At 47.1% G+C, this 57,671-nt stretch carries 43 protein-coding genes and 1 pseudogene (2 of these 44 running past the window's edge); 24 read left to right on the top strand and 20 right to left on the bottom strand.

Translation table 11 applies throughout. The annotated features are described in order from the left end of the window. Together recN and NDI34_RS02465 are read left to right on the top strand one after the other, a co-directional pair. A protein-coding gene (gene recN, locus NDI34_RS02470) for a DNA repair protein RecN (protein ID WP_190984570.1) crosses the window boundary here: on the top strand, positions 1-1,102 show its 3' portion. 773 nt of this gene lie to the left of the window's left edge; only the last 1,102 of its 1,875 coding nucleotides appear in the window; the start codon falls outside the window, past its left edge; it ends in the stop codon at positions 1,100-1,102. A gap of 155 nt (positions 1,103-1,257) precedes the next feature. After that, positions 1,258-3,876, top strand: a complete 2,619-nt coding sequence (locus tag NDI34_RS02465; RefSeq protein ID WP_348231737.1) for an adenylate/guanylate cyclase domain-containing protein — start codon at positions 1,258-1,260, stop codon at positions 3,874-3,876. A gap of 221 nt (positions 3,877-4,097) precedes the next feature. On the opposite strand, the gene NDI34_RS02460 is transcribed toward NDI34_RS02465, so the two are convergent. After that, complete coding sequence (locus NDI34_RS02460; RefSeq protein ID WP_190413546.1) at positions 4,098-4,499, bottom strand: response regulator; 402 nt, start codon at positions 4,497-4,499, stop codon at positions 4,098-4,100. A gap of 887 nt (positions 4,500-5,386) precedes the next feature. Between NDI34_RS02460 and NDI34_RS02455 the strand changes: the two genes are divergently transcribed. The 3 genes from NDI34_RS02455 to NDI34_RS02445 all read left to right on the top strand — a co-directional run bounded on the left by NDI34_RS02455 (position 5,387) and on the right by NDI34_RS02445 (position 13,282). Further along, the gene (locus NDI34_RS02455) at positions 5,387-10,513 is read left to right on the top strand and encodes a PAS domain S-box protein (RefSeq protein WP_348231736.1); all 5,127 of its coding nucleotides are present in this window, start codon (positions 5,387-5,389) and stop codon (positions 10,511-10,513) included. Between the two features lie 124 nt (positions 10,514-10,637). Beyond that, positions 10,638-12,218, top strand: coding sequence for a CheR family methyltransferase (locus tag NDI34_RS02450; RefSeq protein WP_348231735.1), 1,581 nt, complete (start codon positions 10,638-10,640; stop codon positions 12,216-12,218). 5 nt (positions 12,219-12,223) lie between these two features. Further along, entirely contained in the window at positions 12,224-13,282 is a 1,059-nt protein-coding gene (locus NDI34_RS02445; RefSeq protein ID WP_190683089.1) for a chemotaxis protein CheW, read from the top strand. Here the strand turns inward: NDI34_RS02445 and NDI34_RS02440 are convergent, their stop codons facing one another. Beyond that, positions 13,283-13,471 (bottom strand): hypothetical protein, encoded by a 189-nt coding sequence (locus NDI34_RS02440; protein ID WP_190532961.1) that lies wholly within the window; start codon positions 13,469-13,471, stop codon positions 13,283-13,285. Positions 13,472-14,080: 609 nt separating this feature from the next. On the opposite strand from NDI34_RS02440, the gene NDI34_RS02435 reads away from it, so the two are divergent. The 3 genes from NDI34_RS02435 (at position 14,081) to cheB (ending at position 19,568) form a co-directional block, all read left to right on the top strand. Continuing rightward, the gene (locus NDI34_RS02435; protein WP_348231734.1) at positions 14,081-15,661 is read left to right on the top strand and encodes a methyl-accepting chemotaxis protein; all 1,581 of its coding nucleotides are present in this window, start codon (positions 14,081-14,083) and stop codon (positions 15,659-15,661) included. 259 nt (positions 15,662-15,920) lie between these two features. After that, positions 15,921-18,461, top strand: coding sequence for a hybrid sensor histidine kinase/response regulator (locus tag NDI34_RS02430; protein WP_348231744.1), 2,541 nt, complete (start codon positions 15,921-15,923; stop codon positions 18,459-18,461). 54 nt (positions 18,462-18,515) lie between these two features. Then, a complete protein-coding gene (gene cheB / locus NDI34_RS02425; RefSeq protein ID WP_348231743.1) occupies positions 18,516-19,568 on the top strand; it encodes a chemotaxis-specific protein-glutamate methyltransferase CheB in 1,053 nt (350 codons plus the stop codon). A gap of 94 nt (positions 19,569-19,662) precedes the next feature. Here cheB and trpA read toward each other — a convergent pair whose 3' ends face one another. The 6 genes from trpA to pgl all read right to left on the bottom strand — a co-directional run bounded on the left by trpA (position 19,663) and on the right by pgl (position 24,634). Next, positions 19,663-20,460 carry a tryptophan synthase subunit alpha gene (gene trpA, locus NDI34_RS02420; RefSeq protein WP_190428699.1) on the bottom strand — a complete coding sequence of 266 codons (798 nt, stop codon included), beginning with the start codon at positions 20,458-20,460 and terminating at the stop codon, positions 19,663-19,665. A gap of 148 nt (positions 20,461-20,608) precedes the next feature. Then, positions 20,609-20,920, bottom strand: a complete 312-nt coding sequence (locus NDI34_RS02415; RefSeq protein WP_190413560.1) for a DUF3007 family protein — start codon at positions 20,918-20,920, stop codon at positions 20,609-20,611. Between the two features lie 24 nt (positions 20,921-20,944). Further along, positions 20,945-21,157, bottom strand: a complete 213-nt coding sequence (gene ndhL, locus NDI34_RS02410) for an NAD(P)H-quinone oxidoreductase subunit L (RefSeq protein WP_190413562.1) — start codon at positions 21,155-21,157, stop codon at positions 20,945-20,947. A gap of 905 nt (positions 21,158-22,062) precedes the next feature. Then, entirely contained in the window at positions 22,063-22,554 is a 492-nt protein-coding gene (locus tag NDI34_RS02405) for an FHA domain-containing protein (protein WP_190984575.1), read from the bottom strand. 464 nt (positions 22,555-23,018) lie between these two features. After that, complete coding sequence (locus NDI34_RS02400; RefSeq protein WP_190413566.1) at positions 23,019-23,798, bottom strand: FHA domain-containing protein; 780 nt, start codon at positions 23,796-23,798, stop codon at positions 23,019-23,021. A 110-nt stretch (positions 23,799-23,908) separates the two neighbouring features. Beyond that, positions 23,909-24,634: a 6-phosphogluconolactonase gene (gene pgl, locus NDI34_RS02395; RefSeq protein ID WP_190532955.1), complete on the bottom strand. Its 726-nt coding sequence runs from the start codon at positions 24,632-24,634 to the stop codon at positions 23,909-23,911. Between the two features lie 208 nt (positions 24,635-24,842). On the opposite strand from pgl, the gene NDI34_RS02390 reads away from it, so the two are divergent. After that, complete coding sequence (locus NDI34_RS02390; protein WP_190532952.1) at positions 24,843-26,180, top strand: N-acetylmuramoyl-L-alanine amidase; 1,338 nt, start codon at positions 24,843-24,845, stop codon at positions 26,178-26,180. 336 nt (positions 26,181-26,516) lie between these two features. Here the strand turns inward: NDI34_RS02390 and NDI34_RS02385 are convergent, their stop codons facing one another. Beyond that, complete coding sequence (locus NDI34_RS02385) at positions 26,517-27,287, bottom strand: hypothetical protein (protein ID WP_190984589.1); 771 nt, start codon at positions 27,285-27,287, stop codon at positions 26,517-26,519. 142 nt (positions 27,288-27,429) lie between these two features. On the opposite strand from NDI34_RS02385, the gene NDI34_RS02380 reads away from it, so the two are divergent. Next, complete coding sequence (locus tag NDI34_RS02380) at positions 27,430-27,888, top strand: hypothetical protein (protein ID WP_199299743.1); 459 nt, start codon at positions 27,430-27,432, stop codon at positions 27,886-27,888. A gap of 37 nt (positions 27,889-27,925) precedes the next feature. Here the strand turns inward: NDI34_RS02380 and NDI34_RS02375 are convergent, their stop codons facing one another. Continuing rightward, on the bottom strand, positions 27,926-28,333 hold the full coding sequence (locus NDI34_RS02375) for a hypothetical protein (RefSeq protein ID WP_190438906.1): 408 nt from the start codon (positions 28,331-28,333) through the stop codon (positions 27,926-27,928). Between the two features lie 86 nt (positions 28,334-28,419). Between NDI34_RS02375 and NDI34_RS02370 the strand changes: the two genes are divergently transcribed. Both NDI34_RS02370 and NDI34_RS02365 read left to right on the top strand, forming a co-directional pair. Beyond that, positions 28,420-29,082, top strand: a complete 663-nt coding sequence (locus NDI34_RS02370; RefSeq protein WP_190677041.1) for a class I SAM-dependent methyltransferase — start codon at positions 28,420-28,422, stop codon at positions 29,080-29,082. 33 nt (positions 29,083-29,115) lie between these two features. Further along, the gene (locus NDI34_RS02365; RefSeq protein ID WP_190683097.1) at positions 29,116-29,322 is read left to right on the top strand and encodes a hypothetical protein; all 207 of its coding nucleotides are present in this window, start codon (positions 29,116-29,118) and stop codon (positions 29,320-29,322) included. Between the two features lie 196 nt (positions 29,323-29,518). On the opposite strand, the gene NDI34_RS02360 is transcribed toward NDI34_RS02365, so the two are convergent. Further along, positions 29,519-29,821 (bottom strand): hypothetical protein, encoded by a 303-nt coding sequence (locus tag NDI34_RS02360; RefSeq protein WP_190532945.1) that lies wholly within the window; start codon positions 29,819-29,821, stop codon positions 29,519-29,521. Positions 29,822-30,220: 399 nt separating this feature from the next. On the opposite strand from NDI34_RS02360, the gene NDI34_RS02355 reads away from it, so the two are divergent. Then, positions 30,221-31,135 carry a LysR family transcriptional regulator gene (locus NDI34_RS02355; RefSeq protein WP_348231733.1) on the top strand — a complete coding sequence of 305 codons (915 nt, stop codon included), beginning with the start codon at positions 30,221-30,223 and terminating at the stop codon, positions 31,133-31,135. An 80-nt stretch (positions 31,136-31,215) separates the two neighbouring features. On the opposite strand, the gene NDI34_RS02350 is transcribed toward NDI34_RS02355, so the two are convergent. Both NDI34_RS02350 and NDI34_RS02345 read right to left on the bottom strand, forming a co-directional pair. Beyond that, positions 31,216-32,109 (bottom strand): hypothetical protein, encoded by an 894-nt coding sequence (locus tag NDI34_RS02350; RefSeq protein WP_348231732.1) that lies wholly within the window; start codon positions 32,107-32,109, stop codon positions 31,216-31,218. A 208-nt stretch (positions 32,110-32,317) separates the two neighbouring features. Continuing rightward, positions 32,318-33,248: pseudogene (locus NDI34_RS02345) on the bottom strand (DMT family transporter). A gap of 213 nt (positions 33,249-33,461) precedes the next feature. Between NDI34_RS02345 and NDI34_RS02340 the strand changes: the two are divergent. Continuing rightward, complete coding sequence (locus NDI34_RS02340; RefSeq protein WP_190532939.1) at positions 33,462-33,809, top strand: hypothetical protein; 348 nt, start codon at positions 33,462-33,464, stop codon at positions 33,807-33,809. A 363-nt stretch (positions 33,810-34,172) separates the two neighbouring features. On the opposite strand, the gene NDI34_RS02335 is transcribed toward NDI34_RS02340, so the two are convergent. After that, on the bottom strand, positions 34,173-34,571 hold the full coding sequence (locus tag NDI34_RS02335) for a response regulator (RefSeq protein ID WP_190413779.1): 399 nt from the start codon (positions 34,569-34,571) through the stop codon (positions 34,173-34,175). A 166-nt stretch (positions 34,572-34,737) separates the two neighbouring features. Between NDI34_RS02335 and NDI34_RS02330 the strand changes: the two genes are divergently transcribed. After that, positions 34,738-34,908: a hypothetical protein gene (locus NDI34_RS02330; protein ID WP_190525007.1), complete on the top strand. Its 171-nt coding sequence runs from the start codon at positions 34,738-34,740 to the stop codon at positions 34,906-34,908. A gap of 238 nt (positions 34,909-35,146) precedes the next feature. On the opposite strand, the gene NDI34_RS02325 is transcribed toward NDI34_RS02330, so the two are convergent. Beyond that, entirely contained in the window at positions 35,147-35,542 is a 396-nt protein-coding gene (locus NDI34_RS02325; RefSeq protein WP_190413592.1) for a response regulator, read from the bottom strand. 165 nt (positions 35,543-35,707) lie between these two features. Here NDI34_RS02325 and gyrA point away from each other — a divergent pair, with 165 nt between their 5' ends. The 3 genes from gyrA to NDI34_RS02310 all read left to right on the top strand — a co-directional run bounded on the left by gyrA (position 35,708) and on the right by NDI34_RS02310 (position 40,563). Then, positions 35,708-38,239, top strand: coding sequence for a DNA topoisomerase (ATP-hydrolyzing) subunit A (gene gyrA, locus NDI34_RS02320; RefSeq protein WP_348231731.1), 2,532 nt, complete (start codon positions 35,708-35,710; stop codon positions 38,237-38,239). A 162-nt stretch (positions 38,240-38,401) separates the two neighbouring features. Continuing rightward, positions 38,402-39,745 (top strand): ATP-binding cassette domain-containing protein, encoded by a 1,344-nt coding sequence (locus tag NDI34_RS02315; RefSeq protein WP_348231730.1) that lies wholly within the window; start codon positions 38,402-38,404, stop codon positions 39,743-39,745. Between the two features lie 176 nt (positions 39,746-39,921). Then, positions 39,922-40,563 (top strand): restriction endonuclease subunit R, encoded by a 642-nt coding sequence (locus tag NDI34_RS02310; protein ID WP_190413599.1) that lies wholly within the window; start codon positions 39,922-39,924, stop codon positions 40,561-40,563. A 72-nt stretch (positions 40,564-40,635) separates the two neighbouring features. Here the strand turns inward: NDI34_RS02310 and NDI34_RS02305 are convergent, their stop codons facing one another. Together NDI34_RS02305 and queG are read right to left on the bottom strand one after the other, a co-directional pair. Further along, positions 40,636-41,286 carry an HAD-IA family hydrolase gene (locus NDI34_RS02305; RefSeq protein ID WP_190413601.1) on the bottom strand — a complete coding sequence of 217 codons (651 nt, stop codon included), beginning with the start codon at positions 41,284-41,286 and terminating at the stop codon, positions 40,636-40,638. Positions 41,287-41,352: 66 nt separating this feature from the next. After that, on the bottom strand, positions 41,353-42,366 hold the full coding sequence (gene queG / locus NDI34_RS02300) for a tRNA epoxyqueuosine(34) reductase QueG (protein WP_348231729.1): 1,014 nt from the start codon (positions 42,364-42,366) through the stop codon (positions 41,353-41,355). A 167-nt stretch (positions 42,367-42,533) separates the two neighbouring features. Between queG and NDI34_RS02295 the strand changes: the two genes are divergently transcribed. Beyond that, positions 42,534-42,968, top strand: coding sequence for a ketosteroid isomerase family protein (locus tag NDI34_RS02295; protein WP_190440004.1), 435 nt, complete (start codon positions 42,534-42,536; stop codon positions 42,966-42,968). Between the two features lie 320 nt (positions 42,969-43,288). Here the strand turns inward: NDI34_RS02295 and NDI34_RS02290 are convergent, their stop codons facing one another. From NDI34_RS02290 to NDI34_RS02280, 3 genes are all read right to left on the bottom strand, one after another. Then, the gene (locus NDI34_RS02290) at positions 43,289-43,717 is read right to left on the bottom strand and encodes an anti-sigma regulatory factor (protein ID WP_190413607.1); all 429 of its coding nucleotides are present in this window, start codon (positions 43,715-43,717) and stop codon (positions 43,289-43,291) included. 4 nt (positions 43,718-43,721) lie between these two features. Beyond that, a complete protein-coding gene (locus NDI34_RS02285; protein WP_348231728.1) occupies positions 43,722-45,470 on the bottom strand; it encodes a SpoIIE family protein phosphatase in 1,749 nt (582 codons plus the stop codon). Positions 45,471-45,818: 348 nt separating this feature from the next. Next, positions 45,819-46,541 (bottom strand): response regulator transcription factor, encoded by a 723-nt coding sequence (locus NDI34_RS02280; protein WP_190413611.1) that lies wholly within the window; start codon positions 46,539-46,541, stop codon positions 45,819-45,821. 747 nt (positions 46,542-47,288) lie between these two features. Between NDI34_RS02280 and NDI34_RS02275 the strand changes: the two genes are divergently transcribed. The 5 genes from NDI34_RS02275 to NDI34_RS02255 all read left to right on the top strand — a co-directional run. Beyond that, positions 47,289-49,472, top strand: coding sequence for a PAS domain S-box protein (locus tag NDI34_RS02275; RefSeq protein WP_348231727.1), 2,184 nt, complete (start codon positions 47,289-47,291; stop codon positions 49,470-49,472). A 630-nt stretch (positions 49,473-50,102) separates the two neighbouring features. After that, positions 50,103-52,994, top strand: coding sequence for a PAS domain-containing protein (locus tag NDI34_RS02270; RefSeq protein WP_348231726.1), 2,892 nt, complete (start codon positions 50,103-50,105; stop codon positions 52,992-52,994). 60 nt (positions 52,995-53,054) lie between these two features. Beyond that, entirely contained in the window at positions 53,055-53,483 is a 429-nt protein-coding gene (locus NDI34_RS02265; protein WP_190413616.1) for a response regulator, read from the top strand. Positions 53,484-53,610: 127 nt separating this feature from the next. Then, a complete protein-coding gene (locus tag NDI34_RS02260; protein ID WP_190427568.1) occupies positions 53,611-56,307 on the top strand; it encodes an ATP-binding protein in 2,697 nt (898 codons plus the stop codon). 270 nt (positions 56,308-56,577) lie between these two features. Beyond that, positions 56,578-57,671, top strand: partial view of a chemotaxis protein CheB gene (locus NDI34_RS02255; protein ID WP_348231725.1) — the 5' portion only. Its footprint extends 571 nt past the window's final position; 1,094 of the gene's 1,665 nt are visible here — the first part of the coding sequence; the start codon lies at positions 56,578-56,580; the stop codon falls past the right edge of the window.

Here is a 57,671-nt window from a genome sequence, read left to right as displayed (position 1 = left end):
AGCCACGCTGATTGATATGGTAACTTATGATGCCACGCTGCAGCCCGTTCTGGATATGGTGAGTACGGCTCTGGCGCAAGTGGTGGAAGCCGGACAGCAAATTAATGCTTACGGTGCTTCTTTAGAAGCCGATCCTCAGCGACTGGCGGAAGTGGAAGAGCGCATCCGCACCCTGAAGCAGATTTGCCGCAAGTATGGGCCGACGTTAGGGGAAGCGATCGCTTACAGTCAAAGCATCCAAGCTGAACTCGCTCTCCTCACCGATAGCGGTCACTCCCTCGAAGAACTGGAAAAAATCTATTCTCGATGTCATGAAACTTTGACCTTTACGGCTGACCAGTTGACCGCTTTGCGCGGCGTTGCTGCCAACGAACTAGAAAGCAGGCTCGTGGCAGAACTCAAGCCTTTAGCGATGGAAAAGGTGCAGTTTCAAGTCAAAATTACCCCTTGTCCCCCAACCGCAACAGGTGCCGACGCAATCGCCTTTTATTTTAGTCCCAACCCAGGCGAACCCCTACAACCGCTGTCTGCCACTGCCTCTGGAGGGGAAATGAGCCGCTTCTTGCTGGCGCTGAAAGCTTGTTTCTCGCAACTGGAAGCTGCCGGAACCCTAATTTTTGACGAAATCGATGTCGGGGTGTCCGGACGGGTTGCCCAAGCGATCGCTGAGAAACTCCACCAACTTTCTCAGGGACATCAAGTTCTTTGCGTCACTCACCAACCCCTCGTCGCCGCAATGGCTGACCGCCATTTCCGCGTCGATAAACACGTCGTTGAAGGAAGCCAGAAGCCAGATCCCTCCAAGAAGGCTGGGAAAAAGGGCGAAGTCTCGACAACCAACGCCGAAGCAATTCATCCAACCCTCCCCTTAGAGAGAGCAATTCAAGGACTCCGGGAAGAAGACCCGACATCTTACATCCTTCAGGCTTCCGAACGCACGGTTGTCCGAGTCAGCGTGCTTGACAATCACCAGACGCGCCGCCAAGAATTAGCAACACTAGCTGGGGGACATTCTGCCAAAGATGCGATCGCTTTTGCAGAGTCCTTGCTAGCTCAAGCCGCAGTCAAACATAATGGACGCAAGACCAAGAACAACAAATAAATAACCTGCCCTCTATCCAACCCCAAAACAAAGAGTAAACTGTTGAGTAAGTAGTATGGCATTTGCTCACTAGGCACAAAAAGTTTGGCTGTTAAATTTGTAGGATAATTCCACCGCCTCGTACCTCGCTCAAATTCAGGCATCTGAAAAAATCTATGACACCTTCATCTACCAAAATGCATGGTTGGAACGATACAGACAGGGTGATTGATGTTGTTCCCCACGATGAAAATCAAACAGGGAATCAAATTCCCCAAACCTCTACAAATATTCCTACTGGTACGGGTGGTGCATTAGCCACAAAAGAAGGCAGTTTTACGGCACTGCTCGCCCCACTGAATAAGGAAACTTTCAAAGAAGTCGTCACAGGTGTCGAAGAAAAGCTTCAGGTAGTCAATCAAACCCTGTCAATGTTGACTGATAGTCAGGGTTTTGATGCCATTCTTCAAGAAATGTTGAATGCCATTACCTTAAAAACCGGAGAATTACTCGGCGCAGATCGCACAACCATCTATTTACTAGATGAAGAAAAGAACCAACTCTGGTCAATTCTTGCTGAAGGCGCAGAGGGGCGACCTTTAGAGTTGCGGATTCCGGCAGATAAAGGCATTGCCGGTGAGGTAGCAACCCATAAAAAAAGTATTAATATTCCCTTTGATTTTTACGAAGATCCGCGCTCTGCGTTCGCCAAAAAGAAAGACCAAGAAAATGGCTATCGCACCTATACGATGTTGACTTTACCTCTGGTAAACGAAGAGGGAAATTTAGTCGCTGTCGTTCAATTAATTAATAAATTAAATTTACCAAATCAGCCAGGAAAGCCGTTAGGGGAAAGAATCGATCTCAATGGTTTTACTTCAAAAGATGAAAGAATTTTTGCAGAATTTGCGCCTTCCATTCGCCTGATTCTAGAAAGTTCCCGCTCTTTTTACATGGCAACGCAGAGACAGCGGGCTTCTGATGCCTTGATGAAGGCGACTCGATCCTTAAGCCAAAGCAATCTCGACTTAGAAGATACCCTGAACCGGGTGATGCATGAAGCCCAGGAGCTGATGAATGCAGATCGTAGCACCCTGTGGCTGTTAGATAGCGATCGCCATGACTTGTGGACAAGAATCCCTCTTTCCGACGGTTCCATGCGAGAACTGCGAGTGCCAGTCGGAAAAGGTTATGTCGGGAAAGTTGCTGAATCCGGCAAACCCCTGAATATCTCCTTTGACCTCTATGCCGATCCAGATTCTGAAGTGTCTAAACAAGTCGATCAGGCAAATGGCTATCGTACTTGTAGCTTATTATGTATGCCAATCTTTAACGCTGACAAAGCGTTGATTGGTGTCACCCAACTTGTAAATAAGAAAAAACAGGGAGAATTTCCCCCTTATAATCCGGAAACTTGGCCCGAACCTCCCGAATGCTGGAAGGCAAGCTTTAATCAAAGTGATGAAGCTTTCATGGAAGCATTTAATATTCAAGCCGGTGTAGCGCTGCAAAATGCCAAATTGTTTGCTACGGTCAAACAGCAAGAACAAATGCAGCGTGACATTCTCCGCAGCCTTTCTAATGGAGTTCTCTCTACTGATAAATCCGGTCAGATCATTGCAGCGAATGAAAGCGCTAAGCGACTCTTAGGATTTAAAAATGAAGACCATATAGAAGGTAGAAAAATTGCCGATCTAATCCGCATCAAAGAAGGTGACTTTTCTAAATGGTTTAAAGCTGCGATAGACGCCGCTGAAGAAAAAAGCCGCCAGCAATACTACCCCGATCAAACTCTGCTCTCTACAGAAGAAGAACAACATAGCGTTCACCTGTCAATTAACTCCATTGCAGATGCCAGCGACAATAACAACGTCTACGGTGCCTTGGTGGTGATGGATGACATCTCTCAGGAGAAACGGCTCAAGAGTACGATGTACCGCTACATGACTCAAGAATTGGCAGAACAGTTAATCAATAGCGGTGATGCCAAACTAGGGGGCGATAAAAAAGAAGTTTCCATCTTGTTCTCAGATATTCGCAGCTACACCACCTTAACTGAAAGTATGAATGCAGAAGACGTGGTGCAGATGCTCAATGAATATTTTGAGTCGATGGTAGACGCTGTTTTTACACACAAAGGCACCCTCGATAAATATATTGGCGATGCCATTATGGCAGTCTTTGGTTCTCCCTTACCCTTGCCGGATCATGCCTGGATGTCGGTACAAACAGCCGTCGAAATGCGTCATCGTTTGACAGAATTTAATGCCTGTCGCCAAGACATCGGATTCCCAACGTTTAAGATTGGGATTGGGATTAATTCCGGTACGGTAATTAGCGGTAATATTGGCTCCAGTAAGCGCATGGAGTTCACCGCAATTGGTGACGAAGTGAATTTGGGATCTCGCTTAGAAGGTGCTAGCAAACAATATGGTTGCGATATTGTAATTAGCGAAAGCACTTATCAGCCTTGCAAGAATCTGATTTGGGCAAGAGAACTTGATTGTATTCGAGTCAAAGGTAAGACTACGCCAGTGAATATCTATGAACTGGTGGGACTGCGGGACGAAAAAATCTCAGATCAAAAGCAAATGACGATCGAGCTTTACCATAAAGGACGCGAGTATTACCTAAATCGTAAGTTTACTCGCGCAATGGGTGAGTTTGGTACCATTCTGGAAGAAATTGACAAAAACGACAAAGCGGCTGCTTTGCACCTGAAACGCTGTCAGTTGTTTCTCCAAGAACCGCCTCCTGATAACTGGGATGGGGTTTTCACGTTGACGGAAAAGTAGGAATGGCTAATGGCTAATCTCAAACCTTTATTTTTGCGATTAGCTATCAGCAAAATAACCCAGGATTAGGATAACTGTAACCGTCTTAAATGATTCCTGAAGGCGAGATCCCCGACTTCGAGAGAGAAGTTGGGGATGTGAACCAATGACATCGTGTTGGTAACTAATTTTAACCAACAAGTATTCGCTACGCTAACACTTCTAGTTTGAGGGAGTGGAAATTAAATTTCAGTTGAACAATTTGAATTAATAAAACTGCCAACAATCTGGCGCAGTTGCTCAGCCTCAAAGGGTTTTGTCAAATATTCAGTTGCACCCGCCAGACGCCCCTGTACTTTATCAAAAACTCCGTCTCGGGCTGTCAGCATGATGATGGGTAGCTCGCTAAATTGCGGTAAACTCCGGACTGTGCGGCAGAGTTCTAAGCCGTCTACCCCTGGCATGGAAACATCCAGTAATAAAATTGAAATCTGCTGGTGGTAAATCACCGATAAGGCATCTACTGCATTATCTGCCACCAAAACTTTGTAGTCTCTTTCTAGGGCACGTTTGATCAGCGTCTGCATGACGCTACTATCATCCACTGCTAGGATAGTCGGTATATCACTCAAAGTTGAAGACATCTTCTTTACCCAATTTTTAGTATACAAAAACCTACAATCATTGAATTCGGTTCAAAGGCGATTAAAAAGCCCAATCCAAATTATTCTAACGTCAGCCCCAGTAGGTAAGAGAGCATCGCTTTCCTTTGTCAGAATACATCTATCCTGTCCAGCTATTCTTAATTTAAGGCTTTTCTAGTTTCGTTGAGTTTTTTAGGACTCCTTATTAATAAATGTTTGTTCAATGTTTGTCTATCTCAAAATGCTTTACAAAAATTTAATTTTATTAAAATAAACATTCTACTATATGCACTATAGCTTGAGGATTATTGCTCAGTGAGTAGAAGAATTACGGGAATACAGTTAAATAATTGTAACAAGAAAACAAACTGAAGCTGCATTTGTTTTGTAAAGATAAAAATACTAAAAGAGCGGATGGGGTGTTTGTTAATCAAAAAATATCAGTCTGTGATAGAAATATATCCTTGACGGGAATCCTAGATAGAGAAGGTTCTGCCAAGTTGCTCTAGAAAGGCTTCGTTAGCAGGCTGCAAGCAGAAGCGCGATCGCATTTCTGCTTGCAGCCAAAAACCTAGCTTTCCCTAAAGACGGATGGTGGCTTGGCAATTGCGGTGAAGAGGGTATTGCCTACCTAAACTTTACACTGTTGTTTCTTTTAGTCTGTGGCTGGCATCAACTAACCTAACTTGAGCGATGCAGTATCAAAGATTAAGTTCAGTAACTAAATAAGGGAACATCTACATCATATAACTTTCAATAAAGCTTCTCATAGAGGCAAAGGGAAAGTAAGTCTCAAAGAGTGCCTTCATCATCCGGTTTTAATAAAAGTAAACATTTATACAGCTAGCTCCTAAAAAGTGCAGCATTCGCAGAAAAGGGCGCTTAACATGAACGCAAGAATACCTGGAAACGGAGCAATCCCGCTCGATGCTCTGGGATGGTGTCCGCTACTCAACTCTATCCCCGATCGCATCAGCGTTACGGCTCCTCCGGAGCTAGCGTATCTTCAAATATCTGTAGCTGCTTTCGACGATCTGACCCGTTTAGCAGCCTATATTTGCCAGACAAAGATGGCTTTGCTCAGCTTTATGGATGGCAAACAACATTGGCTTCAGTCAAAATTGGGCATTTCTACCCCAGACACTGACGCCTATGTTGCTTTCTGCACTTATGCCATCCTGCAACCAGAAATCTGCGAATGCGAGTTGATGCTCGTTCGGGATACCCTGTCTGATAAACGGTTTGCTAGCCATGCCTTGGTGAAATTCGATCCAAAAATCCGATTTTATGCGGGTGTGCCCTTAGTCACGTCTGAGGGCGTGATGGTAGGGGTGCTATCTGCCCTCGATGATGTGCCGCGAGATTTAAGCAAGGAACAGCAGCAAGCACTGGGGACATTAGGAAGGCAAGCGATCGCTCACTTACAACTGGGAAAAAACTTAACAAACCTCGAACAAATTATCATCAATCAACAGCAAACTGAAGCAGCACTTCAGGAGAAAGAAACCCGATTTCAGTTGGGACGAGCAGCTTCTGGCACTAACATTGAGGATTTTAATCTTTTGACAGGTGAAGGAATCGCTCCAACAGGAGCTGATAATTTAGAGGGGCTATTGGGTTTAGTTCCGGGCACTGACGCAACTCAGGAATGCTTCCTAAAATGGGTTCATCCTGAAGATCGGGAACTTGTCGCTGGGGCGATCGCTGACTCTATTCAGGGTAAAACAGACCACGAGATTGAATTCCGCATTGTCTGTCCTGATGGCAGTATCCGCTGGCTAGCGGGAAAAGGCAAAGTTCTTTACAGCGAAACGGCAACAACGGTTCGCACGATCGGCACAGTCATGGATATCACCAAACGTCAGCAAACTGAAGATGCCTTGCGTCGAGCCGCCGCAGAAAATCTGAAACTGGCACAAGCTGTAAAGTCAGTTTCAGATGGCGTTGTCATCGTCGATCCCCATCAACTAGATTGCCCGATTGTATACGCGAATCCAGCTTTCACCCGAATTACTGGGTATCAGCCAGAGGAAGCGATTGGTCGTAACTGCCGGTTTTTGCAAGGTGCCGATACCGATCCAGAAGCGATCGCAAAAATTAGGAATGCGATCGCTCAAGCCAAAGAAGTTAAAGTCACGCTGCTAAACTATCGCAAAGATGGTCAACCTTTCTGGAACCAATTAAAAATTTCGCCCGTGTTCTCAGATAATGGCGATTTACTTTACTTGGTTGGCATTCAGACAGACATCACGCTCTCTAAGCGAGCCGAGACAGCGCTTCTGAAGAGCAAAACTCGTCTTCAGTTGCTTAACAGCATCTCGACTAAAACCCGATCTGGTTTGTCGATAGAGCAAATAATTGAGCGCACGCTCAAACAAATTAGCGAATATTTCCCTTATCTGCGAATAGCTTACTCAACGATTAATCACCAAGGTATCTTGACGGTAATTTCCTCCATCGAGCCGCCAGCAATGCCGAAACTCTCAGGAGCGGTGGTTGACCTCACTGCGGCTCCGGAGTATCTCAATGCCTTGCAGATGGGCGAATCATTCATCTGTAACGATGTTACCCAAGACTTCCGGCTAGCACCTCTCGCTGATGTCCTGCTGGCAGTCCAAACTCAGTCTATGCTTGACGTACCGTTTCCGTATTCCGACCAGTTAGTAGGCTTGCTGTGCTTTGACTCGCCGCAACCATACAAATGGAGCGAACATGAGCTAGCCACCTTAACTGATATTGCCGGATACTTGATGATTACCATCAAAGACGCTCATGCACAACAAGAGCGTCAGCGAGCTGAATTTGCACTGTCTGAATCCCTCAAAGAAGTGGCAGACATCAAGTTTGCACTCGCTCAATCTTCAATCGTGGCAGTCACTGACTCGACCGGAAAGATTAACTATGTAAACGATAAATTCTGCGAAATTTCTCAATACTCCAAAGAGGAACTGCTCGGACAAAATCACCGCATCGTCAATTCTGACTATCACCCCAAGGAATTTTTTCAGCAGATGTGGGCAACCATCAGTAGTGGCAGCGTCTGGCATGGCGAAATCAGAAATCGAGCCAAAGACAAAACTTGTTACTGGGTAGATACCACCATTGTGCCCGTCTTAAATTCCGATGGAAAACCCGTTGAATATGTAGCAATCCGTCAAGACATCACTGAGCGCAAAAGGGCAGAAGAATTACGGCGGCAGAGCGAACAGCGCTTTCGCGCTTTAGCTGAAGTGATTCCGCAACAGGTATGGACGGCACAGCCAGATGGCGCACTCGATTATGTGAACCAGCGCGTTCTAGAATATTTCGGACGCACCTTCGAGGAAATGGTGGGCTGGGGATGGCAAGATGTGCTGCATCCGGAGGATGTGCCGGGGTGTATTGCCCGCTGGAGTCATTCTCTCTCTACGGGAGAGCCTTACGAAGTTGAATTTCGCCTGCTGAATGCGGCTGAGGGAAACTATCGCTGGCACTTGGGACGGGCGGTACCCGTGCATGATAACGAAGGCAGGATCGTTAGTTGGTTTGGGACGAACACGGATATCGACGAGCGCAAGCGGCAAGAGGAGGAGCGCATCCAGCTTTTGGCGAGAGAACAGGCGGCACGCGAGGCGGCTGTCAACAGCGAGAACCGCACTCGGAGCATTTTGGAAAGTATTACCGATGCTTTCTTTACTTTAGATACCGAGTGGCGATTCACCTATTTGAACTCGCGGGCAGAGCAGCTTTTATTTAGAAGCAAAGATGAGTTGATTAATCAGTGTATTTGGGATGAGTTTCCAGAAGCAGTCACTTCTAATTTTTATCAGGAGTACCAGCGGGCAGTTGCCAATCAAGTAACGGTTCACTTTGAGGTGTTCTACGAGCCTCTGGAGTCGTGGTTTGAAGTGCGGGGCTATCCCTATCAAGATGGTCTATCGGTTTATTTCCGGGATGTTACAGGTCGCAAACAGTCAGAAGCAGCACTGATGGAGCGATCGCGCCTCTCGACCCTAGAAGCAGAAATCGGTACTGCTTTGGGTGCGGCTGGGTCTTTATCGGAAAGTCTCAATCACTGTACGGAAGCAATGGTGCAGCATCTCGATGCAACTTTTGCTTGTATCTGGACATTTAACCAAAAACTCAATCGCTTGGAATTGCAAGCAACGACAAGGGTTGATCGAGACAGCGAATTGTATTGGCAAGATTTGTTGGCTCAGCGTCACCAGGTTCTAGACGGTACCCTCGTCGGCTTCGTCGCTCAAACTCGTCAACCCTACCTGACTCAGGATAGTAATTATCGGTCTGGGGGCGGGTTGGAAGCCCGCTTGTACGATGATTTTGTCGCTGAAAGCTGTTTGCGAATTCCCGAAAGCTATTTAGCAACCTATCCCCTGATTGTCGAAGAGCGACTGGTGGGCGTCATGGCTGTATGCAGCAGCCAACGCTTTACCGAAGCCGTTCATCAAGTCTTAGGGTGGGTCGTCAACGCGATCGCCATCGCCATCGATCGGTCTTGGGCGAAAGAAGCCCTCTCGGCACGTCGGGAAGCCTTGCTGTTTCGCTTAGCAAGCCAGATTCGAGATTCCCTCGACCTAGATACCATTCTGGGAACCGCCGTCAATGAGATTCGCGGTTTGTTGCAAGTTGACCAATGTCAGTATTTGTGGTGCTGGGCGCAGTCCAATCAGGCGAGTCTGACCGTAACTCACGAAGCGACAGCAGAAGACAGTAGACCGAGTTTGCTCTCCGAGTGTCCCCCAGAAAAACTCGATCCCCTGAGCGACAAAATCCGCAAACTTCAGACGTTGCGGGTTGACGATCTGACAAGCGATCGCAGCCTAAATGCCGAGGATGGAGAAATGCAAATCGCACCTCTACTGAGCAATTTGGGCGTTCGTTCGGTGCTGCTGCTACCTTTGAAAACCCACGCCGGTCATTTAGGCGCGATTGTCTGTAGTCATAGCAGTGGATCTCGTCCCTGGCTTGACAGCGAAATTGAGCTACTGCAAGGCGTCGTGGATCAGCTAGCGATCGCCATTGACCAAGCAGAACTCTACGCCCAAAGTCGTGCCGCCGCCCGTGCCGCGCAAACCCAGACGCAACAACTAGAGCAAGCATTGCACAATCTCAAACAAGCCCAATCTCAGCTGATTCAGACTGAAAAAATGTCCAGCTTGGGTCAAATGGTCGCTGGAATTGCTCACGAAATCAACAACCCAGTCAATTTCATCACCGGCAACCTCAGCCACACCAGCGACTACATTCAAGACCTACTCGATCTCGTACACCTCTATCAACAGCACTACACCAATCCCGTTCCCGCAATTCAAGCGCAGGAGGAAGAGATTGATTTAGAGTTCATCATTGATGACTTGCCCAAAATGCTATCTTCCATGCAAATGGGCGCTGACCGCATCCGTCAGATTGTCTTGTCATTGCGGAACTTCTCTCGTCTGGATGAAGCTGAAATGAAGCCGGTCGATATCCACGAGGGAATCGACAATAGTTTGCTAATTCTCCATAGCCGTCTGAAACCCAATGGCGCTTACGGCGGGATTCAAGTCTTGAAGGAGTACGGCAATCTTCCCTTAGTCGATTGCTACGCCGGTCAGCTCAATCAAGTGTTCATGAACATTCTCAGCAATGCGATTGATGCCCTCGACAGCCAACCCGAACCAAGGAAAATTACTATCGCCACCGAAATCCGTAATCGTCTAACGGGTAATGAGGAAGAGACTGGAAACCCTAACACGTCGCTGACGCCAATCACCGAAGATCCATTACCAATGACCAAGAACCAAGTCGTTGTGATTCGGATTCGAGACAATGGCCCAGGAATGCCAGAGAACGTTATCAAGCGTCTGTTTGACCCCTTCTTTACCACCAAGCCAGTCGGCAAGGGAACTGGTTTGGGGCTATCCATTAGCTACCAAATTGTGGTGGAGAAACATGGCGGAATGCTCAAGTGCGTGTCAGAACCAGGACAGGGAGCAGAGTTTTGGATTGAAATTCCTATGATTCCTTGCCTGTAACCACTCAACATGACTAAGCGTTGCCCTTGCCGAGGAATGTATCTGCCGCTAAAGCGATCGCCCTCTTGTATTCAGTAAGCTATTTACTCGTCCTACCAGGGAAGTTTAATGAGAAGGAGATTCCGTGTCATTTCAAAGACAATTTAATGAAGCTCTCATACAGCGTTTTATACAACTCATTGGGACTCATACAGGCTTACAGATTCGTCCGCAAGAGCGAGAAGCTTTATGTGAAAAAATTTGCTTCCGGATGAACGTCATTTCTATCTATCTTCCTGAGGCTTATTACCAATTATTAGAAATCGATAATTATCAAAGTCAGAGTGAATGGCAAGAACTAGCGAATTTGTTAACAATTGGCGAAAGTTACTTCTTTCGAGATAAAGGTCAGTTTTCTCTATTAAGATATCAAATTTTACCGCGATTGATAGCCGCTAAAAAGCAAACGAAAACCCTGCGAATTTGGAGCGCGGGATGCTCAACTGGCGAAGAACCCTATTCTCTAGCTATTCTCCTCACCGAACTCATTCCAGACTGGGAAAGCTGGAATCTGTATATTTTAGGAACAGATATCAATCAAGAGTCTATCAATAAAGCAAAACAAGGAGTTTATAGTTCTTGGTCATTTCGATTGTTAGACCAGAAACTACAAAGCTGCTACTTTGAGCCACATGGGACGGAATGGAAAATTAACAACAACATTCAAAACATGGTTAATTTCAAAACTGTCAATTTAATTAAAACGCCCTTTCCTAATTTATTTTTAGATGTTCAAAATATTGATTTAATCCTTTGTCGAAATGTCTTTGTTTATTTTGATAAACCTGCTATTTCACTTGTTGTCAATAAATTTTACAATACTTTACAACCAGGAGGATATCTTTTGACGGCTCATGCTGAACTTCAGGGGATAGATATCAGCTTACTTCACACGGAGTCGTTTCCCGAATCAACAATCTATCAACGCCCTAAGGAGACGTTTGGAGGGAAGCTTTCAAGGAAGAAAGTAAAAGTTTATTCTGACACTGAAGAACCAATACTTTGCCCATCTTCCCCAGCGGCAAATAAGGTAAAAATAGAACTTGCACAATTAGTTCCTAAAAATTATTTTCCGGTACAAGTAAGAGAAAAAAATAGTAACGAAGTCAATGAATGCGAACGCTTATCTAATCTTGAATTCAGCGAAAAACCGGCGACTACTTCAAGCTTTCAGACACTTATCTGTGAAGCTAAAACCCTTTTTAAACAGAAGTATTATCCCTCAGCAATTCAAAAAACAGAGCAAGCGATCGCTTTGGCACCCAAAAACTTTGACTCTTACTATCTGATGGCTCAAATATATGCCAACTTAGGTGAATATGGCAAGGCAGTTCACTACTGCCAACAAGCACTTAAAATCGATTCTCTTTCTGAAAAACCTTTATACCTACTCGCCCATATTGCGGAAGAACGAGGGGATGTTGAAGAAGCTAAAAGTTTATTGAAAAAAATCATTTACTTAGTGCCTTCCTCTATCTTGGCATATCTGGAAATTAGCGGCATTTACGAACTAGAAGGAAATCTTTCTAGAGCTTTAAAAATGCGAACAGTTGCTTTAGGAATTTTAAAAAAATTACCTCAAGAATCGATAGTTGAATCCCAAGAAAAAATGACCGTTGGAGAATTGATCGTACACATCCAAAAAATGTTCCAACCACAGTTATAATCTCTATGGAATATAAACAATATATTATTTTCAGCTTGAATGCTTCCCTTTATGGAGTAGAAGCATTTTCAGTACAAGAGATTTTCTTTCTCCCAGAGTTAACGCCAATCGTAGAAGCACCGCCTGAAATGGTAGGAGTGCTTAATCTCCGGGGTGAAATCTTACCAGTCATGGATCTTCATTTTCGCCTGGGGTACGGATTCCCAGAATATCGCCTTACGGATAGTGTAATTGTTCTGGTATGTCAGGGATTTAGATTTGGCATTATTGTCAATGAAGTTCATGACGTGCAGAAGATTTACACTAATGCGATCGCGGCAGATTTTTCCTATAAACGAAAAATCGCGAATCAACCCCATTTTGTTACGGGGATTGCCAATCTAGAGGCAGATATCGTGATGTTACTAAACCCGGAAAGGCTCCTCCAATCTACAGAACAAATTGAAACATTAATTACAGGAAAAACATCGCTAAATCCAGAAACAAAAGCTGATATTGCCTTTGGTTCTCCCAAAGAGAGACGCCTATTTTTCTCCAATAAAACCTCAGAAGAAATAGCGATTTTCCAGGAACGGGCAGAAAATTTAAGGCGACAAGCGGAGAACCAAGATTTTACGGGAAGCCGCCCGATGGCAGTGATTAATTTAAATGGTGAATATTTTGGGGTAGATTTGGGGAACGTGCGCGAATTTACTGATATTCGCAAAGTTACTCCGATTCCTTGTTGCCCAGCTTATATTGTCGGCAATATGAATTTGCGGGGTGAGATTTTGACATTAATCGATATTCGTGGGGTATTAAATTTACCATTGGGTAATTTAGAGAATACCGCGAAGGCGATGGTTGCTTGCATTGACGATCTGGTGGCTGGTTTGATAGTTGATGAGGTATTGGATGTGATGTATTTGCACCTAACGGAGATGATGCCAGTACCTGCCGCAGCCCGTTCTGTTAATGAAGAATACCTCCGAGGAACGGTTGCTTACGGCGAAAAGATGATAGCTATTTTAGATTTACCCAAAATCCTGATGCAAGCAGGGTTGATGGTTGATGAAGAAGTGTGATTAGTTGTTAAATTCCATTGCCCAGAAAGCTTTAATGCTGGCTGAGAAAGCAACCCAGGCGGCATCGCTAACATTAGAAGGGGCAGCGATGCTGAGAAGAGAAGAGCGAAAGCCGCTATCTAACAGGTTGTTGGAGCGCTGAAGGCTCCCAATCAGCAAGCCAAAGACACCGCTTGCGGCATTACTCAACTGATTGGCACTTAAAACCTCAACAAAGCTGCGTTGAGATTCAAGGCAGTCATTTGGTTAATCTGTACGCGGCTGGTTGGCAACGTGAATAAATATCATTTCTATATTTTAAGTTTTTTAAACTCTTAACACTCCTAGAGCAAAAGAGGGATTAATAATAAGAGCCGTTCTAACACAGGACTAAGTATGTATAGATTTTTAAAAAAATTCCAAAGAGTATTTTCTTGGTGGATTATAGAGATGTTAGGGGCAAGTTTGACTAAGAAATTTTACATTTCCTAAACAATCCTCTCTTTGGCAATTCAATTTTTTAGGAGAACCTACCCTAAGAAGAATTTATCACCAGTATTTATACTAATCCTCTAGGTGTATTAAATTTAAAAACGAAAAGTCATAAAACGGGTAAATTAGCTACAGTATTTTGAGTTACTGGCTTTCTCTCACTCCTTGTATCGCCCTAAGCGATCGCTATCCAGCGAGTCATGGTGGCTTGACTGAGGAAACAAAAAAATACTAGTACGAGCAAAATCAAACTTAGCGCCAAAATCTGAACAAAGCTGCCTTCAATCTTTACCCAATCGTCGAATTTAATAATGCAGGATAAGTCTGATGTTTAAAAATTTATCTTTACAATCTCGATTAATCGGCTCATTTTTACTAATGGGTCTAATTGTATTAGTGGTTGCTCTCGTAGGTTGGAGCGGAGCTACTCGGCTGGGCGACCATATTAATACACTGGGGAATAATACTTTGCCTAGCGTAACTGGATTGTGGAAAATCAATGAAGGACAAACCCAAATCCAGTCATCGGAACGAGCGCTACTCAATACATTTTTGAAAACCGAAAATCGCCAGTTTGAATTGAATAGAATTAAAAATGCTAAAGCGCAGATTGATGAAGGGTTTAAACAATATGAGTCAATTTCACAGACTGCCGACGAAAAAAAGCTCTATCAAAAATTTCTTGGGGACTGGAAAAGGTGGCAGCAAGACCATGAAAGATTCCTGGACATTTATCAACAATTTGCCAAACAGGGCGTCTTAGATCCTGCGAATCGGCTGGCTGAGCTTGTAAGTCAGGAGAGGCAGACCTCACCAGAATTTGCACGGGCAAAAGCGGCGGATGCCCTGCTGGACGAACTTAGCGAACTGGCAGCAAATGAAGAACTAAACTCATTTAACACAGCCACAGAATCGGTGCTAGCAGTTGTGGAATACAACCAGAACTTTGGGGAAGCAGCCCAGAAGGCAGCAGAAACAGATGTGGCTCAAACCTCTTTTTGGGTGTTTGTTGGGATGATTCTTGGCCCCCTGACTGCGATTATTTTTGGTGTTTTCTTCAGCATCACGATTGCTAAGCCGCTGGGTGCCAAAATATCTGGCATTGTCAACACGATTGTCACTTCTTCATCAGAAATTGCTGCCACAGTAGAGCAACAAGAACGCACGGCAGCTCAACAAGCGGCGTCTGTGAATCAAACCACGATCACGATGGATGAGTTGGGTGCTTCATCTCAGCAATCAGCAGAGCAAGCCGAGGCAGCAGCAACTGGATCGCGGCAGGTGCTTTCGCTGACGGAGGGTGGAAGCCAAGCTGTCGGGCGAACTTTGGAGGAAATGGCGCTGCTCAAGGATAGAGTGGGAGCGATCGCTTCTCAAATTCTCCGTCTATCCGAGCAAACGAATCAAATCGGCAATATCTCTGGATTGGTGAGTGACTTAGCCAACCAAACGAATATGCTGGCACTGAATGCAGCCGTTGAAGCTGTTCGAGCTGGCGAACACGGCAAAGGCTTTGCGGTAGTGGCGGCAGAAATTCGCAAACTGGCAGAACAAAGTAAGAAATCTGCCGGAAAGATTAACGTCCTCGTTAGCGATATTCAAAACGCGATCAATGTCACGGTGATGGTGACGGATGAAGGGACGAAAACGGTGGAAGCTGGGGTGAAAACCGCTCAGGGCACAGCACAAGCATTCACCGGCGTAGCTGATGCAATCGAAAATATCGCCATAAACAGTCAACAAATTTCGCTTTCTGCCAAACAACAAGCGATCGCGATTCAACAAGTCGTTGATGCAATGAGCAACCTTAATGTCGCAGCTAAAGAAAATGCCAGTGGCATTACTCAAACTAAAATCGGCATCCAAAGACTGAATGAAGCGGCTCTGAGCCTCAAGTCAGTGGTGTAGCGAATCCTATAGCAATCCGTGCAAGAGTCGTAAAATTATCTGCTCCTTTTTCTCTCTTACTTGGCGTCCTGATCTTCCCTCTGCTTTGCTAGAGCGTCTAAGCGCTAAGGCACAGGCTCCGCCAACGCGGTTCGTTAACAAAAGAAAATTTCACTATTCAATCAGGATTGCTATATTCGCTTAAAAATATCCCAAAAAATTACGGCTAATTATCTCTAAAACTAAGAATCGAAAGCTAAAAGCTTCTCAGTTAACCATGATGATAGAAGACGACGAACTCCGAGATTTATTCAAAATTGCCAGCGAAGAACATTTGCAGAAACTTGATGATGGGTTGCTGCATTTAGAAAAGTACCCCAACGACGAAGCTCGACTAGAAGAATTATTGCGGGAAGCCCACAGTCTCAAAGGTGATGCTCGAATGCTGGGCGTGCGCGATGTGGAAACTCTCACCCATCAGCTGGAACATATTTTGGGAGGTGTCAAACGTGGCGAGACACAACTGGTATCTGCAATATGCGATCGCCTCTATCAAGGCTTAGATGCCATTCGCAAACTGGTCTGCGAAGCCGTCACCGGGGAACCCACAGGTATCAACACCTTTCTCGTCCTCGCCCACATGATGGGAGCTGAATTTACAACTCCAGCGAATCAGAATAATCAGAATTATTTAGACCAAGAAGGCGTTCAGCCAGAACATGAGGAAGCAGTTCAGCCAGAACATGAGGAAGCAATTGAGCAAGAAACCCTTTCCCCGGATATAACTTCCGAACTGCCCGAAACATCCGCCAACATAGAAGTATTACAGACAACATTTCTCCAAACACCCGCATCCCTCACACCAGTGGAGGTGGGTGTCAAACCTGCCCCTGATGCTCCCAACAGTAAGGACAGTCCACCCAACTTTTCGCACAACGGCTCTCAACACCCAAACTCCCCCCCCGTTGCCCTCGGCGAACCCTACCGCATTGAAACGATTCGCGTCGAAACCCGCAATCTTGATGCATTGCTGACCCAAGCAGGCGAACTCACCGTTACCAAAATCCGCATTGCCCATCGACTCGCTGAAATTGAGGAAATCGTGACGCTATGGGAGGAGTCGAGCCGTCTAAGCGTGCAGAAAACTTCAGCCCTGAGCCTAAACAAAGAAAAGATAACAGGTGACAGGCAAGCGGTAAGTTTCACTGCTTCCCCTCAGAACGGGCGGAGAGACCCCATCTCTACAGCGCCGTTGGGGGGACACTCCTACAGTATGAACGGGGGAAGCCAGCCTCTACAGGACTTCGATGAGCGCCTGGGAGTTCTGATCAACCAGTTAAGAGATGCCATCTATGAAGATACCGCCAGACTGGACACCATTGCCGGTGACTTGGAAGAAGGCATTCGCACTCTCCGCCTGTTGCCCCTATCCACCATTTTTCAGTTATTTCCCCGGATGGTACGGGATTTAGCCAGACAGCAAAATAAAGAAGTCAATCTGGTCATTGAAGGCGGCGAAACCAAAGCGGACAAGCGCATCTTGGAAGAAATGAAAGACCCCTTGATGCATATCCTTCGCAACTGCGTCGATCATGGTATTGAGACACCAGCAGAGCGGGAAGCGCAGGGAAAGCCGCGTACCGCTACTATTCAGATCAAAAGCTACCAAACTGCCACAAATATTGCGATCGCCATTAAGGATGATGGGCAAGGATTAGACATCGAAAAGATTAAGCAGACAGCTCTCAAACGCGGACTCTGCCGGGAAGAAGAACTTGCAGCCATGACACCGGCTCAAATTCACTCGTTGATTTTTGCCCCTGGTTTCTCAACGCGGACTTTTGTGACCGAGGTTTCAGGCAGAGGCGTAGGGTTAGACGTGGTTCGCACCAATGTAGAACGTCTCAAAGGCAGCATTGAGGTTGAATCAACACCTGGAAAAGGCTGCACGCTTCGGCTCTGTTTAGGCACGACCCTGGCAACCGCGCCGGTACTGATTGTGGAAGTGAGCGGAAAAGCTTACGCCCTTCCAGTGGAGTTTGTGCAAACAATGCGGTTGATTTCCCAGAATCAAATTTTTACGATTGAAGGCAGAGAAACCATTGTTGTGAATGGACACCCGGTTTCCGTCGCGCGACTGGCAGATTTGCTGGAATTGCCAGTCGCCAGTAGCAACGGACAACGAACGACTTCTACCGATTTAGAACAACTGCCCTGCATTATTTTGAAAGTGGGAGATGATCAACTGGGACTATTCGTTGATGGCTGGGTAGATCAACAGGATGTGGTACTCAAATCTCAAAGTAAATTGCTCAAACGAGTTCGCAATGTGATTGGCGCAACTATCCTCGGTACCGGGGAAGTTTGCATGATTTTAAATCCTTCAGATTTAATTAAATCTGTGCGAAAACGAAACCCGCTTGTGAAATCGTTTGCACCCATTACAGAAGAGACCAGAAAACCCGTAATCTTGTTGACAGAAGATTCCATTGCCATTCGCACTCAAGAAAAACGCATTCTGGAGGGTGCCGGTTATGAAGTGGTAACAGCAGTGGACGGATTGGACGGTTTCAACAAACTTAAAACTCGTTCTTTTGATGCGGTGGTTTCCGACGTGCAAATGCCGAATTTGGACGGTCTGGGTTTTGCTGCGAAGATTCGCCAGAATAAGGAATATAATGAAATTCCAATCATTCTGGTGACATCTCTGGCTTCAGATGAAGATAAACGCAGAGGTGCAGAAGCTGGTGCGAATGCTTACATTACCAAAGGCACTTTTAACCAAGAAATATTATTAGAAACCTTAAGAAGACTTGTGTAGTTAATCGCTAATCGCTAATGGCTTTTGAATAATTAGCAATTAGCAATGAACAAAATGCCAATTCGAGTTTTATTAGTAGACGATTCTGCGATTGCAATGGCAGTGCTGAAACGGATTCTGTCATCCTCACCAGAAATTGAAGTAGTGGGAATGGCTCAAACGGGTCGGGAAGCATTGGCATTGATTCCTTCTTGTTTGCCACAGGTGATTTGCACAGACCTACATATGCCACAGATGGACGGTCTGGAATTTATCTCTGAGGTTATGGCAACTTATCCTCGTCCGATTCTGGTGATTAGCACTTCGGTACAGGAAGAGGATAGGCAAAATGTTTTCCGGCTTTTAGAGGCGGGGGCAGTGGATATTTTTCCCAAGCCTCGTGGTGGTGCGGGATCGGATTATGAGTTGGTAAAACAGGAGTTAATTGGCAAGATTAAAATCCTCGCTGGCGTGAGTGTCTTTACCCAGTATCGGAAGAAGCCAGTTTTGGATTTTAAATTTTCGACGATAAATTCTCAAGCTAAAATCCCCCATCAAAAATCCAAAATCGTGGTAGTTGGCGCGTCTACTGGAGGGCCGCAAGCTTTATACAACATTCTTATCCATCTGCCAGCGAATTTCCCTCTCCCAGTGATTTGTATTCAACACATCAGCGAGGGTTTTTTGCAGGGAATGGTGGATTGGTTAGGGTTGGAATGTCGTTTGCCGGTAAAAATTGCCCGTGCTGGGGAAATACCAAAAGCGGGAACGATTTATTTTCCACCGGAACGGCTGCATTTAGAATTGGATACTCAAGGCAGATTTTGCCATTCTGCCGCCCCGCCGGTGGGGGGACATCGCCCTTCTGTCACGGTTACTTTTAAGTCGGTGGCGAGTTTCTACGGTCAAGGAGCGGTGGGGATATTGTTGACTGGGATGGGTAGAGACGGTGCGGAAGGGATGGAAGCGATCGCTCGTGCCGGTGGCGTTACCATTGCCCAAGATGAGAAAAGCTGTGTGGTGTTTGGAATGCCAAAAGAAGCGATCGCCCTCGGTGCAGCACAGTATGTTTTGCCCGTCACCGAGATCGCGCCCATGTTACTCGCCAAAATCAGGGGTGGCGATTAGTTATTTAATCGGTAATTGGGCGGACAAAAATTTTAAGTGATGAGTTTTGAATTAAAAAACTCATCACTTAAAACTCACTACTTTACAAACGGGGTTAGGTTGTAATCGCCGTTTTCAAACTCCGGCAAAACTCAGCGATCGCATCGAGTCCCTGTTCGGGTGTTCCTTCTGCCAAACGTTTCACCAAGGCACTCCCGACAATTGCAGCATCTGCCCCCCAGTCTTTCACCTGACGGGCGTGTTCTGGCTCGGAGATGCCAAACCCAATGCCAATGGGCTTATCCGTAACGCTTCGGATCTGCTTGAGGATATCTTGCACCCGCGAGTCCAGTCCAGAGCGCATTCCCGTTACGCCAGTGACACTCACCAAGTAAATGAATCCCTGAGACTGACGCGCGATCGCTTCTATTCGCTCTGGGGAACTGGTAGGCGCTACCAATAAAACTACATCAATTCCCATACTGGCAGCAGTTTGCAGCAGATTGGAAGACTCCTCCAAGGGCAAATCTGGCACGACCAATCCCCGCACCCCAGCATTCGCAATCTGCTTGAAGAACGGTTCAATGCCTCGGTTTAGAATCGGGTTGTAGTAGGTAAATAGGACGATAGGCGATCGCACCTCTTTGCTAACCCCGGATACCATCTCTATTACCTGTTCCAAGCGGGTTCCCCGTTGCAAGGCGCGAGTCGCGGCAGCTTGAATCGTGGGTCCATCTGCCAACGGATCTGAATAGGGAACGCCCAGTTCAATCATGTCAGCACCGGCGGCATCAAGAACTTTTAACGCCTTAGCCGTGGTCTCCAGATCCGGATCTCCCGCTGTGATAAAGGGAATTAAGGCACATTCAGAGCGACGCGCGAGAGACTCAAAGCACTCGGAAATTGAAGTCATTTGTCAAAAATCAGTGGTCAGTGGTCAGTGGCACTTCGGGCGTTAGCAATTCACGGATCAGCAGTCAGGGGCAAACAAGAAACTACAGGCTCTTATACGGGCACAGCATTACCGTGCCCCTACACACCTGACCGCTAACGGCTATCAGCTATTTTTTTAATTTGTTTTCCCGTTCGATTTCAGCTTGCAGCTGAGCCAGTTCTTCTGGCGTCAATTCTTCCAGGCGCTTTTGTAAAACGGCTTCTTCATAGTCTTTGAGCTGCTGGTTATAGGTCATCCGTTTCGTTCCGACTCGGAACAGGTAGGTCAGCAGCCAGCCAACCAACCCGCCCACTAGGAAAACTTGACTCCAAATCCCCGCTTCCAGGCTATCTAGCCCAGCCACCAGCAACAGCAAATACACAATTCCACCGGCGGCAAAGACGCCGATGCCAATTCCAATGATGTCAATTCGTCGCATTTAGCGCTTACCCAACGACAAACCTTAACTCTGAACTTGCCGCCGCTTGGGTCGAAAATTCAAAAATGGGCTGAGGAGCAACAAACCTGGGAAGAAAAAGAAAACCAGGAAATACATGAAACTCCGTTCAAAGGAGCTAGCCACATACCAACGCTGTTGCAGGTAGGCATACAGGGCGAAGGGAATCACTACCAGGTAGGCTCCACTCAAAACTAGATACAATATCGCAACCATCATAATTTTTTCTGGCGGTAGAAGAACGAGCGCGAGTACCGGCGTCCCGGCGCGGATATCAACACAAAAAGTCTCCCAACAGAGAACTATCCGTTTAGACACCCGACGAACTGTCCATATTTTACCGTTTGCTGGAATCAGCCGCTTAATTAGTGAGACTACTAAAGGAATAGTTGCATAAAGTCCCCATTTAATGGTGCAATAGACAATGAAGTTAGTTTTGTAGAAGATACGTAACGACACTTCTCCCCATCGGGGGGGCATGGCGGAATGGCAGACGCTACGGACTTAGAAAACTGAGCCTTGATGGAGAAATCTGTCAAGTGACGGCTCTCAAATTCAGGGAAACCTAAATCTGGCAACAGACATGGCAATCCTGAGCCAAGCCAAAGTCAGTGCTTGAAGATTGAAAACTGAGGACTGAGTGAATTTAAAACTCAAAACTCAAAAACCAAACTTCAAAACTCTTTGGAAGGTGCAGAGACTCGACGGGAGCTACCCTAACGTCAAGCCGAGGGTAAAGGGAGAGTCCAATTCTCAAAGTCGTAAAAGACAGTAGCGAAAGCTGCGAGAGAATGAAAATCCGTTGACCGTAAAAGGTCGTGAGGGTTCAAGTCCCTCTGCCCCCATTTCAATTCAAGCCAAAATCAATGCTATCTCCAGATCGGCAATCCGTTGCTGTCTGAGAGATAGCATTGTGGTGAGATAGGCATTTTACTGGCATTTTCGCTTATTGCTAGCTCAATACCTGTTTATAGCGTTTCTTAAGTTGAGTGGAAGATATCGCGGCTCTACGTTTTAACCGCGCCCATTAGGTAGGGGCTTTTTGATTGCCATGCCCCTACGGATGTATTCCATACAACCCTTGAATTGCGATGGTAAAGACCTAGGACAAAATCTTGGCAACCCTAGGGTAATTTTTTAGATTTACCAAGATTTTCCAAAGCAGCAACCAGCTTCACGCTTGGTTGATTCTTTTCATCTGGTTCAAGCGAACGGGCATCTATGAAAGTCTCTCTATCTCTGGATTTCTCTTCAGACTTTCGAGTGACCGATTGCTTACCTGCAACCGTATTTAGCCTTGCCTTAGTTTCTGCCGAGCCAATCCGAATTTGAATTTGGGGGCCGGAGCTGGCGAGGCGAATAATCATCCCATCGACCACCGGCACTTGGTCGATGCGTTTTCCATCGAGATAGGTGCCGTTGGCACCTAAACTAACAACTTCCCAATCGGAACCACTACGCCGAATCTCGACGTGGTGTCGAGAAACAACCGCACTGTAAAGAATGACATCATTCTCGGTTGACCGTCCAATCCGAATTACTACTGATTCGGGTTCAAAAGTCCAATTCTGAACTGGTATAGATTGGATAGGATGCAGCAGGGTCAGGGTAATCACCGATGTTACATATTCTAAAGATTTCCGTCTCTAGGCTTGGGACTCGTAACACTGTCAACTGACGTGACTTCCTCCATTCAATGAATTGAAATGAATCCCCCAATGACTGGAGTCAGACCGCGAATGGGTAGAACGTGGGCAGATGGAATTGTAAACCCTTTTGACCTCGTTCCACCTGGGTTTCGCGTTTTTAGTTCCAAGGCACCCACGGGTGTTACCAATGGCATCGTATCATGAGGGGGTCAAGTCGGTGTATCCCCCGAATTGATTCGCCGGGATTCCCAATTTCTCCCATCACAGGTTTATATAACTGTGGAATTTACATAAACCTGAGTCCGATGCCGAATTGTTTCCCTCAAGCCTATCACTTAAAAAAACAGTCTGCAATTGCCATGACCCCTCACCCCAAGAGTTGATACAGCAGGCTTTTCAGGCTTTGCGATCGCATCGAACAGCCTCTGGGATTAAGAGAGTTGGAACAAGAAGGTCATCTTGTCGCCTTTGCCTAGACCAATGCGATCGCCGGTTCTTAAACGGTGCCGATTGCCGCTAGGCAGGGGGTTATGGTTAATGTAGGTGCCATTCGCACTCCCAACGTCTTCTATGTAGAAGGCGTCTCCCTCCACGCGGATATCCGCATGAATCCGAGAAACAATCTCGGAATTGGGGAATCCTGAAACATCAATATCAGGTGGAATCTGGTCGTTTGGCTTGCCGATGTGAATCACCGACAGTTGTGCTGGCAATTCAATCATCGTATCCGTTTGGACGTGCAGCAAACGGGCATTCTGCTGCTGTAGCTGCGTTTTTGAGCTACCAGAAGTTGCTGCGGACGCGGGTGGAGTGCTGCTAGAAGCCGCCGGGGGGGTAACGCTTGCTTGCTCCTGTGCGGGTGGCTGACTGACCACTGTAGCTGGAACGGGTGCCACCGGAGCGGGTACATCCGGGCTAGAGCTGGGCATTGATGATTGAGGGCTAGCCACTAAAGGATCGGGTGCCACCAGCGGATCGGGTGCCATTAAGTCCGGTACGCCGGGGAACGGGTCTAGTCCTGTCGATGCCCCTACCTCACCTGGACTGCTCGGTCGCAGGTTAGAACCACACTGACCGCAGAAGGTAGCGTCGGTTTGGACGGGTGCGCCACAGTTGGGACAAGCGGTGGTGGCGGGTAAGGGGGTGTAGCAAGCCTCACACTGGGCTGCTCCATCAGGATTTTGGTGATTGCAATTCGGGCAGACAATCATAAAACCTCCTTGCAGGCTGTATCCCTCCTAGAGATGGGAGTGGAAGGTGGAAATTCAAATATAGTCTGAATGGCGAGGCGTCTTAACTTTTTAGTTTAAGACCGGCTAGTTCAAGACCGGCTTAATTCAAGACCGGCAGCCTCATCAAAAAGCCACCAAAGTTCGCCTTGGGGCTGGATTAACCGACTGGGATAGGTTTGGTCGTCAGCGGTAGGAGCAAAAACCTGAGCGAGAGCAGGTCGTTTACTCGCACCGGCAACCACAAATATGACACACCGAGCATGGTTAATTAGGGGTGCCGTGAAGGTGATCCGGGGTTGCCCATCTTTGTTGCCGACGGTAATCAGGCGATCGCGTACATTCAATGCTTCTGTGTGGGGAAACAGAGAAGCTGTGTGTCCGTCGTCTCCTATCCCTAACAAAATGAGATCGAACGCTGGAAATTCACCGGGTTGAACTTGAAAAAACTCCCTGATGTGTTGTTCGTGCTTATCCGCTGCAACAGATGGATCGGCTTCATCGGTTGGCATGGGGTGGATGTTGGCGGCTGGGATATTTACTTTATCCAGCCATGCACTCCGCGCCATCCCTTGGTTACTATCGGGATGGTCTGGCGGCACGTAGCGTTCGTCGCCCCAAAATATGTGAATTTTATCCCAAGGCAAATTTTGGGTCGCGATCGCTTCATACAACGGCTTGGGGGTGCTACCACCGGACAAGGCGATAGTACAGAGCGATCGCTGTTCGATTGTGGCGTGAATTTGCTCAACGCACACTTGGAGCGATCGCTCAATCAGCGCCGTTTTATCTGGTAAGACTTCAACGATTTTGTTCATCTATGGGGATGAATTGATGATTTCCAGCTCTACCATACCGAAAATCTTACAGTTTCTTCTTCTTAGTACCCATTAATATATGTGTCTGGAACAATTTATTCGCTGTTCTCAAAGAGGAAGCGTTAAGTTGGACTAGCCGTAGCACCCGGAAATCCTTATCGTGGTTGATTAATATAGATTACTTTTAGCGCTGGGGGAATCCTTCAAGATGGGACGAATTTTTATTTCAGCCGGTCATGGTGCTGGAGAGCCAGGAGGGCAAGCAGGTGGCACCACAGAGGCTCAAGAGATGATTCTGCTGCGCGACCAGATTGTACCCGAACTGCGATCGCGGGGTTTTGAAGTTCTTTCTGTCCCAGATGACCAGACTTCAACGCAGTCGATTTCCTGGATCAACGCCCGCTCTCGGAGCGGCGACGTGGCGCTAGAAATCCATGCCGATGCCTATTCTAACCCAGCGACTCGTGGCGCTACGGTCTTCTACATTTCCAGCAACGAGGAACGCAAGCAGAATGCCGAACTGCTACTTTTGGCGCTTTTGCGCCGCGTTCCCCAGCTGCCCAGCCGGGGAGTCAAGCCAGACACCGCCACCGGCGTCGGACGTTTGAGCTTCTGCCGCGACACTTTTATTCCCTCCCTGCTGATGGAAGTTGGCTATCTCACCAACCCGGATGATCGATTCTTAATTCAGAATCGCCGCCGCGACATCGCGCTAGGAATTGCGGACGGATTGGCATCTTGGAGCCGAGGCGGTACTCCCACCCCCGATCCTGGCACTTCCCCCACCTATCCTTCCATCAATATCAACATTAATAACCAGGTCTACGGGGAGAAGGGCGTTCTCATCAATAGCAACGCCTACATCCCTATTGACCTAGTGGACAGGCTCGCAATTGACTTGACAAATAACACCTCAGTCCGCCGAGTGTCCTACCGAGGTGTCGTCTATGTTAAAGCCATTGAACTTCGACCTTTTAATATCTCGGTTGGTTGGGATAGCGCCACCCGCACCCTGTCTTTGCGCTCCATTTTACCCATCTGTCCCGGTCAACTAGATCGGATTATGGGATATGGAAATACGTCTGAGGTACAGATGATTATGTTCCTCAAAGCCAATAACGAGAACGCCCTTGCCCAGTTTCCCGACTTACCCAAACTTTACCGGGAAGAAGCCACAATTGAGGGTGTCAACTATGACATTGCTTTCTGTCAAATGTGTGTAGAAACCGGCTTTTTGCGCTTTGGGGGTGACATTAAGCCCAGCCAAAATAATTTTGCCGCTTTGGGATCGATCGGCGGAGCTTCTGAGAGCGCGACCTTCCCCAGCGCCAGAATTGGTGTCCGCGCCCATATCCAACACTTGAAAGCTTACGCGAGTTTAGAGCCTTTGGTGCAGGAACTGGTCGATCCGCGCTTTCGCTTTGTGACGCGGGGCGTCGCGCCGCTGATTTCTCAGTTGAGTGGACGGTGGGCAGCAGATCCGCAGTACGGGACTAAGATTGAGGCAACTCTCAGAAGGCTGTATGAGTCAGCGGGATTCTTGTAAGGATTGAGTAGGGGAGAAGGGAGAGGGGAGAGGACTGAGGACTGAGGGCTGAGGACTGAGGGCTGAGGAGGGGAGAGGCTCCAGTTCACAAAAAACCCCTAGATAAGGGCGTGAATGAGGGAGGTGAGGGCTGAGGTATTAACAAGGGATAAGGGAGAGACAACAGAACTCCAGATTCAACACTTTAGCCTTGGGCGCAATAAGTTAACTTCAACTCTCTTACTGTTTCATATCTCGCGTGCTTCTACTCGCCCTCAAACCTCTCCCCCTTCTCAGTCCTCACCCCTAGCCCTCAGCCCTCAGCCCTCAGTCCTCAGCCCTCTCCCTCTCTTCTGATTAGGCGGTTTTGAAAAAGCGGATAATTTCGCGGACGTGGTCGAGAAATTGCCCATCTGCGCTGAGTTGAGCGATCGCATTTTTCGCTTCTCTGGATAAGCGCTCGTGATCGGCTTGGTTTGTGGCTCGCAGTTCTTCAATTGTGGCATTCACGCGGGCTAATTCTTTGCGAGTTTCATCGCCCGCTCGCTGTTGAGTGGCGACAAAAGAATATGGATCTTCAGGATTCATTTGCGCTTCTAATTGCCTGACGGCATACTCTAAATTATCAAAGCGGTTGCGGAGTTCCCAAATATCTTGGCGGGGATACTGAAATTCTTGGCGAATCATCGACAACCGGGCGGCTAAATATTCATAGGTTCGCACGGCGGGACGCAAAGCCGTTAATAGTAAAGCGGCACCGGAACTGACGTATCCAACGGCACTGATGCCGGTTACAGCTAGCGTATAAAGACCAGCAGCAGAGAGAAAATGGAGCGCGATCGCTACCCAAAATGACCGATTTGCGATCGCTTTGGCATACTTAACTTGTTTCTCATCAATCGCAATTCCCTTTTCGGTTGACAGTGCTGCTTCTGCAATGACTTCTTTCGCGTCAAAGTGGATATTCCACGGAACTGTCACAATCACCAGCAGCCACCAAAAACTCGCCGCACCAATTACCCAATCGATAAAGTTACCTGCTGGCACATTTAAGCCTTGCACTACACCAAAAGCGACCAGCACTAAAACCACTAATCCCACGCTGAAACCAATAAAGTTGAAATACATCTCAGTCATCTCTGCCTGAAGGAATTGCCTCAATCGTGGCTGGAGATAGCTGCGGTAATAGAGCGGTTTGTGATAGTTTGGCAACTTTCACATGAGTTGGATTTTTTAACCGCGAAGACGCAAAGAACGCGAAGGAAAGAAAATGAAGGATGAGATTGGTGAATTTGTGAAGTTTCAAGTAAATAAGCGGGACCGATTCGATGCCCTTTGTCGAGTTTTTTATGAGATTAAGAAAGACAAAGATGCAAATTTATGGCGCGATGACAAAGATTGGCTGACCTTTTTTGATGATGAAGCATTATCCCATTTTTGGTGGCCTACTGAAGAAGAACGGGTTGAACATTACCGTCGCTGGTTTGCCACTCCTGTGGAACAGAGGTGGACTGACCCTAGCCTAGAAACTCCGTGGGATTTTGAGTCTATGATTTATGCCTTCAAAGATGGTGAGTACCAACTAACTGCCTGTCGGATGATTTCTGCGGATAAAGCTAGGCTTGAATTTTACTCTTACGCCTATCCCTATGGCAGTACAGGCTGTATGGAAGCGTTAATTGAAGCATTTGGTTTTTTTGTTATTGCAGAAAACGATGGGACCGGATAAACAGAAATTTATTAAATATTGATGGCTCAAAATCAGTTTATTGAATCAACCAAGTGCGCCAAGTCGGTTCAGTGTTTGTGCTAGTAGATTGGGGAATCGCCAGACGCCAAGTTTTACCTTCGATTTGGCGTTGCAAGTAGATATCAAAGTGGTTTTGTTGTTGAGTTACCTGATGGTTGGAACGTTGCAGGGTAAAGTTGTAGGTGCCTTGGATGTGGTAGGCAGGTAACTTTTGAATCAACAAAGGTTCCTCGTGAGTCACTCGTATTTGAGCGATTTCAAAGCTAGAGGGTTGCTGGAATAACTGCTGACTCAGCTGCTTTTGGGTTTGGCTGACTTGAAGCGCGATCGCTTTCTGTACCAGTTGACCACCTGGTGCGGGTACACCAATGCCGCAAGCTGTCAGCAGTCCCAGCAAAATCACTGTCAAAATAATTCGCAGCATGGCGTTTAACTTCTCCTCTATTTCCTACGTATCACAACCAGAACGATAGGATAGGCTGTGTGCGTTCTTCGAGTTCTAAATCCATCATGTCAAAAAAGGCCCTAGGGTTAGATGACCAGCTTTACGATTACCTACTTTCTTCATCCTTGCGAGAACCAGAGATTCTTCGCCGTCTGCGGGAAGAAACGGCAAATCATCCCTACGCCAGGATGCAGATTTCCCCAGAACAAGGGCAATTTATGGCGCTGTTGGTTCAGCTAATGGGGGCAAAGAAAACCCTGGAAGTGGGCGTCTTTACTGGCTACAGTTCCTTGTGCGTAGCTTTGGCACTTCCCCCAGACGGGAAGATTATTGCTTGTGATGTCAGTGAAGAGTTTACCTCGGTAGCGCGGCGCTATTGGCAGGAAGCTGGGGTGGCGGACAAGATCGATCTGCGAATCGCACCGGCGCTGGAAACGCTGGATCGGCTATTGGCACAAGGGGAGGCACAAACGTTTGATTTTGCGTTCATCGATGCCGATAAGAGTAATTATGACGGGTATTATGAGCGATCGCTCCAGCTGGTGCGTCCCGGTGGTTTAATTGCTATCGATAATGTCTTGTGGAGTGGACGAGTTGCCGATCCTCAAGATCGGGACAACAGTACCCAGAATATCCGAGCTTTGAACGAAAAATTGCACCGCGACGAACGAGTTTCTATCAGTCTCGTCCCCATAGCAGATGGATTGACCTTAGCGGTTAAGCGATAACGAGATCGAAGATACTTCGCAAAAAGAACGCTTATGACAGATGAGAAACTGACTCCCCAAAATGAGCAAGCTAATCTAGATAACTCAACTCTGAAACCGGAAGAGAACGATAAACCTAAGCTGCTAGTCGAAGGTCAAAACGAAAATATCACCACTCCTCCTCCCGATATTGCCGAAGAACACGCCGCTGTTGCTCGTGCGACTCTAGATTTGACGATGGGAATTGAAGACGATTCATAACCGCCAGAAATAAATTCAGTTGGGGTGAGAGGGAGCGATCGCTTCCACCAAAAACCCCCAGCATTAGCTAGGGGTTGTGCAATACGTTGAGAATATTTTCCTGGTGTGTTACTCTTTTTGTTTCGCTTTAAAAGCGCTTCCCCAGAAAATCTAGCTGGAAGATAAAAGTCCCCGGATTCCAATGTTTTGCTTTTCTTTAAAACATTGACTTATTGTTTCCGTAGTACCTTTTTTCAACCCATTCCAGCATATCAACTTCACAACCAAAAGTTGCAGAGCTGCCGCTAAAAGGATCGTAAACTTCCCACCAGATATTTCCAAAGCGGTCGGACTTCTTCCAAACTTTTATCTCTGGCTCTTGAGTCAAGAATGTAACTAAACGCTGCCAAACACTATTCAGAATAGAAAATACTTTAGTCTCCTGAACAGGCTTCTGCTCCTTTTGGGCGTAAATAGTTTCTAACCTTTTTTTTTCAAAACAATTCTCAGAAGTTTCCATAATAATTTTCTCCCGCTTCAAGATAGAATGAATTTCAGATTGTGCTGCAAAAAAGTAGGATAGACAAACTTATTTGCTTGCAGCAGTTATCAATATTGATTCCGCCGCAACTGATGAAGGTTAATTACAGAGTAAAGTTGAAGATTAGAAGTTTACTTCCTCCAGTAGAATCACCTGAATGGGTGATGTGGAACTAGAGAGGAGCTTGTAAAATCTCGACTAATTCAACCAAGAAATCTAGATTGCACAACCTAAATTCGCTGACAAATTCAATGTAACTTTTGGTTATTTGATAGACAAAGCAATATTTGTATAGGTAGTATGAATAAAATTCATATATAGAAGAAGACATGATTTGACTGCGTTTGCGACAATGCATACACCGCTTGCATAACCGCCATGAATGAAATCAATAAAAGCCGGATGAAGCTTTCCCAGATTCGTGCTTTAGTCGCAGTGGCAGACTACGGCAACTTCAGCGAAGCCGCCTTGCAGTTGGAGGTATCGCAGTCAGCAATCAGTCATGCGATCGCAAGTTTTGAAGAAGAATTGGGAGTCGTCTTGCTGGCTCGCGGACGTTATGGAGCGCGTCTCACCCCAGTCGGAGAGAGGGTTACGGCTCATGCTCGTAAATTGCTACAGCTTTTGGAAGCAATGGAGAAGGAAGCCAATTTAGAAAAAGGCTTACAGGGTGGAAACGTGCGAGTTGCCTGTTTTCGGAGTGTGGCGACTCATATACTCCCGACAGCGATCGCTCGATTTCGCGCTTGCTTCCCGAATATCACTGTAAGCATCGTTGATGGTGATGATTACTCGCGGGTAGGAGACGCTTTGCGTGCAGGTTATGCCGATATTGGGTTTATCTACTTACCTGCTGGGAATGAATTTGAAACTTGGGAAATCTTGCGGGATGATTACGTTCTCCTACTCCCGCCTACTACTAATTTAAGTAGTGCCAAAGTTACCTGGAAGCAGTTAGCCACTTATCCTTTGATTATTAGTTCCGGCATTCCCTGCAATGAATGGATTCGCAAATACTTGATAATCGCAGAATACCCGCTCAACATTGCTTATGAAATCAAAGAAGATTCAACTATCGTCAGTATGGTTTCGCAAGGATTAGGGGCGGCAATTCTGCCTCGCCTTGCTGCCGAACCTGTACCCGCTGGGGTGCGCGTGTGTAGCTTGCCAGCGCCTCTAGAGCGAGTAATTGGAGTAGCGGTTCTCGCAAATGCCCTTCATACTCCAGCCGTCTATGCATTTCTAGATGCTATCCGGAATACAGGACGCTTTGCTGTTAAAGCAGCGGTTTGATTTAAGTTAAGGGGAGAGCGCTTTAGCGAAAGTTAAGTGGATTTACAATACTCATAACGCATCTGATCGTGGTGGGAACTTCAAGAATCGGCTTTTACCTTTGATAATTTTACTTTAAGATAATTAATAAAAGCTGAACAAGATACTAACATAAACTTAGCATCTTCAAAATCTAAACTAGATTCTTCCAACAAAGCGTGACGTATTCCACCCGCATCGTTTGTATAAGCGTACATTTTTTCCAGAGCGTCTTTTAATCTAGGATTAATTTCTACAATACTTTTCTTTTCTATATATTGAATAGCTTTTCCTAAACTGGACGCTCTTTCTCTACCAGCTATAAATATACAAATAGATTCAACAGCACTTATTGATTCTTTTATAGAATTTCTATAGTCTGGGTTTTCTTTATCTGAAAGTAAGCTTAATGCTCTTTCTAAATGTTCCGATACAGGCTTGAATTTCTCTACGATTTTTAAAGATTCTTCTATCTCATTAATTTCTATTTCCGAAGTTATCCGTGCAATTCGATAGTTAACAAAACGGTAGGCAGATAATTCGCGCTGCAAAATATAATTGCAACGCTCTGTAAATATTTCAGATTTTTTATTATCAGGATATACACGAACAACAAATTCTATAAAGTCATATACTTCATTCCATTTGCAATTAAAAAAATGATTTCTAAGTATTGTGTAAACACTAGGCCAATATTCTGGCAAATCATCAATTGGTAGCTTAAAATAATGCAGCCATACTTGATGAAGAAAATAAATCATATGGTCAAGAGGAATAATCCCATATGGATGTTTTTTAAAAGATATGAAATCTATAGTCTTTATTCCCTTAAGGCTATCCCAATAATAAATACATAAATTACTCCATAACCCATTTCGGAGAGGCTCATCCATGCCATCACTTTGAAGTATATTTATAACTGGCTTAATACCTTGTCTTTGAGAAAACGATTCCATACTATATTAGAGAAAAATTTCAATAATGTTAAGAATAAGCAGCCAAGTCTAGATGGATGTAAATGAAGATATTTGAGCTACTTAGTTAGCTACATTATAGCTGGCTTGTTTTGTATCAATATGGTTATAAGATAATTTGTGGCTTCACTTGGCGATGGCTTATTAACTTCTTTTTTAAGAAAGCCGTGATCGCTTCCCCACCAAATCCCTACCGGAGGCTAAACAGCACCGCCACTCCGCCCAAGGCGACTAAAACGCCTAAAATAGCTCGAAAACTGACAATATCACCCATCCAAATCGCTAGAGGCAAGACAAACAAAGGGCTAGTAGAACTCAGCGTTTGGGCAATTCCAGCGGGGGCGAATTTCAACGAAGTTTGTTGTAACCAGATGCCGAGATAGGTGCTGAAAAAAGCGGTTATGGCAATAACTCCCACCATGCGCCAAGACTGCAACGGTTTAAGCCAGTCATTGGCTTGACGCCGCCCCAGCAACTTCCACAGCAGTAGCACCAGTACCCCCGCCCCCAAGCGCACCAAGGTACTCCACAAGGGGCTGATACTCGATTGGATGAGGGCTGTCCGCGAGAGGACGGCACCTGTTGCCTGTGCTACTGCTGCCAGTAAACCCCAACTAATTCCCCGCATCGTCAGATGCTTGCTTTCAGCGGTGGAATTAGGCACCCGTTCCGTCACCACCCAGACGACGCCCAGAATGGTTAATAAAATTCCGCACCAAGCAGCAGCCGTCAGTTGTTCTTGTAAAAAGACTAGCGCTAACACGGCTGTTAAGGGGGGTGCTAGGGTTTCTAATATCAAGGTACGCCTTGCACCCAGGCAGTTGTATGGCTGCAAAATAAGCCGTATCTCCCAATCCAATGCCAAGGACGCCACTTAGTAGCAATAGTGTCAGTGCAGTCGGGTTGATTTCAGGTAGCAGCTGTCCTTGCAAAAGTAGGGTGAGAACAAGGAACGCGATCGCAATTATCCCTTTAAACAAATTCAGTTCTAGGGGTGGGATTTGCCGTCCCAAGCGGCTGTAAACCAGCGAAGCGATCGCCCATAAAAAGGCGGCACTGAGTGCCGCCAGTTCTCCTTTAAAATTTGTAATCCAATTAAAAAAATTTGTTAAAAAGATCATTCCTGTTTTTTGAATCGGTCATTCTGATGTAAATTTTACCGAAGGGCATACTCCTCAGTTCAGGCTGCACACTTCTTTTGGCGGATATTTCTCGCTTATCAAACATTGTATAAATTTACTTAAGCTGGATGCCAAAGATGTTAGCAATGTAACCATACTATTCTTTAACAATTGGTAGGATTCAGCAAGAAAGAAAATTTTGAGGAGACTGCGATGAACTATACCTTTGAAATTTTAGGGGTATCTCCCATTCTTTATTTCTTTAACCATCAACAGGAAATTATTCAAACATATCCACACAGAGCCGAATACTTAGGAAGTCCTAAATGTACCCTGGATGCTTTTCTGGAATCCGTCGAAGCGGTTCCACCCAAGCGAGGCTGGAATTTAGAAGAGATTCTGCATACAATAGTAGACTTTTGGCTGAACAATTCTGACAATATCCAATATTGGAACAAGCGTCTTAAGGATGCTGGCAAAGAGAATTTGTTAGTCGCAAGAGTTGCCGATCTAAAGGCATTAAAAGCGGAGTTTGACTCCTTATTGGGTCAAAATCTTTAATTGATTCAGCATCATCGCACCTAGACGTAGGCGCGAGTCAGGATTATTCGCGCTAACTGCTTGCGGCAGCGCCAATAAAGGTCGCATCATTGAGGCATTAAGGGGAAACAGCGAAGAAAGCCTAGACGTTACGCGATCGCACTCTAACATGAGACACGATTGGGCAGCCGCAAAAATTGCTACCCCTCTACTATTTCTGCCTCTACTATTTCTGAAAAAATACAAGTGTACTAAACTAGGTTTTACCTAACTGAATACAAGACCTGCGAGCCGAAGTTTGGGCACAGCCGTCACAAATAGTTTTGAAACAAGAGCTTTGCAACTCGCCTGCATGAAGCTTGCTCCACCTTATCAGCATCAAAACTACTTTTGTGGTATCAGCGCCATGATTTGCTCCACGAACAGTTGATGATCGACAACTGGTTTAGAAATGTATTCATCGGCACCACTTTGCTGGAGGAAATTTTCGCGATCGCCTTCCATCGCATTAGCTGTCACCAGAATAATCGGTAGAGCGGCAGTTTGCGGGTTAGCTTTTAATAGTTGGGTAATTTTTATGCCATCAACCGATTTACCCTGGTAAAAACTGTTCGTTAAGGAAACATCCATCAAAATAATGTCAACCTCCCTAGCTTGGGCAATTTGGATTACTTCTTCTACATTTTCAGTATGTTTCACTTGCAAACCGGCTCGCTTTGTCAGGATTTTAGAAAAAACCCGAACATTAATCGGATCGTCTTCTACAATCAAAACGGTTTTCATCGAATTTTTCCCTTCAACAGCGTTTTTTTCTAGGGTCGTCGTCATTGTTTTTTGTTTCAATACGATTATGGAAATTTCTTTGTCACCTTAAAATTTATCGCTTAATTTGCCATCAATCGCAAGATGCAAATTTTTTATTGCTGTTAATAAATAGGAAATAAAACTTATGATAAAAAAACTGAACCGACCTTCGACCGGACGGTTTGTCCCTACAGGATTACACGCAAAGATGCAACCATCATATTTTGAATACGCCATTAAATATGCCATGAGCGCGATCGCCGGACGTGCCTTACCCAACGTCCGCAACCGTTTAAATCCCAGTTTGTGGGATTAATGCCACGCCCCTCATGTCACTTTGCCAGAGTTGTCGGGGGATGCGAGTCACGCGAAGTAAAGAAACCACCCACCAGGATTCCTTAAATAATACAAATGTACTAAACTGGTGGCAACAGAAGAGGGCAAAGGCTGAAAGGTAAAAAGCCACCAGAGTGCCTTCACACTCCAAATGGAAGACATTGAATTTTACAACTCAGGGCGGTCAATGCCCGCCCTACCCCTGGAACATAAAAGTATTATTGTGGCAACAATGCCTTAATTTGATCCACAAACAGTTGATGATCGACAACTGGTTTAGAAATATAGGCATCGGCACCACTCTGTTTGAGGAAATTTTCGCGATCGCCCTCCATCGCATGAGCCGTAACCAGGATAATAGGCAAACTAGCAGTTTGCGGGTCAGCCTTCAACATCTGCGTGATTTTTATGCCATCAACCGACTTACCCTGGTAAACACTATGGGCCAGGGAAACATCCATCAAAATAATGTCAGCCTCACCGGATTGGGCAATTTGCATCACCTCTTCCACGTTTTCGGTATGCTTAACTGCCAAACCGCCCCGCTTGCTCAGAATCTTAGAAAAAACCCGAGCATTAATCGGATCGTCTTCTACAATCAAAACGGTTTTCATCGAGTTTTTCCTTTCAATGGCGCTCTTTGGAAGAGTCGTGGTCATAGCTGCGGTTCCATACTACTGTGAAAGGTTCTTTGTCACGTTGCCATTTGTGACGCGATCGGTCATCAACCTCAAGATGCAAAAAAATTTTACGTTTTCAGGAACTAGGGAATAAAACTCATGGCGAAACAACTGAACCTTTTGGCAACCGGACAGATCATCCCCACGCCTTTACACGCGGAGATGCAACGGTCTTACCTTGAATATGCCATGAGTGTGATCGTCGGGCGTGCATTACCCGATGTCCGCGACGGTTTAAAGCCGGTGCATCGCCGGATTTTGTATGCCATGCACGAACTCGGACTGACGCCAGACCGCCCCTACCGCAAGTGTGCGAGGGTGGTTGGGGATGTTTTGGGCAAATATCACCCACATGGCGACCAGGCGGTTTATGACGCCTTAGTGCGTCTGGTGCAAGAATTTTCCAGCCGCTATCCCCTCCTCGGCGGTCATGGTAACTTTGGCTCGGTGGATAATGACCCACCTGCGGCGATGCGTTACACGGAAACGCGACTGGCTGCAATTAGTCATGAAGCGCTTCTGAGTGAAATTGGCGAAGCCACAGTTGACTTCATCGGCAACTTTGACAATTCCCAACAAGAACCAACCGTACTGCCAGCTCAGCTGCCGGTGTTATTACTCAACGGGTGCGCCGGAATTGCCGTCGGCATGGCAACGAATGTGCCGCCGCACAACTTGGGTGAGGTCGTGGATGGTTTAATTGCCCTAATCGATCAACCCGATCTCCCAGACGGGAAGCTATGGAAGCTAGTTCCGGGGCCAGATTTCCCGACGGGGGGCGAAATTGTCGGGACAGAGGGAATTCGGGAAGCTTACAGCACGGGTCGCGGTAGCATCACCGTGCGGGGAGTCGCCCAGATTGAGGAAATCGCGGCAACTCGGGGACGGCACAAGCGGACGGCAATTGTGGTGACGGAATTGCCTTTTCAGGTGAATAAGGCGGGTTGGATTGAGAAGGTAGCGGAACTGGTCAATCAGGGTCGAATCGAAGGCATTGCGGATCTGCGGGATGAAAGCGATCGCGAAGGAATGCGCGTGGTGGTGGAATTGAAACGAGATACCAATCCTCACCATGTCCTCGATCAACTCTATAGACAAACAGCACTCTGTACCAATTTTGGCGCGATCCTGTTGGCATTGGTAGATGGGCAACCGCGTCAGCTCACGTTGCGCCAGCTGTTAGAGGAATTTCTCAAGTTCCGAGAACAGACGCTGACGCGGCAGTATACCTACGAATTGGGTGAGGCAGAAAGACGCATTCACATTGTGGAAGGGTTGCTGGCGTCTTTAGCCGAGTTGGATGCGGTGATTGAAATTCTCCGGAATGCTGCCGATGGCAGCACCGCCAAGTTAAGACTACAAGAACGGTTGAATATCAGTGAGGTCCAGGCAGATGCTATTTTGTCAATGCCCTTGCGACGCCTGACTGGCTTGGAACGGCAAAACTTACAAGGTGAGTTTAACGAGTTGTCAGAAAAAATTCATCTGTTGCAACTGTTGCTAAGCGATCGCCGCGAACTCCTGAAAGCCTTGAAAAAAGATTTGCGATCGCTCAAACGCAAATTCACCGATCCGCGCCGTAGCAAGATCCTGACGGAAGCGAAAGAATTAAAGACTCAGCCAACAGAGAAAAAACCCGACTCAAAAGACAAAAGTCACAAGTCAGAAGCCAAATCTACTCAAGCCGCGCTCCTGACTCCTGAACACCTGGAAGAAGAGGCAGTTCTGGAGTTTACCCAACGCGGATATGTCCGGCGCATCCCTAAGAATGGCAATAAATCCGCATCTGGGAAAGGCGATAGCAGCAGTCGTCCAGATGATTTTGTCGTCAAAACTCAGGTGACTAGCACCCAAGCCGAGTTAGTCGTACTCAGCAGCGGCGGCAAAGCTTACCCCGTCAAGGTGGGTGAGATTCCGCCAACCGGGAAGCAATCGCGGGGAACGCCGCTAATCGGCTTGCTGTCCAACTCAGCTCAAACTGCGGCAGAAACAATTGTCTCCAACTTTTTTCTGCCTGAAAATCCGCAAAGTGCCGATCTAATTTTGCTTAGCGAACAGGGGAGAATCAAGCGCCTGCCCCTGGTAGAACTGGCTAACCTTACCAGTCGTGGCATCACGCTCATGAAACTGAAAGAAGACGATCGGTTAAAGTACGTCAATCTAGCTAAAACCGGCGAACAGCTCGTTTTGGCGACTGGGGGCGGACGTTTGCTGCGGCTTCAAGTCAACGACGATCATCTACCCTTGATGGGACGCACGACGATGGGGGTGCAGGCAATGCGGCTGCGGCGTTCCGAGCAACTGGTAGGAGCCTTAACGCTGGGGGATGATGAGAATATTTTAATCGTTTCCCAGTTGGGGTATGCCAAACGCCTGCCGATGAGTACAATCCGACTGGCAAATCTTGGCGACCTTGGCACTCAGGCACTGCATTTTACCAGCAAAACAGATGCTTTGGCAGCGATGGTCGCGGCTCCAGCAAAGTCTCAGATCGTCCTTCTGACAAGCGCCCAGCGAGTGGTGCGAATGCCAGTAAATTCAGTGCAGTTGCGAGGGAAAGATGGAACAGGCGATCGCATCCTCGAATTAAACCCGGACGAAAAAATTATTACTGTCGTCCTTTGTTCGTAGTTCGGCGTTCGGGATTTATTGAGAACGATGAATCCCGAACTCGGAGTAATTAATTCTTTTCCGCCACAAGATTCCCTACTGCTTTGGTTCTCCGATTTTCCTAAGAGTTCTGTGCTGCGAGTAAGTGATTGAAAATAGATTCAGTAGTGGGTATTAATAGCCGTGGCACAAGTTGTTATAGAAAACGTTTACAAAAGCTTTTCCGGTCGTCAAGGGGAAGTCGTCGCAGCGATCGCGCCTGAACCTCTGCTGACGCCAGTCGATGAGGGATCGCTGGTTGTAGATGACAAACCTTCGTCTCCGTCTGGAACTACAAATGTCTTGCGACGGATTAACCTGACGGTGCAAGATGGCGAGTTTATGGTGTTAGTAGGCCCTTCTGGCTGTGGCAAAAGTACGCTGTTGCGGCTGATTGCGGGACTGGAAGAACTAACGGGGGGCAATATCCGAGTGGGAGACACTCTCGTGAACGATTTGCCGCCAAAGGAACGCGACATCGCAATGGTGTTTCAAAACTATGCCCTCTATCCCCACATGACGGTGTATGACAACATTGCCTTTGGACTGCGGCGCACGGGGCACAAAGGCGCGGGGAAGCAAGAAAATGGGGGCGCAGAGGAGGGGAATGCTTCACTCAGTCCGCAGTCCTCTTTGCCTATCTGGGCGGAAAATCTGTTGGTGGAAATGACGCGATCGCTTCCCAAGCATCTTCGCTACATACCCGAACGCGAGAAAGCGATTAACGAGCAGGTGCGGACAGTGGCTCAATTGTTGCAAATTGAGCCGCTCCTAAACAGGTTGCCAAAACAACTATCAGGAGGGCAAAAGCAGCGAGTCGCATTGGGACGAGCGATCGCGCGCAATCCTCAAGTATTTTTGATGGATGAACCACTTTCAAACTTAGATGCCAAACTTCGGGCAGAAACTCGCGCCCAAATTGTTAAGTTGCAGCGACAGCTTGGCACAACAACCATTTACGTTACTCACGACCAAACGGAAGCGATGACGATGGGCGATCGCATCGCGGTGATGAATCACGGAAAAATCCAGCAAATCGCTGCACCGTTGGAACTTTACAACCAGCCAGCCAACCGCTTCGTGGCAGAATTCATTGGTTCGCCACCGATGAACTTTTTGCCGGTGCAAGTGAAAGCACCTCTCCTCATTACCCATTCTCAATTTCGGCTCACTCTCCCCGATGTTTGGGCGTCAGCACTGCAAAAATACGATGGGCAATCCCTGACTTTAGGCATCCGTCCCGAACACTTGATCGTTGGCGTTCCTGCCCCCAAAAATCTCCAGGTGCGAGTAGATTTGGTAGAAGCACTAGGCAACGAAACTTATTTATCTGCCACTCTCCTAGAGTCAGCGATCGCATATCCCTTACAGGTACGCATTCCTCCAGACAAAGCGGTGCGAATTGGCGATCGCTTGTGGTTATCGCTGATGCCAGAGAAAATTCATTTCTTCGATCCACAGACTGGCATCGCAATTCTCTCGCGTTAGTTGGATTTTTGCGATTTAGCAAGACTTTTTTCGGCAATAAGCTGTTGGGTACTATTCGCTCATCTACCACTTACCAAAAGAGCATCTTCCCCCGCTATAGGCATAAACTCAGAAAATAATTTTTACCCCTAACAACCGAACTCATTCAATCCAAAATCCAAAATTCACCTAACCCCATGACAACTCTCAACGCCCGCAATTTATCTCTAGATGATGTTCATCGTCTTTTAAACTTTCAGGAGCAGTACAATGGTTCTTTCACACCGTTGTTATCTTTAGAACCTCTAACAGAGTTTGAACAGCAAGAACTATTACAAATTTGGGATGACTTTCGCCACTATTTAACAGCAGGAAAAGTGCTGGAAGGACAGGTAAAGCTTCTTACCGTTGCTCCGTTACTGCGATTAGCTGGCTTTTACCGCTACCCTATCCACATTAGCTTGGAAGAGGGTATCGCAGATATCAATATCACAGATGAAGACACCATCATTACAGGACGGTTGGATATTTTAGCCGTCAAGAAAACTCACCAGACAACAGCTAACGTATCTTTTTGGGTTTTGGTCATTGAAGCTAAAAACAGTCAGGTTGAAGCTTTCACGGGTCTTCCTCAACTCCTTACCTATGCCCATAAAAGTTTAGAACATCAAACATCCGTTTGGGGATTAACGACAAACGGGCTGCGATATCAATTAGTGTATATTCAGCGGGGAAATCCCCCGACTTATCTGCTAATGCCAGAGTTGAACTTGATTGATTCTGAGCGTTTAACCCAATTACTACAAGTTCTCAAAGCTATCTGTAAAGTCATAGGCTAGTCAGTAGTTATCTGAGCTATGGCAGCACGCTCGCGTATTCTTTCAATTAACTTTAGAAAGCGGCTTCCATCTTTACACTGGCTGTTTTTGTAAACTTCCTATCACTTCTAATAGTTCGCTAGGTTTGTCAATCAAAAAATCTGGGTGATGTTTGGCTAAAACTTCTTTTGAATTAAAACCCCAACTAACTGAAATTACTTTTATCCGGCTTTTTCTTGCCGCTTCGATATCTCTTGTTTCATCTCCAACATAAACCATCTCATTAATTTGCATATCTTGTTTTTTAGAAAAACTATTAATTACTTTGTGTTTTCCAAAAATCGTTGGGGCTGAATAAATAAAATCAAATAAGTCTATAAAATCATTCTGTTTCAAAAAAATCGAAACATTTTCCTTGGAATTAGATGTTATAATCCCTAATCGGTACCCCAGATTTTTCAACTCTGTAAAAGTTTCTTTAATCCCTGGAAAAGGTTTTAAATCTTGAACCTGATTATGTAATCTTGTTCTAACTTTCCTAAGTAGAAAGGGTAACTTAAAGATAGAAACCCCAGAAAATTTAATAATTTGGCTAGAACTTAAATTTTTAATCTTTTCGATATCTTCTAGACTGACTGGCTGATGCCCGAATTCTACGGCTAAACGATTAGTAATATTCACGACGGCATCAAGGCTATCAGCAATTGTGCCATCGAAATCAAAAATTATGACTTTTACGGTCATTGTTTTGGGTGTATCTCAACTTGGGCTGAATTTTGTCTTGTGTAGTGCCTACTTGCTGGCGCTATGTCATACGTCGAGTGGTGCTTTTGCTTCCAAATTTGCCCTAGCATTGCGCCGCAACATCTCTGGTTTGATCCGCCGCAGCGCTGAGGCGGGAAACCGACGATCCCACTCTTCATCGGAAATTTCCGCTAATTCGCTTAGAAGGGGAGCTACATTTTCAGAATACGGCTGAAAATCGGCAACATCCGTAGGCTGAGCAAAACGCTGATTCCAAGGGCAAACATCCTGGCAGATATCGCAACCAGCAACCCAGCCTTGCAGAGGAGATGCGATCGCTGCCACTCCGTCCTGCTTCGCTAACGGTTTCGCTTCGCTTAGCGCGTCTGGTAACTTTTCAGCCCGATTCTCAATTGTGTGGTAAGCGATGCACCGATTGGCGTCTATGACAAAGGGCTGGGTAATTGCACCCGTGGGACAAGCATCGATACAACGAGTACAAGTGCCACAGTGTTCAGTATGGGGCAAGTCAGGCGTTAAGTCGAGGTTGGTCAATACTTCCCCTAAAAATACCCAAGAACCATACTCGCGCGTAATAACATTTCCATTCTTGGCAATCCAACCAATTCCAGCTTGCTGTGCCCAAACTTTATCTTGTACGGGGCCAGTATCAGCATAGTAACGCGCAGAGATGCCTTCTCCCTGCTCTTGCAGCCAAGTGGTGAGTGCTTTCAGCTTTTTATGCAGGATCTTGTGATAATCCCTTCCCCAGCCATAGCGGGAGATTTTGGCGTATTCCTTACCTTCGGGACGCTGGTGAGGCGTGTAATAGTTGAGGGCCACACAAATCAGCGATCGCACTTCTGGCATGACTAGATGGATATCTTGCCGCTTAGGATTCGCCATCCATTCCATGTCCGCCTGATAGCCTTGTGCCAGCCATGCCTGCAACCGCTGTACTTTCACTTCTGCCCCATCTACAGCCGCGATTCCTGCCTTGTGGAATCCCAACTCAAAGGCTTTTTGCTTCACTTCGCGACTACTGATGGGTACTTTCACAAGGTTTGATGGCGATCGCATCTGACTCGAATCATTATAGTTTCTCGGATTTCGGTTTTGCACCTAGCGGTTGAAACCGCAGCAACACAGATGCAAAAGCAGGAAAGTTCTGAACAATCCCTCCAGAAGCGCAGGTGCGAACCTGCTGTTTTGTTTAATACTGATCGGTGTGGTTTGTAGGAAATGCCATGACACCAGCTGACGATCTAGTTTTAACTTCGGAATCTGAATTTACCACTGAGCTGACAATTGCCGGAATAACAGAGCCTGTCGTGCTGCGCTATTTTGAAACGATGAATGCAGGAGACTTTGAAGCAACTGCTGCTTTGTTTGCAGAGGATGGGGAAATGAATCCCCCATTTGAGTCGCCGATTGTGGGACATGATGCGATCGCATCTTACCTGCAAGCAGAAGCCAAGGGCATGACTCTCTCCCCCCGTGAAGGAATTTCCGAAACCCTAGAAGACGGCAACACGCAGATTCAGGTTGGTGGTAAGGTACAAACTCCCGTTTTTGGCGTCAATGTCTCCTGGATATTTATCCTCAATCCACAGCGTCAAATTATTTTTACCCGGATCAAACTATTAGCATCTCCCCAAGAGTTACTGAACTTACGCCGTTGATTACGCGCTTAGATAAGGATTTTTACCTCGATTCCAGGCTAAACCTGGGATCGAGTCATTTTATAAGTCAACTCTTCTTTGTGAAACTTATAAATTTCCTGTAAAACGATCGCTATTCGCTTTACTTTTTTTAACAAAAAGAGGCGATGCCACTCCATTGACCCGGCTCGCCTAGATCGATGTGCTGGTTCCTATTAAAAAACCTCAGGCTATCCAGCTCATGAGGTCAGAAAATACCCGGTTAAAAGCTCTCTTTGGTTCCTAATTTTGTCTATTTTTTGGGCACCCTGATGGCATAAAAAACCATCAATCCCACGATGCTATGCTTTTGTCGCTTCTGGCAAACTCGCTTCTAACTTCAAACAGTTACGACCGTTTACTTGTAAGCGATACTCTACTCGATCCATTAACCTATTCATAATCAGCCACCCATAACCGCTTTCCTGTTTATCATTCGGGGTAGGCGGGAGATAAGTTGATAAGTCAAATCCCTGACCGTGATCCCAAATTTCGAGAGCAATATCCCGATTTTTTAGTTCTAGGCGAATTAGCACGGGCAAATTTGGTTGCTCCTTATGAGCATGACGCACCACATTCGAGTATGCTTCCACCAAAGCCAATCGCAAGCGATTCGATTGACGAGGCCAATCCACCGAGTCGGTCAGTTCGACTTCCAAACATCCCAGTAGCCAGCTTTCAACAATTGTTAAAAACTTCAAATCACTTGGTATGTGCAGCTCCGTTTTCATGTACTTAAAGAACCTCCAGAGAGAGTATAGTTTGGTCGTCTTCCTGAACGTTATTGGTGTGTTCTCGAATCCGCGCGAGTAAGTTATTCAAATCGAAAGGTACTGGCTCAAGGCATACAAGTTTCCAAAGCCCATCTTGTGTCAGCATACTACTCGTACCTTCAAAGCTGCCAGTGGTAACTTCTGCCGTCGGCGCGATCTCCGAAGCAGTATGTCGAAGGCTACTTTCTTGGGTGACAGTCGCCTCGGTAATCCCGTCACTCGTCAGTAGCAGAATTTCACCTGAATTTAAGGTCAGTTGCCCCTGCTTAGCTTTCCAGATGGGTAAAATTCCCAAAGGGATGCCGCGAGTCTTGAGAAAATTTGGTTCCAGCGCCGAGTCTGAAGTAGGTGCCGCTCTTTGTTGCACGACTTCCCGATTAGACCAGACTAAGGGATAGATGTGACCGGCGTTGGCATATACCAGCTCTTGAGTGGCTGGGGTATAACGAGCCAGCACCATCGTGATAAAGCAGTTGGTGCTGACGAGATCGTTGGACATAATGCTGTTAAGATTCCGCATGACGACATCTGGCTCCGGAGAAATTTCCTGAGCGAGTTCCCGGCGCAGAATAGAAATTGCACTTGCCATAAATAGAGCCGCGGGGACGCCTTTCCCAGAGACATCTCCCACTGCCAGCCAAACATCGCCTTGGGGATGGACGTACACTTCAAAAAAATCACCCCCCACTTCTCTAGCGGCGACGCAGCAGGCTTGCACCTGCATCCCTTCTACTTCAGGCCAACTTTGGCGGAGGAGGTTATTTTGAATTTGACGAGCGACTTCTAGTTCGGCACGCATTTGCTGAGCTTGCTGCTGCGTGCGCTGGTAGAGTTTCGCCTGAGAAAGCGCCAAAGCGGCTTGTTCGGCGACGCCTTCTATCAGCTGAACTTCGTCGGGTGCCCAGAGGCGATCGCTATTTTCTTGATAGAGGCAGAGAACCGCTAACACCTGCTGCTGGAAGATCAGCGGCACTCCTAACTGAGTGGAACGCCTTCCCTCTTGTTCGCCTTGGGCAAGTTGGATCTTACGACTTTCCAGGGCTGCTTGGAGTAAGGAGTCTGAGTCGTGTTCGGGTAGTGGGGGTTCTGTATCCTCGCTCGGCTCATTTGGAGTTGGATAGAAAAAAATTTCGCTGGTCAAGCGATCGCTCTCTACTGGTCGCAGAACGCAATAACTCGCCTCAAAAGCTTGCCCAATGGTATTGGCAACGGTTTGCAGCATACTCTGGTAATCTAGCGACTCCCGAATTGCCGTTGTCACCGCATTCAAGAGTTCTTCTCGGCGCAAGGCGCGGCGCAGTTCGTTCGTCCTTTGTTTCAGCACGCGGTAAGTTTCCGCGGCTTGTTGAACTACTGCTTTTAAGTTCTCCGGGTTCCAGGGTTTGGTGATGTACTTGAACACCTGACCGGAGTTAATCGCATCGACTAAATCTTCGACATCCGTGTAGCCGGTTAGGAGAATCCGGATGGTGTCGGGAAAGCGCTCAACTGTTTTACTTAAAAATTCGGTTCCATTCATTTGGGGCATGCGCTGGTCAGAAATAATCACCGCCATTTCCCCTTCCGTGTCCAAAACTTGAATGGCGCTGAAGGCACTGTCGGCTTTGAAGACGCGAAAATCTCGCCGAAATGTCCGATAAAGTAAATCTAGGTTGTCATGCTCGTCATCAACCACCATCAGTTTGAGTTTGCTCCCTTCTGCCTGACTCATCGGCACACTCCGCTTCCCGCTTAATTAGATCATCGACAGCTTGAGGGGATTTTCACTCCTCATCCCTTGCCTGCATATCGCATTCCCGGAGCAAAATCCGGTTCTCGCTTTTATTTCTCGTGATGCTGCTGATTGATGATTCGATAGAATAACAGCTTTGAGGGCATTCTGAGACGCCCATTGACTAAGGTTTGTTACTCGACCAACTGACTACGGGTTAAATACCGCTGCCAGGATATAGAGGCGAGCATAGCTGCCAGGTTGTGGCAGCTACAGAGGGTTCACCGATGTCAAGCCAAGCAGAAGTCAACTCATACCGAGCGCCCGATCCTCCACAAGCAAAGGTATTTATCCGACTAAGCCAGAGCGTAGAGCACGCACCGCCGCTTGGGTGCGGTCATCGGCACACAGCTTGTTCAAAATATTCCGGACGTGGGTTTTGACAGTTCCGACAGTGATGTAGAGCTTTTCCGCGATCGCGGCATTGCTGCACCCTTCAACAATCAGCTGCAAAACTTCTAATTCCCGTTCCGTCAGCGGATAAGCTTCAATTAGCTGGCTGTATTCCGGTTCGGTGGCATTGATAATCACCGTTTTGGATATGGCTGCTTGATCCAATCCTGTCTGACTAGATCGAGTTTGCTGCAAGACAATCCGGGCGATCGCTGGGTCGATCCAGCCGTTGCCTTCGTGCGTCACTTGCAGCGCTTCGAGCAACTTATCAAAACTAATGTTTTTCATGCAGTAGGAATCTGCACCTGCTGCAAATGCCGCCAATACCGCTTCTTCGTCATCTTGTAAAGTCAACACCAGTATCTTGGTATGACCCCCATCCTCCGAAGCCACCTGCCATTCCCTAAACGTCCTCGTCAATTCAATTCCGTCCATATCGGGCAGGCCAATATCGACAATCGCCACATCTGGCTTGGTCGTTTCCAGTAATTTCAGACCTTCAGTGGCATTGGCGGCTTCACCTACAAATTCAATTTCCCCGCGCTGTTGCAGCGCTGTCCGGATGCCGACCCTAGTCAGGTCGTGGTCTTCAATTAAAGCGACGCGAATTTGACTCATCTTCTCTTCCACACTTTGCAATTCTATGGACTTTCTAAAAATAAAGATTTCCTAAAGAGTTTGCAGTCGTCAATCTACTGCCATTCTTTGCGTGTTCTAGTATTAGTAATTTATACCCTCCTCATCTGTTTGAGGTGATATTTTTACTGGCGGGGACATGGCAAACCTAACCATAAACCAAAGCTTGAGCGCGGCAGTCTTTTAAAAGGGACAGTTTGGCAATTGGTCAATTTTAGTACGAGTGTACGATCGATAACTGCAACAAACCACTAACCATCTGGATTTTACCTTTCTGCTGGAGCGCACAAGGCGGTTTCTCTGGTTGAGTCAGGTGGCTGAACTGGGAAAATGCCTTGCTCAACATCACCAGACGTGGCAGACAGCAGAATCTCAGATTTTTACTTGCCAATGGCAGCACGAGCAGCCCAGAGTTCAACTACCGCTGGTATGAGTATACCGGGTTGGCAGCATGAGAATCATCCGGGCTGGAGAATTCTTTAAAGGAATCTCTTTGCCAAACCGTCTAGAGCCGAAGCAGCGAGCATAGATAGCTCGTTCAGTTACACCCCGATCCCAGGACTGTACCTGTTACAGAACCGGATTGTGTCGGCTTTGGACTGGGCAAGTTGGGCGATCGCTTTCTCCATCAGTAGCCACTCACTCGTTATCAGCCACCATCTACACTTTCACTGGGACAGCACCCAAGTTCGTTAAGCTAAAAGCTTAAGCTAAAAGTCAAAGCTTGCAATGGCTCCTTCTGGAACTCAATACCTACACCTTCTTTGGTCCGATCTTCCCGTGCGTCGGCGAGGTGCCCTGATCATCGCCATCCCGATCATGTGTCTTTTAACGTCGGTGGTGGTATTTGCTGGGCTGCAACGCAGTACTGCAACGGCGCAAAATTATGTTGACAAAACGCAGAAGGTGCTATTACAAGCCAATCGCTTGCTCACAGCGATAGTGGATGCCGAAACAGGGGTTCGGGGTTATGCCTTAACTTACCGCCCGGAATATCTAGAACCTTATAACGCAGCGATCGCAAGCATTCCTCAATTCCTCCAAGAACTGGATAATTCCGTCAAAGATAAGCCGCAACAGCTGCAACGAGTCCAGCAGCTTCAAACGCTGGTACGGCAAAAAGTCAGCATAATGAACCAGAATGTGGCTCGGATAAAAGTCGTCAAGCAGGGAAATGCTGGCAGTTTCCGATTGGAGCCTCAAGCCAAAACCACGATGGATGCCATTCGTCGGCAAATTGCCCTGTTCTCCGCCGAGGAAGCTCGTTTGCTTGACCAGCGCAGCCGAGACTTAAAGCATCAGCAGCGAATTACCATTGGCGTACTCAGCGCCACAGCAACACTCGGTCTTCTGGGATCGCTAGCAGCGGTGTATCTGTTCGATCAGCTCGACCGGGAACTGGCAGGACAACAAACGGGTTTGCGCGAAAGTAACATTCGCATCCGTGCCATTTTAGACAATGTGGTAGATGGGATTATCACTATCAACGATCAAGGTCATATTGAGTCTTTTAATCAAGCTGCTACCTTGATGTTTGGGTACGAACCCGCCGAAGCGATTGGCAAAAACCTGAAACTCTTGGTGGCGCAGCCCTTCAGCGGTGATAGCATCCAGGCGCTCAACCACTTTGTGGGCAACAACCCAGTCAAAATGCGGCAACTGCAAGAAACGGTAGGACGCCGCAAGAATGGCACCACGTTTCCAATGGAGTTAGCGTTTAGCGAGATACATTCTTACAATCAGCGCTTGCTGATTGGGATTATGCGGGACATTACGGATCGCCAGCAAGCTGAGGAAATGCTGCGAAAACAAGCGACATTGCTGGATCTGGCAAATGACGCGATTTTAGTGCGCGATCGCGACGATCGGATTACTTATTGGAATCTGGGGGCAGAACGGCTGTACGGTTGGACAAAGAAAGAAGCCCTCGGTCAATACGCCCACGAACTCTTGAGAACCGAATTTCCCCCTAATATCGAAGAAATCGACGAAATGTTTCTTCACGACGGTTACTGGAAAGGTGAACTGCTCGACACCAAGCGCGATGGTACGCAGATTCGGGTTTCTAGCCGATGGACATTGCAGACAGACGATGAGGGCGAACCCTTAGCGACCCTGGAAATCAACAGCGACATCACCGAACGCAAACAAGCAGAAGAAGATTTGCGATCGCGTGCAGGGGAATTAGCCCGCTTAAGCGCCATCCTTGCCCAAACCAATATTGCTCTAGAGAAACGCAACCAAGAACTCGATCAGTTTGCCTATATTGTCTCCCACGACCTCAAAGCACCGCTCAGAGCGATCGCTAATCTCTCCACTTGGATTGAAGAAGACATCTCCGACCACCTGACTGAAGAAACTAGGCACAATTTAGACTTAATGCGATCGCGCGTCCATCGTATGGAAGCGCTGATCAATGGTGTCCTTCAATATTCCCGCGTTGGGCGCATAAAGGCGTCTGTGGAATGGGTGGATGTGGAAAAACTTCTCGCAGAGGTCATTGACACCCTCGCACCGCCACCGGCTTTTACCATTGTCGTAAGCCCTGAAATGCCTACCCTACGCACCGAACGCTTGCCCCTACAACAGGTGTTTGCCAATCTGATTAGCAACGCGATTAAACACAACCCCCAAGCAGAGGGACAAGTGACAATATCGGTTCAAGACCAAAGCAACTTTTATGAGTTTGCCGTGGCAGATAACGGGCCAGGAATTGCCTCCGAATATCACGAGAAAGTTTTTGCCATCTTTGAGACTTTACAAGCTCGCGATATCGTCGAAAACACGGGCATCGGTCTAACCCTGGTCAAAAAAATTGTTGAAACCCAAGGAGGAGCCATCTGGGTAGAATCTCAAGCAGGCAAAGGAGCAACCTTTCGCTTTACCTGGTCGAAATCGGTTCTGAGTACCTAAACTCATCTCAGGCACCCGTCTTAAGCTGGCGGTTGAAAGCGCGTCTAAACATCCCAGAGGCGTTCAATCTTCTCCCCTCTCCGTGAAGGTCGAGGGGCTGGGGGTGAGGTTCCTTCTTGCACTCAAGAGAGAACTGCGATAAACAAAACCATCCTTGCTTAGGCGTACAAAAGTACCAATCCAAAAACTTTTGGTCTGCATCTAATGCGAGTTTTAAATCTTCGATTGGTACTAAAACTTACTTTTTTACTTTCGTTAAAACTTAAACTTTTTTTTTAAATTCAAGCCTTTAGTAAGGATTCCTTAATCTAGATTCGATAGAGTAACGGTGCAAATTGTAGATGCCGAATCTCTATAATCGTCCCTATGGCTGATGCTACGTCAGGGTTGATTCTATTAAAAAGCAACTACAAAAACTCTGGCGCGAATTGACAAGCCAGGGCTAGGCTAACGCCTCGCTCCGAAGACACGCGATCGCAACTCCAACTCAATTGCGCGGACTTTCTGGAGCGAGTTCTATAATACTGGATGCAATCCGACTGAACACAGCGGAAAACCCTAGGCAATCGATCACCTTCCTAGTGGTTGATGCCTGAGAAAGTGGTTTTATGGCAATTTGTGTTTAGAAGGATGAAACTTTTGCCAGGGGTAGGCTTCCAGGTAATGCGTTACGGTATCGCTCTATTAGCGGTGACACTAGCACTGCTAATTAAACTGATTCTAAACATTCTAACTGGTGGAAAAGAAACTCCTTTTCTAATACTTTTTGCTGCCATATTGGTGGGCATCTGGTATGGTGGCACGAAACTCGGTCTGTGGAGCGCTGTTTTAGCGGCTTTCGCCAATGTAAAAAAGTACCCAGAGGCGGGAAGCCCAAGCGAAAATTCCGTTTTGGAAACGAAGCTGAGTAGTGCTGTTAGCAATTATCCTCAGATGTCTCTAAAAACGCCAGACCGAAGCCGCGATCGCTCCTGGGAGGAAATGCTCAGCGATCGCGGCTTCTTACAGCCAACTCCAACGGCATCGGGAGATGAACTGCAAAAACTCAACTTCCATCTAGAAAACTCACCCTTAGCACTCATCGAGTGGGACAGCAACTTTCGAGTGGCGAGGTGGTCGCGGGAAGCTGAAGCGCTCTTCGGATGGGGAAGCGCCGAAGTAACGGGTAAACATCCTCAGGAATGGCAATTTATCTACCCTGAAGATGTAGCAGCAGTCAATGATGAGATCGGACGGTTGCTCAAAGGCAGCGAAGGGCGCAGCGTGTCCCAAAACCGTAACTATACAAAAGATGGCTCGATTGTCTACTGCGAGTGGTACAACTCTGCTTTGCTAGATGAATCGGGTCGCTTGATGTCAGTGTTATCTTTGGTTCTGGATGTTACCAGTCGGCAGCAAACGCAAGCAGCGCTACATACGAGCGAGGAGCGACTGCGATTGTCCCTGGAGGCAGGACGGATGGGGATCTGGGACTGGAATATCCTCACCGGGGAGCTGACGTGGTCAGAGACTCTAGAACGCATGCACGGTTTGCTTCCCGGAACTTTTGCCGGTACGTTTGCCGCCTTCCTAGAAGTCGTGCATCCAGAGGATCGGGATTCCTTGAAAAAGGCGATCGCTCAGTCAGTCGAGCAGAAGACTGATTTTGAGCTTGAATTTCGCATCGTTTGGCCTGACAGTAGCATCCACTGGATCTCTGGAAAAGGTCAGGTTTTGTGCGACGAAACCGGCAAGGCAGTACGCACGATTGGGGTGGGTACGGACATCAGCGAAAGCCATCGGCACGCTACGCTACGCCAGCGAATTAACGAACAACAGCACTTTTTGGGTGAAGCGACGACCCTCCTGACTAGCTCCCTTGACTATCAAACTACCTTAGAAACCCTGGCTCATCTAGCAGTTCCTCAGCTAGCTGACTGGTGTTCTATCGATATGCTCGACGAAAATCAAACAATTCGCCGACTGGCAGTTGTCCATCAAGACCCATCGAAGGTCGATTGGGCTTACCAATTGCAGGAGCGCTACCCGCCCGATCCCGATGAAGCTTATGGCCTCCCCAACGTTTTACGCACGGGTCAGGCGGAGTTATACGCGGAGATTCCCGACTCCCTCCTGGTAGAGGCGGCTCGCGATCCCGAACACCTAGAAATCTTGAGACAGATAGGCTTTACATCGGCAATGGTGGTGCCCCTGGTAGCTCGCGGACGCACCTTGGGGGCAATTACCTTTACCTCAGCCGAGTCGGGGCGTCGCTACGGTCAAGCTGACCTGACCTTTGCCTGCGAACTTGCCCGTCGCGCCGCTTTAGCTGTTGACAACGCGGGTCTGTTTAAAACGCTGCAACAAGAACTCGCAGAGCGTCAGCGAACGGAGGCGGCATTGCGGGAAAGCGAAGAACGCTTCCGCACGATGGCAGATAGTGCCCCCGTCTTGTTATGGGTGGCAGATCGGGATGGGCGATGTCATTTCTTCAATCAGCGTTGGCTGAGCTTCCGAGGGCGAACCTTGGAGGAAGAACTCGACAAAGGTTGGGCAGAAGGCGTGCATCCAGAGGATTTGCCGCGCTGTTTGGATACTTATCGGGCGGCTTCTCATGTCCAAAAAAATTTCCAAATGGAGTACCGTCTGTTGCGGGCAGATGGGCAGTATCGCTGGGTTTTAGATACCGGAACGCCACGATTTTTGGCGGATGGAAGTTTTGCGGGTTATATTGGCTCGTGTATTGACATTACTGAGCGAAAATTTGCCGAAGAAGCTTTGCGCGATCGCGCGGCGGAATTAGCCCGTCTGAGTAACATCCTCACCAAAACTAACGCCGCTTTAGAAAAACGCAACGCCGAACTCGACCACTTCGCTTATATTGTTTCCCACGATCTCAAGGCACCTCTAAGAGCGATCGCTAACCTCTCCACTTGGATTGAAGAAGACCTACTCGACTTTCTAAATCCGGAAACCCAGCAGAATATGAATTTACTGCGGGGGCGCGTTCATCGGATGGAAGCTCTAATCAACGGTCTTTTGCAGTATTCTCGTGTGGGGCGGGTCAAGACCTTTGTAGATATTGTGGACGTTGACACCTTACTGGCAGAAGTTATCAACACGCTTGCACCTCCACCCACGTTCGCTATCACCATCCAGCCCGGAATGCCTACCTTCCACACCGAGCGCTTGCCCTTAGAACAAGTGTTTGCAAATCTGCTCAGCAATTGCTTCAAACACCACCCTCGGTTGGATGGAAGCGCGACTATATCAGTACAAGATAAAGAAACATTCTATGAATTTGCCGTGGCAGATGATGGGTGTGGGATCGCTCCGGAATATCATGAAAAAATTTTTGTCATGTTTCAAACTCTAGAGGCACGAGATAAGGTAGAAAACACCGGCGTGGGACTCGCCATCGTTAAGAAAATCATCGAAAACAAAGGAGGAACCATTCGCCTGGAATCTCAAGTCAATCAAGGGTCAACTTTCTACTTTACCTGGCCCAAACAACCCAGTAGTAACAATCCGCTTTTTGTCTAGATATGGATATCACTAATAAAAAAATGAATAAAAAAATAATAATCAATAGTTTTTTAAATCATGGTAGATAAGATGACAAACCTTTTGCTAGTTGATGACGACGAAGTTGATGTGATGACCGTAAAACGGGCATTCAAAAAAAATAATATTCAAAATCCCTTCTATGTTGCCAATAACGGGCTAGAAGCACTAGCTATGTTGCGGGGGACTGACGATTCAACAAAGGTTCCGCGAGAGCGGCGGCTGGTCTTACTCGACTTGAATATGCCCAAAATGGGTGGAATTGAATTTTTGCGTGAATTGCGGGCAGACCCAGAACTCAAAGCAATTCCAGTGATTGTACTAACGACTTCCAATGAAGATAAAGACAAGGTGGAAGCCTACAATCTCAATGTAGCGGGTTATATTGTCAAACCCGTAACATTTGCTAAATTCGTGGAGGTAGTGGCAACGCTCAATCAATATTGGATGCTCAGTGAAATGCCCTAATTTTGGAGAATGGGTAATGGATTGTAAGAGTGATGAGTGATGAGTGATGAATTACAAGAAAATTCTTTAATTCAAAACTTAAAATTTAAAACTCAAAGCTTTTTACGAATTCCGTCCTTGAATGGTTATGGAAGAAAAGTTAAAAATCCTGGTAGTCGATGATGATGAAGTAGACCGGATGGCGGTTCGCCGGTCGCTCAAAACGGCTGGCGTGCAAATGGAATTAGTAGAAACCAGCGACTGCCAAGGAGCGATCGCTACTTTACACAGCGACCATTTTGACTGTGTCTTCCTCGACTATCGCTTGCCTGACGGGGATGGACTCACCCTCGTTCAAAATATCCGCTCGTCTGGTTTTAAAATCCCCTTGGTCGTCTTGACGGGTCAGGGAGACGAACAAACTGCCGTCGAACTGATGAAAGCCGGAGCATCCGACTATATTTCTAAAGGCAAAGTTTCTCCAGAAAGTCTCTCTCGCAGCCTGCACAATGCGCTTCGCCTCTATCGAGCGGAAAGACAGGCATCAGAAGCAAACCAATTACTCAAAGAAAGCGAAGAACGCTATCGATTTGTTCTAGAGGGATCGAACGACGGAATTTGGGACTGGGATATCACCACCAACACCGTTTATTGGAATGACCGCTGTTTTGAAATCAGCGGCTTGTCCCGTGAAGAATTTGTCGGCAATTACCAGGCATTGTGCCAACTTTTGCATCCAGAAGATCGATACCGCATCGTCCAGAGCATCCGCGATCACCTGGAGCATCAAGTGGAATGTAATGTGGAATTTAAGCTGTTGCACGCTTCTGGGCATTATCGTTACTGCATTGCCAGAGGCAAAGCGCAGCGAGATGGGAACGGCAAGCCTTTCCGAATGTCTGGAATTATTAGCGATATTACAGAGCGTAAGCGGGCATTAGAAAACCAGCGATTTCTGGCAGAAGCGAGTGCTGTCCTTTCAGCTTCTCTAGATTACAAAACAACCCTGGAGAATCTGGCTCAATTGGCAGTACCCCACTTAGCCGACGTGTGCATAGTAGATATTCTGGCAGCGGACGGCTCAATTCATCGGATGGGGACGGCTTATGCAAACCCCTCTCCAGAGAAGTTGGTGCAAGAGGTGCTGCATCTGTTCCCCCCCGACCCGGATGGAGAACACCCCGCAAGCATTGTATTACGCACGGGCAAACCAAAATTTGCCGTTGAAATTGACGACGAAATGCTCGTAGCTGCGACCCGCAATGCCGAACATCTGCAAATCGTTCGGGAGCTGGGCTTTCAGTCTTACATGGTGGTGCCCCTGTTGGTGCGCGATCGCACGTTGGGGGCAATTTCCTTGGTGTCCACTCAAGAGAAACGCCGCTACGATGCGATGGACTTGGCTCTGGCAGAGGAACTTGCCCGTCGTGCTGCCTTATCGGTCGAAAATGGAAAATTATACCGAGAAGCGCAAGCGGCGACCGAGAACTTACGCAAGGCGATCATTATTCTGGGCGAACAACAGCAACAACTCCGGACACTCCAGCAGCTGACAAATTTACTAAACCAGCGCCTGAGTGACTTACCCGGTTTGTTACGGGTGATGGTTCAAGCGGTTTGCGATGCGATCGCGGGTGCCCAGTTTTGCTTTATCATGCTGCAAAACCCCCAGTGCAATCGCCTGGTCTTAACGGTGACGGCGGGAATCGGTACGGAAAAATTGCGCCTGGAAGATGGTTTTAGTTCGGGGGAAGGATTGCTTTCTCAGGTGTTTTTGACTGGGATTTCTCAGCTTATCGAAGGGGAACAAGCCGCTTTCCTCCACTCGACATCCGACACCGTAAAGCCCTCAGAGTTGCCAGCTTCACTTTATGTGGTGGCGATTGAGTCCGCGCAAGCGGGACGGTTGGGCGTGCTGGCAATCGGTAATTGGGAAAATTCTCATGCGTTTGACGAAGAAGACCGATATCTGCTGGCGGCGGTGGGAGAACAAGCCGCGATCGCGATTAATAATGCCCGTCTGATCAATGCTTTAGAAGAACGAGAGGAACGCTTAGCTTTACAAAACGAAATCCTGGCTCAGCAAAACAAGGAACTCGAAAATCTTTCCACGCAAATTCAACTTCAGAATCTGCAATTGATGGAAGCAGCGCGGTTGAAATCGCAGTTTCTCGCCACCATGTCCCACGAACTGCGGACGCCGATGAATGCCGTGATCGGCTTTTCTCAACTGCTGTTGCGCCAGCGGCAAAATCAGCTTAGCCCGCAACAATTGGACATGGTAGATCGCATCCTCAGCAATGGGAAACACCTGCTAACGCTGATTAATGACATCCTTGACCTCTCAAAAATTGAAGCCGGAAGATTGGAACTCAAACTGGAAGAATTTAATCTGCCAGTGCTAGTGAGAACAACCGCGGAAGAATTGCGATCGCTTGCTTCAGAAAAGCATTTGGAGCTGCAAGTTGAGGCAAATTTACAAAACCCTCAGATATTGAATGATAGCGCTCGGCTGCGGCAGATTTTGGTAAATCTTCTCTCCAATGCGATTAAATTCACTGACACCGGAAGTGTGTGCATCAAAGTACAAGAAATTTCCCCGGATCAAGTGTTACTTAGCGTTCAAGATACCGGAATTGGAATTGCTGAGGAAAACTTAAAGCATATTTTTGAAGAATTTCGGCAAGTCGATCAGTCCCTCGCCAAAAAATATCCGGGTACGGGTTTAGGGCTTGCCATCACTCACTCATTAGTGCAATTAATGCATGGAAAAATATCAGTGGAAAGTCATTTAGGTCACGGATCTACCTTCAATGTAAAATTTCCCCGCCGAGTCAGTATTTAGCTTGTTTTCATCGAATCAGTTGTGTCGAGGCAGTTCTCAATCAAGGGTGCCCTACACCCTCACAATTCAAATAGAATTGCTCTACACTCAGTAAGCGCTTTCATGCCGAGGATTGATGACGAGTGACAGATGTTAGCCTAAAGTAACCAATACAGGATCTCGAAGCGTCTGCGGCGATGATTCAGCTACTTGTTCGATTGAAAAGAGTTTTGAGAATTCGGTCTTCGCTTGATTGGGTAATTTAATTCATCCGCTGCATTGAGAAAATAAATGTCTGGTCACGATATTATCGTCCTCGGTGCCTCTGCCGGCGGGGTAGAAGCGCTGACTCAACTGGTCAAGGCTTTGCCGCCGGATTTGCCAGCTGCAATCTTTGTCGTCATACACTTCCCTGCCCACAGCACCAGCGCCATGCCAAGTATCCTGAATCGCTGCGGCTCTTTGAAAGCATCTCATCCCAAGGACGGCGAGGCGATTCAATATGGGCGGATTTATGTGGCACCCCCCAATTACCATTTATTAGTTAAACGCGGATACATCCACCTGGCTCGTGGTCCCAGAGAGAACGGTCACAGACCCGCCATCGATCCCCTATTTCGCACGGCAGCCCAGTTCTATGGACGGCGAGTGGTGGGTGTGGTGCTTTCAGGCAATCTTGACGATGGGACGGCGGGACTCGCAGCGGTGAAGCAGCGAGGCGGTGTCGCAGTGGTTCAAGATCCCAACGACGCCTTGTTTCCCGGAATGCCCCGTAGCGCTATCGAGAACGTAGAAGTCGATTATATTTTGCCTTTGTCAGCGATCGCTCCTACCCTGGTAAGCTTGGCTCAAGAGTCAGTGACAGCCGAGGAAAAAGAGCCTGTAACTGATGAGATGGAAATGGAATCCGAGAGCGCAGAATTAAATATGGCTTCCATACACAAAGATGACAGACCCGGAACGCCCTCCGGCTTCGGCTGTCCAGATTGCGGGGGTGCCCTGTGGGAACTGCACGACGGTCAGTTGCTTCGGTTCCGCTGCCGCACGGGTCACGCCTATTCCGGCGAGACTCTGCTGGCAGAGCAATCTGAGGCACTAGAGACGGCACTGTGGAATGCGTTTAGGGCACTAGAAGAACGTGCCGCTTTGTCCCGTCGGATGCATCAAGGGGCACGCGATCGCAACCAAACTCGGTCAGCCAAACGCTTTGAAGAACAGGCGCACGAAGCTCAGCACAACGCTACCATCATCCGGCAACTGCTTTTAAATGGCAATGGGGACAAAGAGAAAAATACCCAGACAGACCCGGAAAATGGGAAGCAGGTAGAAAAGGAGAATCGGAGAAAAGCAGGATCGAACCCAGAAACCGAAGAAAATTCTCACCC

The sequence above is a fragment of the Trichocoleus sp. DQ-U1 genome, from assembly GCF_039961925.1.
Lineage (GTDB): Bacteria > Cyanobacteriota > Cyanobacteriia > Cyanobacteriales > FACHB-T130 > FACHB-T130.
This window is presented reverse-complemented; position numbering and strand designations above follow the sequence as displayed.

Bases quoted from the DNA above. Each gene is read 5' to 3' on its own strand.
- NDI34_RS02275 (WP_348231727.1), top strand. From the start codon at position 47,289: ATGGCTCCTTCTGGAACTCAATACCTACACCTTCTTTGGTCCGATCTT.
- NDI34_RS02280 (WP_190413611.1), bottom strand. From the start codon at position 46,541: ATGAGTCAAATTCGCGTCGCTTTAATTGAAGACCACGACCTGACTAGG.
- gyrA (WP_348231731.1), top strand. From the start codon at position 35,708: ATGGCGAAACAACTGAACCTTTTGGCAACCGGACAGATCATCCCCACG.
- NDI34_RS02340 (WP_190532939.1), top strand. From the start codon at position 33,462: ATGAACTATACCTTTGAAATTTTAGGGGTATCTCCCATTCTTTATTTC.
- NDI34_RS02460 (WP_190413546.1), bottom strand. From the start codon at position 4,499: ATGTCTTCAACTTTGAGTGATATACCGACTATCCTAGCAGTGGATGAT.
- NDI34_RS02435 (WP_348231734.1), top strand. From the start codon at position 14,081: ATGTTTAAAAATTTATCTTTACAATCTCGATTAATCGGCTCATTTTTA.
- NDI34_RS02390 (WP_190532952.1), top strand. From the start codon at position 24,843: ATGGGACGAATTTTTATTTCAGCCGGTCATGGTGCTGGAGAGCCAGGA.
- NDI34_RS02295 (WP_190440004.1), top strand. From the start codon at position 42,534: ATGACACCAGCTGACGATCTAGTTTTAACTTCGGAATCTGAATTTACC.
- NDI34_RS02360 (WP_190532945.1), bottom strand. From the start codon at position 29,821: ATGGAAACTTCTGAGAATTGTTTTGAAAAAAAAAGGTTAGAAACTATT.
- NDI34_RS02270 (WP_348231726.1), top strand. From the start codon at position 50,103: ATGAAACTTTTGCCAGGGGTAGGCTTCCAGGTAATGCGTTACGGTATC.
- NDI34_RS02305 (WP_190413601.1), bottom strand. From the start codon at position 41,286: ATGACCGTAAAAGTCATAATTTTTGATTTCGATGGCACAATTGCTGAT.
- NDI34_RS02370 (WP_190677041.1), top strand. From the start codon at position 28,420: ATGTCAAAAAAGGCCCTAGGGTTAGATGACCAGCTTTACGATTACCTA.
- NDI34_RS02325 (WP_190413592.1), bottom strand. From the start codon at position 35,542: ATGAAAACCGTTTTGATTGTAGAAGACGATCCGATTAATGCTCGGGTT.
- NDI34_RS02430 (WP_348231744.1), top strand. From the start codon at position 15,921: ATGATAGAAGACGACGAACTCCGAGATTTATTCAAAATTGCCAGCGAA.
- NDI34_RS02380 (WP_199299743.1), top strand. From the start codon at position 27,430: ATGAAGGATGAGATTGGTGAATTTGTGAAGTTTCAAGTAAATAAGCGG.
- NDI34_RS02365 (WP_190683097.1), top strand. From the start codon at position 29,116: ATGACAGATGAGAAACTGACTCCCCAAAATGAGCAAGCTAATCTAGAT.
- cheB (WP_348231743.1), top strand. From the start codon at position 18,516: ATGCCAATTCGAGTTTTATTAGTAGACGATTCTGCGATTGCAATGGCA.
- ndhL (WP_190413562.1), bottom strand. From the start codon at position 21,157: ATGATGGTTGCGATATTGTATCTAGTTTTGAGTGGAGCCTACCTGGTA.
- NDI34_RS02285 (WP_348231728.1), bottom strand. From the start codon at position 45,470: ATGAGTCAGGCAGAAGGGAGCAAACTCAAACTGATGGTGGTTGATGAC.
- NDI34_RS02310 (WP_190413599.1), top strand. From the start codon at position 39,922: ATGACAACTCTCAACGCCCGCAATTTATCTCTAGATGATGTTCATCGT.
- NDI34_RS02415 (WP_190413560.1), bottom strand. From the start codon at position 20,920: ATGCGACGAATTGACATCATTGGAATTGGCATCGGCGTCTTTGCCGCC.
- NDI34_RS02350 (WP_348231732.1), bottom strand. From the start codon at position 32,109: ATGGAATCGTTTTCTCAAAGACAAGGTATTAAGCCAGTTATAAATATA.
- NDI34_RS02265 (WP_190413616.1), top strand. From the start codon at position 53,055: ATGGTAGATAAGATGACAAACCTTTTGCTAGTTGATGACGACGAAGTT.
- NDI34_RS02385 (WP_190984589.1), bottom strand. From the start codon at position 27,287: ATGTATTTCAACTTTATTGGTTTCAGCGTGGGATTAGTGGTTTTAGTG.
- NDI34_RS02465 (WP_348231737.1), top strand. From the start codon at position 1,258: ATGACACCTTCATCTACCAAAATGCATGGTTGGAACGATACAGACAGG.
- NDI34_RS02375 (WP_190438906.1), bottom strand. From the start codon at position 28,333: ATGCTGCGAATTATTTTGACAGTGATTTTGCTGGGACTGCTGACAGCT.
- NDI34_RS02335 (WP_190413779.1), bottom strand. From the start codon at position 34,571: ATGAAAACCGTTTTGATTGTAGAAGACGATCCGATTAATGTTCGGGTT.
- NDI34_RS02445 (WP_190683089.1), top strand. From the start codon at position 12,224: ATGGAATATAAACAATATATTATTTTCAGCTTGAATGCTTCCCTTTAT.
- queG (WP_348231729.1), bottom strand. From the start codon at position 42,366: ATGCGATCGCCATCAAACCTTGTGAAAGTACCCATCAGTAGTCGCGAA.
- NDI34_RS02290 (WP_190413607.1), bottom strand. From the start codon at position 43,717: ATGAAAACGGAGCTGCACATACCAAGTGATTTGAAGTTTTTAACAATT.
- NDI34_RS02330 (WP_190525007.1), top strand. From the start codon at position 34,738: ATGATAAAAAAACTGAACCGACCTTCGACCGGACGGTTTGTCCCTACA.
- NDI34_RS02455 (WP_348231736.1), top strand. From the start codon at position 5,387: ATGAACGCAAGAATACCTGGAAACGGAGCAATCCCGCTCGATGCTCTG.
- NDI34_RS02400 (WP_190413566.1), bottom strand. From the start codon at position 23,798: ATGATTGTCTGCCCGAATTGCAATCACCAAAATCCTGATGGAGCAGCC.
- NDI34_RS02260 (WP_190427568.1), top strand. From the start codon at position 53,611: ATGGAAGAAAAGTTAAAAATCCTGGTAGTCGATGATGATGAAGTAGAC.
- pgl (WP_190532955.1), bottom strand. From the start codon at position 24,634: ATGAACAAAATCGTTGAAGTCTTACCAGATAAAACGGCGCTGATTGAG.
- trpA (WP_190428699.1), bottom strand. From the start codon at position 20,460: ATGACTTCAATTTCCGAGTGCTTTGAGTCTCTCGCGCGTCGCTCTGAA.
- NDI34_RS02355 (WP_348231733.1), top strand. From the start codon at position 30,221: ATGAATGAAATCAATAAAAGCCGGATGAAGCTTTCCCAGATTCGTGCT.